Annotated in this window: 42 protein-coding genes; 25 read left to right on the top strand and 17 right to left on the bottom strand. The window is 73.4% G+C overall.

Annotated features, from left to right (window positions below):
- Positions 1-74 precede the first annotated feature (74 nt).
- The 5 genes from ACWCOM_RS16620 to ACWCOM_RS16600 all read right to left on the bottom strand — a co-directional run bounded on the left by ACWCOM_RS16620 (position 75) and on the right by ACWCOM_RS16600 (position 5,824).
- On the bottom strand, positions 75-1,058 hold the full coding sequence (locus ACWCOM_RS16620) for a carbohydrate ABC transporter permease (RefSeq protein WP_454549851.1): 984 nt from the start codon (positions 1,056-1,058) through the stop codon (positions 75-77).
- Positions 1,059-1,211: 153 nt separating this feature from the next.
- Positions 1,212-2,408 carry a glycerate kinase gene (locus ACWCOM_RS16615; RefSeq protein ID WP_454549850.1) on the bottom strand — a complete coding sequence of 399 codons (1,197 nt, stop codon included), beginning with the start codon at positions 2,406-2,408 and terminating at the stop codon, positions 1,212-1,214.
- Between the two features lie 40 nt (positions 2,409-2,448).
- Positions 2,449-3,348, bottom strand: coding sequence for a sugar phosphate isomerase/epimerase family protein (locus tag ACWCOM_RS16610; RefSeq protein WP_454549849.1), 900 nt, complete (start codon positions 3,346-3,348; stop codon positions 2,449-2,451).
- The gene (locus ACWCOM_RS16605) at positions 3,345-4,598 is read right to left on the bottom strand and encodes a dihydrodipicolinate synthase family protein (protein ID WP_454549848.1); all 1,254 of its coding nucleotides are present in this window, start codon (positions 4,596-4,598) and stop codon (positions 3,345-3,347) included. Before ACWCOM_RS16605 ends, ACWCOM_RS16610 begins: the two co-directional genes overlap by 4 nt.
- Complete coding sequence (locus ACWCOM_RS16600; RefSeq protein WP_454549847.1) at positions 4,595-5,824, bottom strand: Gfo/Idh/MocA family protein; 1,230 nt, start codon at positions 5,822-5,824, stop codon at positions 4,595-4,597. The genes ACWCOM_RS16605 and ACWCOM_RS16600 overlap by 4 nt, the downstream gene beginning before the upstream one ends.
- Before the next feature lie 149 nt (positions 5,825-5,973).
- Here ACWCOM_RS16600 and ACWCOM_RS16595 point away from each other — a divergent pair, with 149 nt between their 5' ends.
- Positions 5,974-6,972: a LacI family DNA-binding transcriptional regulator gene (locus ACWCOM_RS16595; RefSeq protein ID WP_454549846.1), complete on the top strand. Its 999-nt coding sequence runs from the start codon at positions 5,974-5,976 to the stop codon at positions 6,970-6,972.
- Between the two features lie 100 nt (positions 6,973-7,072).
- Here the strand turns inward: ACWCOM_RS16595 and ACWCOM_RS16590 are convergent, their stop codons facing one another.
- Entirely contained in the window at positions 7,073-8,374 is a 1,302-nt protein-coding gene (locus tag ACWCOM_RS16590) for a glucarate dehydratase family protein (protein ID WP_454549845.1), read from the bottom strand.
- Between the two features lie 150 nt (positions 8,375-8,524).
- Complete coding sequence (locus tag ACWCOM_RS16585; RefSeq protein ID WP_454549844.1) at positions 8,525-9,346, bottom strand: IclR family transcriptional regulator; 822 nt, start codon at positions 9,344-9,346, stop codon at positions 8,525-8,527.
- Between the two features lie 218 nt (positions 9,347-9,564).
- On the opposite strand from ACWCOM_RS16585, the gene ACWCOM_RS16580 reads away from it, so the two are divergent.
- The 10 genes from ACWCOM_RS16580 to ACWCOM_RS16535 all read left to right on the top strand — a co-directional run bounded on the left by ACWCOM_RS16580 (position 9,565) and on the right by ACWCOM_RS16535 (position 20,443).
- Positions 9,565-10,551: a tripartite tricarboxylate transporter substrate binding protein gene (locus ACWCOM_RS16580; protein ID WP_454549843.1), complete on the top strand. Its 987-nt coding sequence runs from the start codon at positions 9,565-9,567 to the stop codon at positions 10,549-10,551.
- Positions 10,548-11,057: a tripartite tricarboxylate transporter TctB family protein gene (locus ACWCOM_RS16575; RefSeq protein ID WP_454549842.1), complete on the top strand. Its 510-nt coding sequence runs from the start codon at positions 10,548-10,550 to the stop codon at positions 11,055-11,057. Before ACWCOM_RS16580 ends, ACWCOM_RS16575 begins: the two co-directional genes overlap by 4 nt.
- A 15-nt stretch (positions 11,058-11,072) precedes the next feature.
- Entirely contained in the window at positions 11,073-12,608 is a 1,536-nt protein-coding gene (locus ACWCOM_RS16570) for a tripartite tricarboxylate transporter permease (RefSeq protein WP_454549841.1), read from the top strand.
- Between the two features lie 48 nt (positions 12,609-12,656).
- Positions 12,657-13,043, top strand: a complete 387-nt coding sequence (locus tag ACWCOM_RS16565) for a universal stress protein (protein WP_454549840.1) — start codon at positions 12,657-12,659, stop codon at positions 13,041-13,043.
- Positions 13,044-13,088: 45 nt separating this feature from the next.
- The gene (locus ACWCOM_RS16560) at positions 13,089-13,973 is read left to right on the top strand and encodes a LysR substrate-binding domain-containing protein (RefSeq protein ID WP_454549839.1); all 885 of its coding nucleotides are present in this window, start codon (positions 13,089-13,091) and stop codon (positions 13,971-13,973) included.
- 151 nt (positions 13,974-14,124) lie between these two features.
- Positions 14,125-15,072 (top strand): 5-dehydro-4-deoxyglucarate dehydratase, encoded by a 948-nt coding sequence (gene kdgD / locus ACWCOM_RS16555; RefSeq protein WP_454549838.1) that lies wholly within the window; start codon positions 14,125-14,127, stop codon positions 15,070-15,072.
- Between the two features lie 61 nt (positions 15,073-15,133).
- A complete protein-coding gene (locus ACWCOM_RS16550; RefSeq protein WP_454549837.1) occupies positions 15,134-16,759 on the top strand; it encodes an aldehyde dehydrogenase (NADP(+)) in 1,626 nt (541 codons plus the stop codon).
- On the top strand, positions 16,756-18,084 hold the full coding sequence (locus tag ACWCOM_RS16545; RefSeq protein ID WP_454549836.1) for an enolase C-terminal domain-like protein: 1,329 nt from the start codon (positions 16,756-16,758) through the stop codon (positions 18,082-18,084). The genes ACWCOM_RS16550 and ACWCOM_RS16545 overlap by 4 nt, the downstream gene beginning before the upstream one ends.
- A 19-nt stretch (positions 18,085-18,103) precedes the next feature.
- Positions 18,104-19,087, top strand: coding sequence for an AEC family transporter (locus ACWCOM_RS16540; RefSeq protein ID WP_454549835.1), 984 nt, complete (start codon positions 18,104-18,106; stop codon positions 19,085-19,087).
- Between the two features lie 123 nt (positions 19,088-19,210).
- Complete coding sequence (locus tag ACWCOM_RS16535) at positions 19,211-20,443, top strand: MFS transporter (RefSeq protein ID WP_454549834.1); 1,233 nt, start codon at positions 19,211-19,213, stop codon at positions 20,441-20,443.
- A gap of 4 nt (positions 20,444-20,447) precedes the next feature.
- Here ACWCOM_RS16535 and ACWCOM_RS16530 read toward each other — a convergent pair whose 3' ends face one another.
- Complete coding sequence (locus tag ACWCOM_RS16530) at positions 20,448-21,464, bottom strand: LacI family DNA-binding transcriptional regulator (protein WP_454549833.1); 1,017 nt, start codon at positions 21,462-21,464, stop codon at positions 20,448-20,450.
- A gap of 193 nt (positions 21,465-21,657) precedes the next feature.
- Here ACWCOM_RS16530 and ACWCOM_RS16525 point away from each other — a divergent pair, with 193 nt between their 5' ends.
- The 5 genes from ACWCOM_RS16525 to ACWCOM_RS16505 all read left to right on the top strand — a co-directional run bounded on the left by ACWCOM_RS16525 (position 21,658) and on the right by ACWCOM_RS16505 (position 28,549).
- Positions 21,658-22,992 carry an extracellular solute-binding protein gene (locus ACWCOM_RS16525; protein WP_454549832.1) on the top strand — a complete coding sequence of 445 codons (1,335 nt, stop codon included), beginning with the start codon at positions 21,658-21,660 and terminating at the stop codon, positions 22,990-22,992.
- A complete protein-coding gene (locus tag ACWCOM_RS16520) occupies positions 22,992-23,897 on the top strand; it encodes a carbohydrate ABC transporter permease (protein WP_454549852.1) in 906 nt (301 codons plus the stop codon). Before ACWCOM_RS16525 ends, ACWCOM_RS16520 begins: the two co-directional genes overlap by 1 nt.
- Before the next feature lie 4 nt (positions 23,898-23,901).
- Complete coding sequence (locus tag ACWCOM_RS16515; protein ID WP_454549831.1) at positions 23,902-24,831, top strand: carbohydrate ABC transporter permease; 930 nt, start codon at positions 23,902-23,904, stop codon at positions 24,829-24,831.
- A 26-nt stretch (positions 24,832-24,857) separates the two neighbouring features.
- Positions 24,858-27,233 carry a glycoside hydrolase family 3 N-terminal domain-containing protein gene (locus tag ACWCOM_RS16510; protein ID WP_454549830.1) on the top strand — a complete coding sequence of 792 codons (2,376 nt, stop codon included), beginning with the start codon at positions 24,858-24,860 and terminating at the stop codon, positions 27,231-27,233.
- A 146-nt stretch (positions 27,234-27,379) separates the two neighbouring features.
- A complete protein-coding gene (locus tag ACWCOM_RS16505; protein WP_454549829.1) occupies positions 27,380-28,549 on the top strand; it encodes an endo-1,4-beta-xylanase in 1,170 nt (389 codons plus the stop codon).
- A 79-nt stretch (positions 28,550-28,628) separates the two neighbouring features.
- On the opposite strand, the gene ACWCOM_RS16500 is transcribed toward ACWCOM_RS16505, so the two are convergent.
- Positions 28,629-29,795 carry an ROK family transcriptional regulator gene (locus tag ACWCOM_RS16500; RefSeq protein WP_454549828.1) on the bottom strand — a complete coding sequence of 389 codons (1,167 nt, stop codon included), beginning with the start codon at positions 29,793-29,795 and terminating at the stop codon, positions 28,629-28,631.
- Between the two features lie 149 nt (positions 29,796-29,944).
- Between ACWCOM_RS16500 and xylA the strand changes: the two genes are divergently transcribed.
- The 7 genes from xylA to ACWCOM_RS16465 all read left to right on the top strand — a co-directional run bounded on the left by xylA (position 29,945) and on the right by ACWCOM_RS16465 (position 38,530).
- A complete protein-coding gene (gene xylA, locus ACWCOM_RS16495) occupies positions 29,945-31,168 on the top strand; it encodes a xylose isomerase (protein WP_454549827.1) in 1,224 nt (407 codons plus the stop codon).
- Between the two features lie 156 nt (positions 31,169-31,324).
- On the top strand, positions 31,325-32,719 hold the full coding sequence (xylB, locus tag ACWCOM_RS16490; protein ID WP_454549826.1) for a xylulokinase: 1,395 nt from the start codon (positions 31,325-31,327) through the stop codon (positions 32,717-32,719).
- A gap of 101 nt (positions 32,720-32,820) precedes the next feature.
- Complete coding sequence (locus tag ACWCOM_RS16485) at positions 32,821-33,585, top strand: LamB/YcsF family protein (protein ID WP_454549825.1); 765 nt, start codon at positions 32,821-32,823, stop codon at positions 33,583-33,585.
- Entirely contained in the window at positions 33,582-35,195 is a 1,614-nt protein-coding gene (locus tag ACWCOM_RS16480; RefSeq protein ID WP_454549824.1) for a 5-oxoprolinase subunit B/C family protein, read from the top strand. The genes ACWCOM_RS16485 and ACWCOM_RS16480 overlap by 4 nt, the downstream gene beginning before the upstream one ends.
- Positions 35,196-35,199: 4 nt before the next feature.
- Entirely contained in the window at positions 35,200-36,927 is a 1,728-nt protein-coding gene (locus ACWCOM_RS16475) for an acetyl/propionyl/methylcrotonyl-CoA carboxylase subunit alpha (protein ID WP_454549823.1), read from the top strand.
- Positions 36,928-37,099: 172 nt separating this feature from the next.
- The gene (locus ACWCOM_RS16470) at positions 37,100-37,675 is read left to right on the top strand and encodes a hemerythrin domain-containing protein (protein WP_454549822.1); all 576 of its coding nucleotides are present in this window, start codon (positions 37,100-37,102) and stop codon (positions 37,673-37,675) included.
- A gap of 159 nt (positions 37,676-37,834) precedes the next feature.
- On the top strand, positions 37,835-38,530 hold the full coding sequence (locus tag ACWCOM_RS16465) for a GntR family transcriptional regulator (RefSeq protein ID WP_454549821.1): 696 nt from the start codon (positions 37,835-37,837) through the stop codon (positions 38,528-38,530).
- Between the two features lie 9 nt (positions 38,531-38,539).
- Here the strand turns inward: ACWCOM_RS16465 and ACWCOM_RS16460 are convergent, their stop codons facing one another.
- Together ACWCOM_RS16460 and ACWCOM_RS16455 are read right to left on the bottom strand one after the other, a co-directional pair.
- Positions 38,540-39,343 (bottom strand): putative hydro-lyase, encoded by an 804-nt coding sequence (locus ACWCOM_RS16460; protein WP_454549820.1) that lies wholly within the window; start codon positions 39,341-39,343, stop codon positions 38,540-38,542.
- Entirely contained in the window at positions 39,340-40,593 is a 1,254-nt protein-coding gene (locus ACWCOM_RS16455; RefSeq protein WP_454549819.1) for an NRAMP family divalent metal transporter, read from the bottom strand. Before ACWCOM_RS16455 ends, ACWCOM_RS16460 begins: the two co-directional genes overlap by 4 nt.
- Before the next feature lie 200 nt (positions 40,594-40,793).
- Here ACWCOM_RS16455 and ACWCOM_RS16450 point away from each other — a divergent pair, with 200 nt between their 5' ends.
- Positions 40,794-41,798: a DNA-3-methyladenine glycosylase family protein gene (locus ACWCOM_RS16450; protein WP_454549818.1), complete on the top strand. Its 1,005-nt coding sequence runs from the start codon at positions 40,794-40,796 to the stop codon at positions 41,796-41,798.
- Between the two features lie 75 nt (positions 41,799-41,873).
- Here the strand turns inward: ACWCOM_RS16450 and ACWCOM_RS16445 are convergent, their stop codons facing one another.
- From ACWCOM_RS16445 to ACWCOM_RS16420, 6 genes are all read right to left on the bottom strand, one after another.
- Positions 41,874-42,905 (bottom strand): ABC transporter ATP-binding protein, encoded by a 1,032-nt coding sequence (locus tag ACWCOM_RS16445; protein WP_454549817.1) that lies wholly within the window; start codon positions 42,903-42,905, stop codon positions 41,874-41,876.
- A complete protein-coding gene (locus tag ACWCOM_RS16440; RefSeq protein ID WP_454549816.1) occupies positions 42,898-43,956 on the bottom strand; it encodes an ABC transporter ATP-binding protein in 1,059 nt (352 codons plus the stop codon). Before ACWCOM_RS16440 ends, ACWCOM_RS16445 begins: the two co-directional genes overlap by 8 nt.
- A complete protein-coding gene (locus ACWCOM_RS16435) occupies positions 43,953-44,930 on the bottom strand; it encodes an ABC transporter permease (RefSeq protein WP_454549815.1) in 978 nt (325 codons plus the stop codon). Before ACWCOM_RS16435 ends, ACWCOM_RS16440 begins: the two co-directional genes overlap by 4 nt.
- Positions 44,923-45,846, bottom strand: a complete 924-nt coding sequence (locus tag ACWCOM_RS16430; protein ID WP_454549814.1) for an ABC transporter permease — start codon at positions 45,844-45,846, stop codon at positions 44,923-44,925. Before ACWCOM_RS16430 ends, ACWCOM_RS16435 begins: the two co-directional genes overlap by 8 nt.
- A 93-nt stretch (positions 45,847-45,939) precedes the next feature.
- Positions 45,940-47,574: a peptide ABC transporter substrate-binding protein gene (locus ACWCOM_RS16425; RefSeq protein WP_454549813.1), complete on the bottom strand. Its 1,635-nt coding sequence runs from the start codon at positions 47,572-47,574 to the stop codon at positions 45,940-45,942.
- Positions 47,575-47,867: 293 nt separating this feature from the next.
- Complete coding sequence (locus tag ACWCOM_RS16420; RefSeq protein ID WP_454549812.1) at positions 47,868-48,389, bottom strand: hypothetical protein; 522 nt, start codon at positions 48,387-48,389, stop codon at positions 47,868-47,870.
- 241 nt (positions 48,390-48,630) lie between these two features.
- Between ACWCOM_RS16420 and ACWCOM_RS16415 the strand changes: the two genes are divergently transcribed.
- Positions 48,631-49,128 carry a MarR family winged helix-turn-helix transcriptional regulator gene (locus tag ACWCOM_RS16415; protein WP_454549811.1) on the top strand — a complete coding sequence of 166 codons (498 nt, stop codon included), beginning with the start codon at positions 48,631-48,633 and terminating at the stop codon, positions 49,126-49,128.
- The last annotated feature ends 245 nt before the right edge of the window (positions 49,129-49,373 follow it).

Raw genomic sequence — 49,373 nt, 5'->3', positions numbered from 1 at the left:
AAAGACCTGCGGGCACTGCTGGGAGCAATCGATCATCAGATCACCGGCGCCAACCAGGTGCAGTAGGTCGGCATCTACAAGCAATCCAACTTGCAAATCCGGTCTACAGAGTTATGAGACCAGGTCTTAGACGCGATGAAGTTGAGCGCGGTGAACGCCCCGATGATGAGGAGCAGCAGCCAGGCCATGGCCGCGGCGTAGCCCATGTCGAACTGGCCGAAGCCGGTCTGGTAGAGGTACAGCGTGAAGAACATCGTCGAGTCGGAGGGGCCGCCCCGGCCTCCCGAGACGATGAAGGCCTGCGTGAAGGACTGGAACGCCTGGATGATCTGGAGCACCAGGTTGAAGAAGATGATGGGGCTCAGCAGGGGCAGCGTGATCCGGAAGAACTGCGTGACCTTGCCGGCGCCGTCGATGGAGGCCGCCTCGTAGTACATGGCGGGGATCTGCCGCAGGCCCGCCAGGAAGATGATCATCGGGGCCCCGAAGGTCCACACGTGCAGCAGGATGATGCTGCCGAGCGCCGTCCGGGGGTCCGAGATCCACCCGATGCCCTCGATGCCGACGAGGGCCAGCAGCTGGTTGACCAGCCCGCTGGTTCCGAACAGCTGCTTCCACAGGATCGCGATGGCCACCGAGGCGCCGAGCAGGGACGGCAGGTAGAAGACCGAGCGGTAGAACGCGAGGCCGCGCAGCCCCCGGTCCAGGACCATGGCGATCGCCAGGGCGAGCGCGAGCTGCAGCGGGACCCCCACGAACACGTAGGTGAACGTCACCTTGAGGGAGTTGTGCAGCCGCGCGTCCTCGAGCATCCGGGAGAAGTTCTCCAGGCCGATCCAGTCCGGGGAGCGCATCAGGTTGTAGTCGGTGAAGGAGAGGTAGAGCGACATCAGCATGGGGCCGAGGGTGATGACCACGAGCCCCACGATCCAGGGCGCCAGGAACACCGCCGCGGCCCGGTTGTCCCGCCGGCCGGCGCGGGACCCCTTCCGGCCCGCCGCGCGGCGCGCGCGGCCTCCGGGGAGACCCTTCCGGGTGAGCTCCTCGACGGCGCTCATCCCGGGACCACCCCTCGGCGCAGCCGCGGCCGGGAGCCCCGGAGCGGTTCGGTGTCGATCTGCCTCGTTGTCATCGGTCTCTCCTCCGAACGGGTGGGAAAGCGTTTTCCACATCTGCATTGCCCTCCAGGCTAGGGGTCACGGGATGTGACGTCAACCACAATGGGGGACGGATCCGGATGTGTCGTGGTGCGTCCGCCCCGGCGCGTCGCGCCCCGGTGCGGACGGCCCGCGGTCGAGCCGCTGGAGGGCCTCGGCCACGGCCAGCGGCGCGTAGTGGCCCGCCCGGGTCCGGGCCTCGGCCTCGGAGGGGGCGACGTCCACGAGGGCCGCGGCGGCCCCCACGCCGGCCGAGCGCAGCTGCCGGGCGGACAGGGACAGCCGCCCCGCGACCGCCGCCACGGGGATGCCCCGGGCCGCGGCCAGCGCCGCGGCGGCCAGCGGCGCCTTGCCCTGCAGCGACTGCTCGTCCAGCGAGCCCTCCCCGACCAGCAGCAGGTCGGCCCCCCGCAGGTGCTCCTCGAGGCCCACGAGGGCGGCCACGAGCTCGAAGCCGCGCTCCAGCACGGCGGGGGTCAGGGCCAGGAAGCCGGACGGGAAGCCGCCGGCGGCTCCCGCGCCCGGGAGCCGGAAGGGGCGGGACCCGGGCGTGCCGGCGAGCAGGTCCGCCCAGCGCCGCAGCGCGGCGTCGAGCTCGGCGCGGGCCGCGGCGTCGGCGCCCTTCTGCCCCGCGAAGACGTGGGCGGCGCCGGCGGGTCCGTACAGGGGGTTCCGGACGTCCACCGCCAGCCGCAGCCGCACCGACCGCAGCCGGGGGTCCAGCGCGGAGGCGTCCAGCCGGGCGGCCCGCAGCAGGCCGGCGCCGCCGAGCGGCACGGGGGCGCCGCCGTCGTCGAGCACCTCCAGCCCGAGCGCCCGCAGGGCGCCGGAGCCCCCGTCGGTCATGGCCGAGCCGCCCAGGCCGACCACGACGTCCGCCGCCCCGGCGTCCAGCGCCGCCCGGATCAGCTGGCCGCAGCCGTAGCTGTGCGCCGTCCGGGCCGTGGCCGGGCTCGGCCGGACCTGGTCGAGCCCGGCGGCCTCGGCGGACCCGACCACCGCGGTGGTGCTGCCGTCCTCGGCCGTCAGCAGCGCCCAGCGGGCCCGCACGCGGGCCCCGAGCGCGCCGCGGACGGGTGTCCGGCGCAGCTGCGCCCCGGCCGCCACGGCGGCGTCCACCGTGCCCTCGCCGCCGTCCGCGAGCGGGACCGAGCTGACCCGGGCCCCGGGCCAGTGCCGCCGGACCCCGTCGGCGAGCGCGTCGGCCGCCTCGGCCGCGGTGAGCGTGCCCTTGAACTTGTCCGGCGCCACGACCACCCGGGGGCGGCCGTCCGCTGCGGGGCTCCCGCCCTCAGGCGGGGGCACGAGCGGGCTCGCCCGTCAGGGACGGCAGCACGAGGGACGCCCAGCGCTGCTGCATCACGGCGAGCGTGACGTCGGCGTCCTGGTCGAAGATCTCCTGGTTGAAGATCTCCACCTCCACCGGGCCCGTGTAGCCGGCGGCGGCCACCCAGCGCCCGATCGTGGCGAAGTCGACCACCCCGTCCCCCATCATCCCGCGGGAGAGCAGGGCGTCGGCGGCGATCGGCAGGTTGAAGTCGCACACCTGGTAGGACGCCAGCCTCCCCTCGGCCCCGGCGCGGGCGATCTGGGCCTCCAGCTCCGGGTCCCACCACACGTGGAAGGTGTCCACCACCACGCCCACGGTCTCCGGGGGGTGGGGCGCGGCGTAGTCCAGCGCCTGCCGCAGGGTGGAGAGCACGGCCCGGTCCGCGGCGTACATGGGGTGCAGCGCCTCGAGCACCAGACGCACCCCGTGCTCCCGGGCGAAGGGCACGAGCTCGGCCAGCCGGTCGGCCACGCGGGCGCGGGCGGCCACCACGTCCTTGTCGCCGCGGTCGCCGGTGCCGCCGAGGACGTGGGCGGCGGCGGGCAGGCCGCCCACGACCATGATCAGCTCACCGGTGCCCAGGGCCGCGGCCTCGCGGATCGCCGCCCGGTTGTCCTCGAGGGCGGCCCGCTGCCCCGCTTCGTCGGCCGCCGTGAGGAAGCCGCCCCGGCAGAGGCTGGACACCTGCAGACCGGCGCGGGAGATCATCCGGGCCGCCTCCTCCAGGCCTGCCTCGGCCACGCGGTCGCGCCACACGCCGATGTGCCCGAGCCCGGCCCGGGCCGTGGCGTCGACGGCCTCCTGCAGGCTCAGCCGGCGGGTGGTGCCCGTGTTCAGCGACAGCTGGAAGTCCGCGCTCACGCCGCACCTCCCCTGCTGCCGGCCGGGACCAGGGCCGGTGACCCGGCCCCGGCGACGTCCAGGAAGGCGCCCATCCGCCGGGCCGCCAGCTCGGGCTCGAGCAGCAGCCCCGCGCGGTCGGCCAGCACGAAGACCTGCACGAGGTGGGCCACCGAGCGCCCGGAGTGCAGGCCTCCGACCATCTGGTAGCCGGGCTGGTGCCCGTTGAGCCAGGCGAGGAAGGCGATGCCGGACTTGTAGTAGAAGGTCGGCGCCCCGAAGACGTGGCGCCCGAGGGCCTCGGTGGAGTCGAGGATCGCCCGCGCCCGGTCCGGCCGTCCGGCGTCGTAGGCCTGCAGCGCGGTGGAGGCGGCCGGGTAGATGCCGGCGAAGATGCCCAGCAGGGCGTCGGAGTGCCGGGTGCCGTCGCCGTGGACGAGCTCGGGGTAGTTGAAGTCGTCCCCGGTGTAGAGGCGGACCCCGTCCGGCAGCGACGCCCGCAGCCGGGTCTCGTGCCCGGCGTCCAGCAGCGAGACCTTGACGCCGTCGACCTTGTCCGGGCGGGACCGGATCAGCTGCAGGAACGTCTCCGTGGCGGCCTCGACCTCCTCGCTGCCCCAGTACCCGGTGAGGGCCGGGTCGAACATGGTGCCGAGCCAGTGCAGGACCACCGGGTGCCGGACCTCGTCCAGCAGGCCGGTGTAGACCCGCAGGTAGTCCTCGGCGCCGCGTGCGGCGCGCACCAGCGCCCGGGAGGCCATGAGCACGACCTTGGCCCCGGCGCCCTCCACGACCGCCAGCTGCTCCCGGTAGGCGGCCTCGACGGCCCGCAGCCCGGTCTCGCCCGGGACGATCCCCGCCGGGTCCAGCTGGTCCGTGCCGGCCCCGCACGCGATGAGATCACGCACCGTGCGGCCCCGCAGGCCCGGGTGCCCGGCGGTCAGCGCGGCGGACGCCTCGGCGGTGGAGCGGCGGATCAGCTCCTGGGTGGCGGGCCAGTCCAGGCCCATGCCCCGCTGGGCGGTGTCCATGGCGTCGGCCACGCCCAGCCCGTAGGACCACACGTCGTGGCGGAAGCCCAGGGTCGCGTCCCAGTCCAGCTGCGCCGGTGCCCCGGGGGTGTTGCCCCCGAGGACGTGCGGGACGACGTGGGCCGCGGCGTAGGCCCTCCGCGAACCGATCGGGGCCGCCGGCCGGGTCCAGGTCCCCGGATCGCCGAGCACGTGCTCGGCGAGGGAGCCGGTGCCGTCCGGCAGGTGCACGGCGGTCACCGGAGCGCTCCGGCGACCTCGGGGTCCGCCGCCCGGCCCGCACCCGCGGCGGGCTCCGGGGCGAGGTCCAGCTCCGGGATGTCGATCGTGCGGCGCTCGGCCGAGGACCGCAGGCCCAGCTCGGCGAGCTGGACGCCGCGGGCGGCCGAGAGGAGGCCGAAGCGGTGCTCGCGCCCGGCGACGACGTCGGCGAGGAACTCCTCCCACTGCGCCTTGAAGCCGTTGTCCAGCTCGGTGTTGGCGGGCACCTCCAGCCACTGGTCGCGGAAGGACTCGGTGACGGGCAGGTCCGGGTTCCACACCGGCTTGGGGGTGTGGGCGCGCTGCTGGGCGACGCACTTGGTCAGCCCGGCGACGGCTGAGCCGTGGGTACCGTCCACCTGGAACTCCACGAGCTCGTCGCGGTACACGCGCACGGCCCAGGAGGAGTTGATCTGCGCGATCACGGGGTGCCCGGCGGGGGTCTCGCACTCGAAGACGCCGTAGGCGGCGTCGTCGGCGGTGGCCGGGTACTCGTGGCCCTGCTCGTCCCAGCGGGCGGGGATGTGCGTCACCGCCGTGGAGGTGACCGAGCGCACCGGGCCCACGATCCCCTCCAGGACGTAGTTCCAGTGGCAGTACATGTCCGTGGTCATGGACCCGCCGTCCTCGCGCCGGTAGTTCCACGAGGGGCGCTGGGCCTCCTGGTGCTCGCCCTCGAAGACCCAGTAGCCGAACTCCCCGCGCACGGAGAGGATCCGGCCGAAGAAGCCCTCGTCCACCAGCCGGCGCAGCTTCACCAGCCCGGGCAGGTAGAGCTTGTCGTGGACCACCCCGGCGGTCACCCCGCTCTCCCGGCCGACCCGGGCCAGCTCCACGGCCTCCCGCAGCGTCTCGGCGGTCGGCTTCTCCGTGAACACGTGCTTGCCGGCGGTCATGGCCTTCCGGAGGGTGCTCGCCCGGAGGCTGGTCATGGAGGCGTCGAAGACGACGTCCACCGTGGGGTCGGCGATGAGGGCGTCCAGATCGGTGCTCCAGTGCTCGACCCCGTGCCGGCGAGCCAGCTCCTCGAGCTTCGCGGCGCTGCGGCCCACGAGGATCGGCTCGACGGTGACGCGGCTGCCGTCGGGCAGCGTGATCCCGCCCTGGTCCCGGATGGGCAGGACCGAGCGCAGCAGGTGCTGGCGGTAGCCCATGCGGCCGGTGACGCCGTTCATGGCGATGCGGAGAACTCGGGGTTGGGACATCGTCCACTCCAAACGGTAGGAGAATTTGCAGGAAAGCGCTTTCCACTCTAAGGTTGCTCCAGTGTGACTGTCAACACATTCCCGGCGCGGACTCCCCGGCCGGCAGCACCGGAGGCCCGACGGCAGCGGGGAGGAAGCAGGACCGCACGATGAGCGCAGTGACCCTGTCCCAGGTGGCGCGGCAGGCCGGGGTGTCCCTGGCCACCGCCTCCCGGGTGCTCAACGGCTCGGACCGGCGGCCGGCGGAGGAGATCGCGGAGCGCGTGCGCCTGGCCGCGGAGACCCTCGGCTACGTGGCCAACGCGCAGGCCCAGGCGCTGGCCCGTTCCACCACCGGTCTCGTCGGCCTCGTGGTGCACGACATTGCCGACCCCTATTTCTCGTCGATCGCCAAGGGGGTGCAGCGCCGGGCCCGGACCCACCGGCGCCAGCTGCTGCTGGCCGCGACCGACGGCACCGACCAGCTCGACGCGGTGTCCGCCTTCGCCGCCCACCGCACCGACGCCGTGATCATGGCGGGCTCACGCCGGGAGAGCATCGACCCGCGGCTGCTCGCGGAGCTCGAGCGCTACCGGAAGAACGGCGGCCGCGTGGTGACCATCGGCCAGGACTGGCTGGAGGGCGCCGGAGCGGTCACGATCGACAACCGCAGCGCGGGGGCGGACCTGACCGGCATGCTGGTCGAGGCCGGGCGGACCCGGTTCGCCTTCCTCGGCGGGCCGGAGGACCTCACCACGGCGGCCGAGCGGCGCGCGGGCTTCCGGGCGGCCCTGACCCGGGCGGGGCTGACGGCCGAGGTGGAGACCGCGCACGGCTTCGACAGCGAGGGCGGCTACGAGTCGGTCCGGGAGCTCGTGGCGCGACTCGGGGCCGAGGGCCTGCGCGGGCTCACGCTCGTCGCCGCCAACGACGTCATGGCGCTCGGCGCGATCGCGGCCCTGCGGCACACGGGCCTGCACGTGCCGGAGGACCTCTGGGTGGCCGGGTTCGACGACATCCCGAACCTGCGGGACTTCGCCCCGGGGCTGACCACGGTCCGCTTCCCGCTGGAGGAGATCGGGGAGACGGCCGCCGACATCGCGCTCAGCGGCGACGCCCCCCGGGTGGAGCACGTCGTGGGCGAGCTCGTGCGGCGCGAGAGCGCCTGACCCGGTCGACCGGGATCCGACCGGCCCGGATCGGACCCCGGCTCCGGCCCGCCCGCGTCCCCCTCGCCCGCTCGGAGGTGTGCGAAGAACTCGGCGCGGCTCACCAGCGAGGGCTGGCCAGGGCGTAGCCCGGCTCGATCCGCTGCATGTAGCCGGTGTCGTTGCGGCTGCGGATCCCGCACTCGAGGTACTGACGGTGCAGCTTCTCCAAGCCGTCACGGTCGAGCTCCACGCCGAGGCCCGGGGCAGTGGGCACGGGCACCGAGCCGTCGACGAAGCGCAGTGCGCCCGGGAGGACGACGTCCTCCTCCTCGTCCTTCCAGGGCCAGTGCGTGTCGCAGGCGTAGTCGAGGTTCGGAGTGGCCGCGGCGAGGTGGACCATGGCCGCCAGGCTGATGCCCAGGTGGGAGTTGGAGTGCATGGACAACCCCATGCCGAACGTCTCCGCGATGCTCGCGAGGCCCTGGGAGCGGCGCAGCCCGCCCCAGAAGTGGTGGTCGGAGAGGACGACGTCGACGGCCCCGGCGGCCACGGCGGGGGCCACGTCGGCGAAGCTCACCACGCACATGTTGGTGGCCAGCGGCATCGAGACGTTGCGGCGCACCTCGGCCATGCCCGCGATCCCGGGCGTGGGGTCCTCGAGGTACTCGAGGACCCCGTCGAGCTCCCGACCCACCCGGACGGAGGTCTCCACCGACCAGGCCGCGTTGGGATCGATGCGCAGCGGCAGGTCCGGGAAGCGGTCCCGCAGAGCCTTGATCGCCGCGATCTCCTCGTCCGGCTCGAACACCCCCGCCTTGAGCTTGAGGGCCGTGAACCCGTACTCCTCGACCATGCGCGCAGCCTGGCGGATGACGCCCTCCGGGTCCAGCGCGGCACCCCACGAGTCCTCCTGCCCCTCGGGGTGGCCGGCCCACTTGTAGAAGAGGTAGCCGCTGAAAGGAACGGCATCGCGTACGGCGCCGCCCAGGAGGTCGCTGACCGGCCGGCCGAGCAGCCTGCCCTGGACGTCGAGCGCCGCGACGTCGAAGGGGGAGAGCACGCGGTCGGCCGTGCTGGAGCCGGTCACCATCCCGCTCATGCCGTGACCGCCTTCGACGGTGTCCCGGGCCAGGGCGGCGGCGACTCGCTGCCGCAGGACGTTGATCTTGAAGACGTCGACCCCGACGACGGCCTCCGCCGCCAGCTGGAGGCGCTGCAGGTGGCCGGCGTCGCCGTAGGTCTCCCCCAGACCCGTGACACCGGCGTCGGTGTGCAGCTCGACGACGGCTCGCAGCGCGAACGGCTCGTGCACGCCCACCGCGTTGAGCAGAGGAGGATCCTTGAAGGCGACCGGCGTGATGGTGACGCCGGTGACCGCGGCCTGGCCGAGGAGTTCTTCCGGAACGATGCGCTGGCTCAAGGGGACACACTTTCTCGAGAGGGGAGGCACGCCGGCCGTGTGAGCGGCGCCGGACCTGTGGCGAGCGTAGACATCCGGCGTCATACAAGTCCAAGACAAAGAAAACACTGTGCGATACCGCAAAGGTATCGCCGGGTTCCGGCGAGGACGTCAGCCCAGCAGGCCGCCCAGGCCCCTGACGATCTGGTGCGTGATGTCGGCCGTCGAGTGCAGGGCCTCCACGATCTCCCGCTCGTGCGCGGCGGTCAGCCGCTCGAGCGGCACGGAGCAGCTGAGCGCGTCCGCCACGCCGGAGCGCACGGGCATCGCCACACCGAAGCAGCGCAGGCCGAGCGTGTTCTCCTCGTCGTCGACCGCGTACCCCCGTCCCCGCACCGTGGCGAGATCCTCCCGGAGGGCCTCACGCGACGTGATGGTCCGGGGCGTCAGCGCCTCCAGCTCCGGAGGGAGGTGCGCCTCCAGCTCGTCGTCCCGGAGCTGCGCCAGCACGGCCTTCCCCAGGGAGGTGGAGTAGGCCGGCAGCCGCCGGCCGACGCGGTTCCTGGCGCGCTCGGAGGAGGATGCGTGGCGGGTGGCGAGGTAGACGATGTCGGTGCGGTCGAGGCGGCCGTAGTGCACCGTCTCGCCCAGGCGTCGACCGACCTCGTCCACATGGGGCTGCACCACCTGCAGCAGCGGATCGGTGTCCAGGTACGTGGTGCCGGCCAGCAGGGCGCGGATGCCGATGCTGTAGAGCGACCGGGTGGAGTCGCTACGCACCCAGCCGAGCTCGGTGAGCGTGCGCAGGAGCGCGTACACGCTGCTGCGCGGGGCGTCCATCGCGTCGCACAGCTCCCGCACCGTCACGGGTTCGTTGCCCCGAGCGGCGAGCACCTCGAGGACCTCCACCGTGCGGGCGGCGGACTTGACCCCTCGCACCCCGTTGGCACCCGTGGCCGACGTGGCCGACGTGGCCTGCTCCTGCTGGCCCATGAGAGCTCCCTCCGATCCGGCCGTGCGGCCCTTGACAGTGATCCACCTCATACAGAACTATGAGTCGCGTCACGGACTCTTGTCTACATACGTAGACGATATTCACCCTCTGGGTCACACTGAGCCCCGAGCACGACACCAGAGACCCGAAGGTGGACCACCGGGGGCCTTTCGCCTCCCGCCCCGTCCAGCCACTTCCGAGCAGAGGAACCACCACGATGAACTCCAAGAAGTCTGCCGCAACCGCCGTCACCGGTCTCGGCCTGCTGTCCCTCGTCCTCACCGGCTGCGGCGGCGTCGAGACCGCATCCGGCGGGGAGGACTTCCCCACCAAGTCGGTCAACCTGGTCGCCCCGTCCAGCCCCGGCGGAAGCACCGACCTGATCTCCCGCGCCCTCGCCTCCTCCATGGAGGAGCCCCTGGGACAGAGCGTCGTGGTCGAGAACAAGTCCGGCGCCAACACGGCGGTGGGCACCAAGGAGGTGCTGAACGCCACGGGTGACGGCTACAGCACGGTTCTGGCCGCCGAGTCCCTGTTCGCCATCACGCCGCTGTTCGTCGAGGACGCGGATGCGAAGACCATGGAGGACATGACCGTCGTGGCGCCCGTCTCCGAGGAGGAGTACATCCTGGTCGTCAACAAGGACTCCGGGATCACCTCCCTGGACCAGCTCCTGGAGAAGGACAGCATCAAGTACGCGACCTCGGGTGCCGGCACCGGCGGACAGTTCGGCCAGGCAGCGCTGTTCTCCCTGGCCGGCAAGGAGGCGACCGATGTGCCGTTCGACGGCGGCTCCGCCGCCGTGACCGCGGTGCTGGGCAACCACGCCGATGCCACGGCCACCCAGCTCGCCGAGGTGAAGGCGCAGATCGACGCCGAGGAGCTCGTCCCCCTGGCCGTCTTCTCCGACGAGCGCAGCCAGTACTTCCCCGATGTGCCGACCGTCGAGGAGTCCGGCTTCGACGTCGACGTCCAGCAGCGCCGCTGGATGGCCGTTCCCGCCGACACCCCCGAGGACGTCGTCTCCACGCTGCGGGAGTCGGTGGAGACCGCCAAGGACGCCCCCGAGTTCCAGGAGTTCCTCGAGACCAACCTCATCGGCGAGTGGGACGGGGAGCCGGCCGACGTCGTCAGCACCGTGGAGGAGGACACCCAGACCTTCGCCGACCTGGCGGAGGAGTACGGCATCGGGGGCACCGAGTGAGTTCGGCCGCCGTCACTCACGACGACCCCGGCCAGGAGCACGAGCTCGAGTTCGAGGAGGAGGCGCCGCGCGCCGGTGTCCTCACCGCCCGTCTCGGCGCTCTCGTCCCACTGGCGCTCGGCGTGTTCGGTGCCGTCGTGTCCTTCGGGCTCGGCATCGGCTCCCTCAGTGACCCGGGGGCGGGCCTGTGGCCCTTCGCCATCTCCGTGGCCATGGTTGTGGCCTCGGTGATCGCACTCCTGCGGGCGAAGCAGGACGACGACGTCGAGGCGTTCGACCGGGGCATCCTGCCCGTGGTCCTCAGCGTGGCCAGTCTCATCGTCTACGCGGCACTGCTGCCGATGATCGGCTTCGAGATCCCCACCGTCCTGCTCCTGGTCTTCTGGATCAAGGTCCTGGGCAAGGAGGGCTGGCGTCCCGCCGTCACGGTGGCGGTCGTCGCCACCGTCGCGGTGTACGCGCTCTTCGTGCTCCTGTTCGCCGTGCCCATCCCGCACCTCTTCTAGGAAGCGACTTCCGGAATGGATATTCTCAACGACGCCCTCGGCGGCTTCGACGTGGTGCTGCAGCCGGCGAACCTGCTGTTCTGCCTGCTCGGCGTCACCCTGGGCATGCTCATCGGCGTCCTGCCGGGCCTCGGCCCGGCGGCGACGATCGCCATCCTGCTGCCCATCACCTACACGATGGAACCCGCCAGCGCCATCATCCTGCTCGCCGGGATCTTCTACGGCGCCCAGTACGGCGGCACCATCACCTCGGTGCTGCTCCGGCTCCCGGGCGAGGCCTCGAGCGTGGTCACCGCCCTGGACGGCTACCAGATGGCGCGACAGGGCCGCGCCGGCGCCGCCCTCGGCATCGCGGCGGTGGGCTCCTTCATCGGCGGCACGATCGCCATCGTCGGCCTGACCTTCCTGGCGCCGCTGGTGGCCTCCTTCGCCCTGGACTTCGGCCCCGCGGAGTACACGCTGCTGGCTCTGCTCGGCATCCTGCTGGTCTCCTCGCTCGGCAACGGCTCGGCCCGCAAGGCGGCCATCGCGGCCACCGTGGGACTGCTGCTGGCCACGGTCGGCCGGGACCCGGTCACCGGTGTCAGCCGATTCACCTTCGGCTCGGACAACCTGGCCGACGGCATCGACTTCGTCATCATCGCCATGGGCCTGTTCGGGGTCGGGGAGATCCTCTACAACATCGCCACCCCGACCTCGGCGACCTCCGGCACCCCGCAGTTCGAGCGGGCCCTGCCCACCGGCAAGGACCTGAAGGACTCCTCCGGTGCCATCGCGCGCGGCTCCGTCTCCGGATTCGCCCTGGGTGTCCTGCCCGGCGGCGGCGCCACGATCGCGTCCCTGGTGGCCTACGCGACCGAGAAGAAGTTCGCCAAGAAGCCCGAGCGCTTCGGCCGCGGCGCCATCGAGGGCGTCGCCGGCCCGGAGACGGCCAACAACGCCGCCGCCACCAGCTCCTTCATCCCGCTGCTGACCCTCGGCATCCCGGCCAACGGGACGATGGCCATCATGTTCGGCGCGCTGCTGCTGCAGGGCATCACACCGGGCCCGGGTCTGATCAACGACCACCCGGACGTCTTCTGGGGCGTGATCGACTCGATGTACATCGGCAACCTCTTCCTGCTGCTGCTCTCGATCCCCCTGATCGGCATCTTCGTGCGGCTGCTCTCGGTCAAGGCCACGATCCTCAACCCGCTGACCGTGCTGATCACCATGATCGGGGTGTACACGGTGCGCAACAGCGTCTTCGACATGTTCCTGGTCATCGGCTTCGGCGTGGTCGGCTACCTCATGAAGAAGTTCGGGTATCCCCCGGGACCGCTCGTGCTCGCCTTCGTGCTCGGCGGACTGCTCGAGACCTCGTTCCGCCAGTCCGTCCGGCTCTCCGAGGGAGGCATGGCGATCTTCGTCGGCAGCCCCATCTCGATCACCCTGCTGGTGACGATCGTCCTCGCGATCGCCGCGGCCCCGGTCATGGCCTGGGTGCTCCGGCGCCAGCAGTCGAGGGCCGACGAGACCCTGCACACCCACGCCCAGGCCTACCAGGACTGACCGTCGGCGGCCCCGACACCCACCCCACTCCGAACGGAAACGAACGACATGAGCATCATTCTCGGGTACGTGCCCAACGAGCGCGGCGAAGCCGCCTACGCCAAGGCCCTGGCCCTGGCCGCCCAACTGGAGCAGGAGCTGGTCATCATGAACAGCAGCGGCCGGCACTCCCACACCGACCCCCGGCTGGCGGCCGACTCGGACCTGGACACCCTGGTGGCCCGAGCCCGCGATGCCGGCGTCGAGGCCCGCGTGGAGCGCCACAGCGGGGAGGACGGTGCCGACGCACTGATCGAGGCCTCCCGCGCGCAAGAGGCCGAGATGATCGTGATCGGCATCCGCAAACGCTCCCAGGTGGGCAAACTGCTGCTGGGCAGCGACGCCCAGCGCATCCTCCTCGACGCCGTCTGCCCCGTCCTCGCCGTCAAGGCATAGGCTCCGGGCCCCGGGCGCGCAGCCCCACCAACCTCTGGAGGACGGATGTTCACACTCGACCAGGCGCGGGCTTTCATCGCGGTGGCGGAGGAGCTGCACTTCGGCCGGGCCGCGGAGCGGCTCAACATGACCCAGCCGCCGCTCAGCCGTCAGATCCAGAAGCTGGAGAAGACTCTCGCGGTGGAGCTGCTGGAGCGGGACAACCGTCGAGTCGCCCTGACTGCCGCAGGAGAGGCGTTCCTCGCCGAGGCGCGACGGCTGGTGGTGGCAGCCGACCGTGCCCCCGTGACCGCCCGGCGGATCGCCGCCGGGCGGGCCGGGGTCGTGCGGATCGGCTTCACGGCGGCCTCCGGATTCAGCGTCCTCAGCCCGCTGCTCACCGAAATCGCCCAAGCGCTGCCGGACGTGGACGTGCAGCTGCAGGAGATGGTGACCGGCGAGCAAGTCCAGGCGCTGGAGGACGGCGAGCTCGACCTCGGGCTCGCACGCCCGCCGGTCGACGGCAAGGTCTTCGAGTCGCGCCTGCTGCTGGCAGAGTCGCTCTGCCTGGCAGTCCCGGACTCCCATGAGCTCATCGCCCTGGAACGCCCCGTGACCCCGGGCGATCTGCGGGGCGTCCCACTGGTCATGCACTCCCCCACCACCGCGCGCTACTTCTACGACCTCGCGGTGCGCACCGTACCCGTGGACCACCGCGAGGTGGTCCACACGGTCGGGCAGATCGTCACCATGGTGGCTCTCGTGGCGGCCGGCAGGGGGGTCGCACTGGTGCCTGAGTCCACGAAGGTGCTGGGCCTGGAGGGAGTCTCCTACCTGCCGCTCGACGCCCCCGGCTCCGACACGGTGCAGCTGCACGCCATCTGGCGTCGCGGGTCGCAGAACCCCGCGCTGCGGCGCCTGCTCACCGATGTCTCCCTGTTCACGGCCTGAGGGACAGAACCCTCACCGCCTCCACCAACAATACCGAAAATGCATCAGAGCATACATAAAAGGGCTTAGACAGGCATGAATTGGCTTCCTAAGCTCGAACCAGATCCACCTTTCCCCGCTGTTCCACAGCCTTGATCGAAGGACTCCTCCCATGGCTCGACACACTCCTCAGGAACTCGCCGCTCGGCTCAAGGACGGCCTGCTGTCCTTCCCCGTGACCGCGTTCGACGCCGACCTGCTCTTCGACGAGCACACCTACCGCCAGCACCTGGCCTGGCAGGCCTCCCACCCCGTGGCCGGGCTCTTCGCCGCCGGCGGCACCGGGGAGGGCTTCTCCCTCACCCCCGAGGAGACCGCCACCGTCGTGGCCGTGGCCGTGGCAGAGGTCGGGGACACCGTCCCGGTGCTCGCCCCCGCCGCCGGCAACACCGCCCAGGCCATCCGCAACGCCACCGACGCCGCCGCCGCCGGGGCCGAAGGCCTGCTGGTGCTGCCCCCCTACCTCACCGAGGCCGACCAGCGCGGCCTGGAAGCCCACGTGGACGCGATCTGCTCCGCCACCGACCTGGGCGTGATCATCTACAACCGCGCCAACGCCGTCTACTCCGCCGACACCGTCGCCCGCCTGGCGGAGCGGCACGAGAACTTCATCGGCTTCAAGGACGGCATCGGCGACATCGAGCACCTCACCAAGGTCTACGCCGCCAACGGGGACCGGCTGTTCTACCTCGGCGGGCTGCCCACCGCCGAGACCTTCGCCCTGCCCCTGCTGCAGCTGGGCATGTCCACCTACTCCTCGGCGATGTTCAACTTCGTCCCCGACTTCGCCCTGGCCTTCTACGCCGACGTCCGCGCCCAGGACCGGGTAGCGGTCACCGACAAGCTCAACCGCTTCGTGCTGCCCTACCTGGAGATCCGCGACCGCGCCAAGGGCTACGGGGTCTCGATCATCAAGGCCGGCCTCCAGGCCATCGGCCGCCCCGCCGGCGGAGTCCGCCCCCCACTGCAGGACCTCACCCCCACCGACCTCGCCGACCTCACCACCCTCATCGAGACGCTCCCCGCCGGCACCCCGGCGGACGCCCTGCAGCGCGCCTGACCCGCCGCCGACCGGCAGGAACCGCACCCCAGACCGCATCCACAGACAGCGAAGGAAACCCATGTCCGTGAGCACCCAGGCCACCGCCCTCTCCGGCCACTCCATCATCGCCGGCCGCCAGGTCGTCGGCACCAACGGCACCACCCGCGGCATCGACCCCGCGACCAACGCCGAGCTCGAGCCCGAGTACTCGCTGGTCGGCGCGGACCAGCTCGCCGAGGCGACCGCGGCCGCCGAGGAGGCCGCCGCGTCCTTCGGCGCCCTCGACCCCGAGACCCACGCCACCTTCCTGGAGACGATCGCCGCCAACATCGAGGCCGTCGGCGACGAGCTCGCCGAGCGGGCCTCGACCGAGACCGGGCTGCCGGTGCCGCGCCTGCAGGGCGAGCTGGCCCGCACCACCGGGCAGCTGCGGCTGTTCGCCCGGGTCGTACGCCAGGGCGACCACCGGGGCGTGCGCATCGAGCCGGCCCTGCCGGAGCGGACCCCGCTGCCGCGCCCGGACCTGCGCCAGCGCAAGGTGCCCCTCGGCCCGGTGGCCGTCTTCGGCGCCAGCAACTTTCCCTTCGCCTTCTCCACCGCCGGCGGGGACACCGCCTCGGCGCTGGCCGCCGGCTGCCCGGTGGTCTTCAAGGCGCACAACGCCCACCCCGGCACCGGGGAGATCGTCGGCCGCGCGCTCACCGACGCCGTGGCCGAGTGCGGGCTGCACCCCGGGGTGTTCTCCCTGGTCTACGGCCCCGGCGCGAGCATCGGCCAGGCCCTGGCCAAGGACCCCGCCATCAAGGCCGTCGGCTTCACCGGGTCCCGGACCGCCGGCACGTCCCTGATGGCCACGGCCGCCGCCCGCCCCGAGCCAATCCCGGTGTACGCCGAGATGAGCTCCATCAACCCGGTCTTCCTCTTCGCCGGCGCCCTGACCGGTGACGCCGACGAGTTCGCCCGCGCCTACGTCACCTCCCTCACGGGGTCCTCCGGGCAGCTGTGCACCAACCCCGGCCTGCTGTTCGTCCCCGGCGGCGCGGCCGGGGACGCCTTCCTCGCCGCCGTGGACCGGGCGCTGTCCGGCGCCGAGGGCGCGACCATGCTCACCCCCGGCATCGCCCGCTCCTGCCGGGAGGGCATCGACGCCCTGGGCGCCCAGGAGGGCGTCGAGGTCGTGGCCCGGGGCCGGGAGGGCGCCACCGAGAACGCCCCCGCCCCCGTGGTCTTCGGCACGCAGGTCCCCACCTTCCTGGCCAACCCGGTGCTGCAGGAGGAGATCTTCGGCGCGTCCTCCCTGGCGGTGCGCTACGGCTCGGCCGAGGAGCTGGTGGAGGCGGCGGCCCGGATGGAGGGCCAGCTCACCGCGAGCCTGTTCCTGTCCGAGGAGGACGTCGCCACCGCCGCCCCGCTGCTGCCGGTGCTCGAGCGCAAGGTCGGGCGGATCCTCGCCAACGGCTGGCCGACCGGTGTGGACGTCGGGGAAGCCATGGTCCACGGCGGGCCGTTCCCGGCGACCTCCGACTCGCGGACCACCTCCGTGGGCACGCTGGCGATCGAGCGGTTCCTGCGCCCGGTGGCCTACCAGAACATCCCCGACGCCCTGCTGCCGGCCCCGGTGCAGGAGGCCAACCCCTGGCAGCTCAACCGCCGCGTCGACGGCCGGATCCAGCTGGCGAAGAACTCCTCGGGGGAGCGCGCATGAGCACCCAGCCGACCATCGCCCGGGTGGAGGTCGTGCCGGTCGCCGGGCACGACTCCATGCTGCTGAACCTCTCCGGGGCCCACGGCCCCTTCTTCACCCGCAACGTCGTGATCGTGACGGACTCGGACGGGCGGACCGGCCTGGGCGAGGTGCCCGGCGGGGAGAAGATCCGTGCCACGATCGAGGAGGCCGGGAGCCTGATCACCGGGCAGCCGGTGGCCCTGTTCCGCACCCTGCTGCGCCGGATCGCCGCTGCCTTCGCCGACCGCGACGCCGGGGGGCGCGGCCTGCAGACCTTCGACCTGCGCACCACCGTGCACGCCGTGACCGGCCTCGAGTCGGCCCTGCTGGACCTGCACGGGCAGTTCCTGGGCGTGCCCGTGGCGGAGCTGCTCGGGGACGGCCAGCAGCGCACGGCCGTGCCCATGCTGGGCTACCTGTTCTTCGTGGGCGACCCGGACAGCACCGACCTGCCCTACCTGCGCGAGCCGCACGGTGCGGACGCCTGGGAGCGGGTGCGCCGGGAGGAGGCGATGACGCCGGAGGCCGTGGTGCGCCTGGCCGAGGCCTCCCGGGCGCGGTACGGGTTCAAGGACTTCAAGCTCAAGGGCGGGGTGCAGGCCGGCGACGTCGAGGTCGACGCCGTCACCGCGCTCAAGGAGCGCTTCCCGGAGGCGCGGGTCACCCTCGACCCCAACGGCGGATGGCTGCTGGAGGAGGCGATCCGGCTGGGCCGGCGGATGCAGGGCGTCGTCGCCTACGCGGAGGACCCGTGCGGGGCCGAGGGCCGGTTCTCCGGCCGTGAGGTGATGGCCGAGTTCCGGCGGGCCACCGGCCTGCGGACGGCGACCAACATGATCGCCACCGACTGGCGGGAGATGTCCCACGCGGTGCGCGCCGGCGCCGTGGACATCCCGCTGGCCGATCCCCACTTCTGGACCATGGCGGGGTCGGTGCGCGTGGCCCAGCTGTGCCACGAGTTCGGGCTCACCTGGGGCTCCCACTCGAACAACCACTTCGACATCTCCCTGGCCATGTTCACCCACGTGGGCGCGGCGGCCCCCGGGGAGATCACCGCGCTGGACACCCACTGGATCTGGCAGGACGGCCAGGGCCTCACCCGGGACCCCCTGGTCATCCGCGACGGCGAGATCCGAGTGCCCACTGCCCCGGGGCTGGGCGTCGAGCTGGACCGCGAGCGCCTGGCGGCCGCCCACGAGCTCTACCTCGAGCACGGGCTGGGCGCCCGCGACGACGCCACGGCCATGCAGTACCTGATCGAGGGCTGGAGCTTCGACCCCAAGCGTCCCTGCATGGTCCGCTGAGGGGACGGGAGAAGATCGGATGACGGGGGTGCTGCTGGGCTTCGGCGTGGTGGCCGTGATCGCGGCCACCGGTTTCGCCACCGCCGCGCTGCTGCCCGGTGAGGCCCGCACCATGCGCGCGGGCCTCACCCCCGTCATCTACTACCTCACCAACCCGGCTCTGATGCTGGTGCTCGTCGCGGGCACCGATCTCGGGGCCGTGCTCGGGGTCTACACCCCGATCGCCCTCGCCACCGCCGCGGTGGCGGGGGCGCTCTTCGCCCTGTTCAGCGGCCTGCTCCTGCGCCGGGGGACCGCGCGCACGGCCGTGGGGGCCATGGCCTCCTCCTACGTCAACGCCGGCAACATCGGGCTGCCCATCGCCCTCTACGCGGTGGGCAGCGCCGCGCCCGTGGTCTCGGTGCTGCTGGCCCAGCTGCTGGTGATCGCCCCGCTGTACCTGGTGGTGTTCTCCCTGGCCACCCGTCCCTCCCGCCGGGCCGGGCCGGGGGCGGCGACGGCGACCGGGACGGCGGCCCCGCCGCGGGAGGGCCCGTCGGCCCTGCGCACGGTCGCCAGGTCGGTGGCCAACCCGGTGACGATCGGCACCGCCGCCGGGGTGGTGCTCTCGGCCACCGGCGCGCAGGTGCCGGAGGTGCTCTGGGTCCCCCTGGAGATGCTCGGTGAGTCCTCGGTGCCGATGCTGCTGCTGCTGTTCGGCATGAGTCTGCACGGGCAGCGCCCCTTCGAGCAGCGCGCGCTGGTCCCGGACGTCCTCGGCGGGACCCTGATCAAGCTCACGGTGATGCCGGCCGCGGCCTGGGCCGTCGGGCGGTTCGGCTTCGGGCTGGCCGGCACGGATCTGCTGGGCGTCGTCGTCATGGCCGCCCTGCCCACGGCCCAGAACGTGTTCCTGTTCTCGTCCCAGTTCCGCATGCCGGCCAACGCCGCCCGCGACATCATCTTCCTCAGCTCGATCCTGTCCTTCCCCGCCATCCTCCTCATCAGCCTGCTCCTGCACTGATCCGGCCCCGTCCGCGGCGGGTCCGGACCGGGCCGGGGGGCCGGGCGGCTTTCGTCGTACCCTGGGACCCGGCCCGGGCCTCGTGGCGCCGGGACAGCCCCCGACGCCCGAGGAGACCGCCCCGTGCCCACCCCGCCCGCCGTGCAGCAGGCCCCCGCCCCGACGTCGCGCCGGGCCCTGGTCTACCTGGGGGTCTGCGTGGTGCTGGTCGGGCTGAACCTGCGCACCGTCTTCTCCAGCTTCTCCGCGATCCTGCCGGAAATCACCGCCGCGGCCGGCCTGCCCTCCTGGGCGGTGACCGTGCTGACCACGGCCCCGGTGACGCTGCTGGGGGTGTTCGCCCCGCTCGCCCCGCGGCTGGCCCGCCGGCACGGGGCGGAGACCGTGCTGCTGGGGGCCATGGTCCTGCTCGCCGCCGGGCTGGCCGCCCGCGGGCTGCCCCTGTCCGCGGGCGCCACCGTGCCGCTGCTGCTGGCCGGGACCCTGGCGTGCGGAGCGGCGATCGCGGTGGGCAACGTGCTGCTGCCCTCGATCGTGAAGCGCGACTTCACCCACCGCCTCGGGCTGATGAGCGGGCTCTACACCACCGCCATCGCCGCCTCCGCCGCGCTCGGGGCGGGGCTGACCTATCCGCTGTTCCAGGCCACGGGATCCTGGCGGACGGGCCTGGCGGGCTGGGCGGCCCCGGCGGCGCTGGTGGTCCTGCTCCTGATCCCGGTGGTGGCCCGCCGCCGCCCCGCGTCCCCGGCCCCGGCCCGGGCCGGGGACGCGGCCGGGGACAGCCCGTGGCGGTCGCCGGTGGCCTGGCAGATCACCGGGTTCATGGTCTTCCAGGCGATGATGTCCTTCAGCGTCTTCGCCTGGCTGGCCCCCATCCTGCGCGACCGGGGGGTCGACGGGGCCACCGCGGGGGTGGTCGTGGCGGTGTCCATCCTGCTGCAGATGACCGGCTCCCTGTTCGCCCCGGCCCTGGCGGTGCGGCTGGCCGACCAGCGGGTCCTCAACGCCGTGGTGGCGCTGATGGCCGGCGGCGGGTTCGTGCTCTCCATCTTCGGCCCCCTCCAGCTGATCTGGGTCTGGACCGGGTTGCTGGGTCTGGGCCAGGGCGCCCTGACCGCCGTGGCCCTGACCATGATCGCCCTGCGCACCCGCAGCGCCGCCATGGCCGTGCGGCTGTCCGGGATGATGCAGGGCGTCGGCTACGGCCTGGGCTCCTCGGGGACCTTCCTGGTCGGGCAGCTGCTGCACGCGACCGGCGGCTTCGCCGCCGCCGGCGTCATGTTCGCCGTGGTCGGCGTCCTCGCCGCGGTCTTCGGCTGGCAGGCCGGGCGGGACCGCTCCGTGCAGGAGCGGTGAGCGATCAGGCCGGACGCGGCGGCGCGGTCGAGGAGCGCTCGACCAGCGAGGTCTGCAGCTGGAGCGGGTGGGTGCGGCGGGACCCGCCGGCCAGCAGGGCCAGCGCCTGCTCCACCGCCATCTCCCCCATGGCGTGCAGCGGCTGGCGCACCGTGGTCAGCTTCGGCGAGGCCCAGCGGGCGATCAGCGTGTCGTCGAAGCCCACCACGCTCAGGTCCTCGGGCACCCGCAGGGACGCCTGCCGGGCGGCCTCGAACGCGCCCAGCGCGGCCTCGTCGGAGGCCGCGAACAGCGCGGTCGGCGGGTCGTCGAGCGCCAGCAGCTGCCGGGCGGCGGCGAAGCCGGCCTCGTAGCTGAAGCCGTCCCCCGCCACGAGCCGGGGCTCGCGCGGGAGCTCGGCGCTCTCCAGGGCGCTGCGGTACCCGGCCAGGCGCTCGCGCGCCGGGACCGATCCGCCCGCCCCGGCGAGGTGGCCGATCCGGCGGTGCCCGATCTCGGCCAGGCGGGTGGTCGCCGCGTAGCCGCCGGCCCAGTTCGTGGAGCCGATGCTCGGCACCGTGGAGGGCAGGCTGTTGACGGGGTCGATGGCCACCAGCGGGACCTGGGCGTGGGCCGCCGCCGCCACCTGCTGCGCGGTCAGGGGCGTGGTCACGGCCACGACCGCCGTCTCCCCCTTCCGGCCGCAGAGCGCGAACCAGTCGTCGGAGAAGGGCGGGAGGTCGCCCTGCGCCAGGGCGGGCAGGGTGTTCAGCAGCAGGTCGGCGTCGGCGCGGCCGCAGGCGTCCACCGCACCGGCCATCACCTGCAGCGAGTAGTTGCTCTCCAGGGTGTCGAACACCAGCACGATCGCCGGGCGGGGGCGCCGCACGGCGGCGCCCGTGTAGCCCAGCTCCGCGGCCGCGGCCCGGACCTTCTCCCGGGTGACCTCCCCGACGTCGGGGCGCCCGTTGAGCACCTTCGAGACGGTGCCCTTGGACACGCCGGCCCGCGCCGCCACCTCGCTCAGCGTCGTTCTTCTCATGTCGGGCCGGCCTCCTCGGACGTCGGGCATCGTGCCGGTGCGCGGCGAAACGTTTCGTTACGCCACATGTAGTGGTCCCGGTCACAGCCAGGGCTTGACGGGTGTGAAATCCGCCACTTACCCTTCTCGCAACGAAACGCTATACGAAAAGTTTCGTAAGCGCAAGGCATCACTCGACGCTGAGGAGCACGCCATGACGACCGACCGCACCCGCCACCCCGCCCCCGCCCCGTGGACCCCCTTCTCCCGGCGGTCGCTGTCCCGCGTCGCGCTCGTGGGCGCCGCGGCCCTGGCCTTGACCGGGTGCGGCGGCGGCGCGCAGCCGGGCCAGGCCGAGGGCGCCACCGCCTGGACCCTCACCGGCGGCGCCGAGGAGACCTTCCGCGCCTCCTTCCAGGAGTGGAACGACGCCCACGCCGAGGAGCCCATCACCGCCGAGTACTTCGCCAACGACGCGTTCAAGGAGAAGATCCGCACCAGCGTGGGCTCGGGCAACGCCCCGACGCTGATCTACAACTGGGGCGGGGACACCCTCGAGAGCTACGTGGAGAACGGCAGCGTGGTGGAGCTGACCGGCAAGATCCCGGGCATGGAGGAGCGCGCGCTCGACTCCGTCCTGGAGACCGGCACGGTGGACGGGAAGCTCTACGCGGTCCCGAACAACAACACCCAGCCCGTGGTCCTGTACTACAACACCAAGCTCTTCGAGCAGGCCGGCGTGAAGGTGCCCACCACGTGGGAGGAGATGCTGGACGCCGTGGAGGCCTTCAAGGCCGAGGGCGTCACGCCGATCTCCGTGGCCGGCTCCAGCCAGTGGCCGTACCTGATGTGGATCCAGTACCTCACCGACCGGATCGGCGGCCCGGAGGTCTTCCAGGCGATCGTGGACGGCGAGGAGAACGCCTGGTCCGACCCCGCGATCACGGAGGCGCTCGAGAAGATCCAGGAGCTGGTGGAGGCCGGCGGCTTCGGCGACGCCTACGGCTCGGTGGTGGCCGACGCGGGCGCCGACGTCGCGCTGGTGCACACCGACCAGGCGGCCATGATGCTGCACGGCAGCTGGGTGTACTCCACCTTCCTCACCGACGCCCCGGAGTGGACCGCGGAGGGGAACCTCGGCTACACCGCCTTCCCCGAGATCGAGGGCGGACAGGGCGACCCGCAGAACATCGTGGGCAACCCCGCGAACTTCTGGGCCGTGTCCGCGGACGCCAGCGAGGAGGAGCAGCAGACGGCCTTCGAGTACCTGGACCAGATGAACCTCGACGACACCGCCGTCGACACGCTCTTCGACGCCGGCCTGATCCCGGCGGTGGACGGCGTGGAGGACAAGATCGGGGAGACCGAGTACCCGGAGTACCTCGACTTCGCCTACTCGATGGTCCAGGACGCGCCGCACTTCCAGCTCTCCTGGGACCAGGCGCTGCCGGCCGACCAGGGCCAGGCCCTGCTGACCAACCTCAGCCAGGTCTTCGCCGGTGAGATGACCCCCGAGCAGTTCCAGACCGCGATGAACGGGACGCTGTGATGCTCCTGCGCGCGCCCGCCCGGCGCAGGGCCCGGGCGGGCGCGGGACCCAGCAACTGGCTGCTGGCCCCCGCCCTGGTCTTCTTCGGCGTCTTCTCGATCGGCCCGCTGCTGGGCGTGCTGGTGCTGTCCTTCATGCAGTGGGACGGGCTCGGCACGCCGCAGTGGGCGGGGGGCGGGAACTGGGTGTCGGTGCTCGAGAACCCGGTCTCGCGCCAGGCGATGTGGCTGACCGTGAAGCTGACCCTGCTCAGCTACGCCGTCCAGTTCCCGCTGAGCCTGCTGCTCGGGGTGTTCATGGCCGGCCGGCAGCGCTACCGCGAGTTCCTCTCGGTGCTGTACTTCCTGCCGATGCTCTTCTCGGCCGCCGCGATCGGCATCGCCTTCAAGGCCCTGCTGGACCCGAACTTCGGGCTGTCCCAGGCCTTCGACGCGGCCGTGCTCCGGCAGGACTGGCTCGGCCGGCCGGACCTGGCGTTCACCGTGGTCGTGGTCGTCATCTCCTGGTCGTTCATCCCGTTCCACTCCCTGCTCTACCAGGCGGGCGTGCGGCAGATCCCGCAGAGCATGTACGAGGCCGCCACGCTCGACGGCGCCGGGACCGTGCGGAGGTTCTTCTCGATCACGCTCCCGCAGCTGAAGTACACGATCGTCACGTCCTCGACGCTGATGCTGGTCGGCTCGCTGACCTACTTCGACCTCGTCTTCAGCCTCACCGGCGGCGGGCCGGGCACCGCGACCCGGATCCTGCCCCTGGACATGTACCTGACCGGTTTCCGCAGCAACCAGATGGGCGAGGCCAGTGTCCTGGCGGTCATCCTCGTCGCCGTGGGGCTCACGCTCGCCCTCGGCCTGCAACGGCTCACCGGGGCCGACACCATGGAGAGCCAGGCGGAAGGTGCATAGCCCCATGAGCACACGTCCTGCGGACACCCGTCCCGACCGCACCGGCCGCCCGGCCACCCGGCCCGCGGCCGCCCGTCCCGCGGGTCCCCGCCCCGCGGGCGCGGCGCCGGCCCGCCGGCGCCGGGGCGCCCCCAACATCCCGGCGGCCGTCGGCGGATGGCTGTGGCTGGCCGTGATCATCGTCCCGATCTACTACATCGCGATCACCAGCACGAAGCCCCGGGAGGACTATTACTCCACCAACCCCCTGGTGCCCTCGGCGCCCACGTTCGCGCCGTACCTGACGGTGCTGCAGAACCAGTTCGTCCAGTACTTCCTGAACAGCGTGGTGGTGGTCGTCGGCACCGTGGCGGGGATCGTGTTCCTGTCCCTGCTGGCGTCCTACGTGATCGTGCGCAGCCGCACCGGGCTGGCCGTGTTCTCGAACCGGCTGTTCCTGCTGGGCATCGCCATCCCGATCCAGGCCACGATCATCCCGATCTACCTGATCATCGTGCAGCTGGGCCTCTACGACACCCTGGCGGCGCTGATCCTGCCCGGCATCGCCTCCGGGATCCCGATCACGGTCCTGATCCTGACCAACTTCATGCGCGACATCCCCAACGAGCTCTACGAGTCCATGACCCTCGACGGGGCCGGGGACTGGAAGGTGTTCCGCACGCTCGTCCTGCCGCTGAGCATGCCCGCCGTCACCACCGTGGGCGTCTACAACGCGCTGAACAGCTGGAACAACTTCCTCTTCCCGCTGATCCTCACCCAGAGCTCCGAGAAGCGCACCCTGCCGCTGTCCCTGTGGACCTACCAGGGGGAGTTCCAGGCGGACATCCCCGCCGTCCTGGCCGCCGTCGTCCTCTCGGCGCTGCCGATCCTCGTCCTCTACGTCTTCGGGCGCCGCCAGCTCGTCGCCGGGCTCACCGCCGGCTTCGGCAAGTGACGCGCCTACCCATCCGAAGGAGCCCCATGACCCCGCCCAGCACCCCCTCCGGCACCCCGGTGTGGAACGACCCGTCCCGTCCCGTCGGCGAGCGCGTCGACGCCCTCCTGCAGGAGCTCACCCTCGAGGAGAAGGCCGGCCAGCTCGGCAGCTACTGGCTGCGCCCGGACCCGGAAGAGGCCACCGGCGGGGCCGCCCCCATGGAGGCCGCCTTCGCCAACGACCGCTCCACCTTCGAGGCCGCGATCGCCCACGGCCTGGGCCACATCACCCGCGCCTTCGGCAGCGCCCCGATCTCCGCGGCGGACGGGGTGGAGCACCTGCGCACCCTGCAGCGCCAGGTCGTGGGCACCTCCCGGCTGGGCATCCCCGCGATCGCCCACGAGGAGTGCCTCACCGGCTTCACCACCCTGGGGGCCACCTGCTACCCGGCCGCGATCGCCTGGGGCGCCGCGTTCGACCCCGAGCTGGTCCGCACCATGGCGCGGCGGATCGGCGACGACATGAAGGGCGTGGGCGTCCACCTGGGCCTGTCCCCGGTGCTCGACGTGGTGCGCGACTACCGCTGGGGCCGGGTCGAGGAGACCGTCGGCGAGGACCCCTACCTCGTGGGCTGCCTGACCACCGAGTACGTGCGGGGGCTCCAGGAGGCCGGCGTGATCGCCACCCTCAAGCACTTCGCCGGCTACTCCGCCTCCCGGGCCGGGCGCAACCACGCCCCCGTCTCGATCGGCCCGCGCGAGCTGCGCGACGTCGTGCTCGTGCCCTTCGAGATGGCCGTGCGGCTCGGGCGGGTCGGCGCCGTGATGAACTCCTACGCGGACGTCGACGGCGTCCCGCCGGCCGCCGACCCCGAGCTGCTCACCACGCTCCTGCGGGACGAGTGGGGCTTCGAGGGCACCGTCGTCTCCGACTACTGGGCCGTCAGCTTCCTCGAGTCCATGCACCACGTCGCGACCGACCCCCGGGACGCCGGCGTGCAGTCGCTCGCGGCCGGGATGGACGTGGAGCTGCCCGAGACCGGCTGCTTCGCCGACCTCGCCGGGGCCGTGCGGGAGGGCGCCCTCGAGGAGTCCCTGCTCGACCGGGCGGTGCGCCGGGTGCTGACCCAGAAGGTCGAGCTCGGCCTGCTCGACGAGGGCTTCGACCCCGGCGCCGCCGGCGGGCCCGTGGACCTCGACTCCGAGGGCAACCGCCGGCTGGCCCGGCGCATGGCCGAGGAGTCCATCGTCCTGCTGAAGAACGACGGCGTGCTGCCGCTCGCCGGCGACGCCGCCCGGACGGTCGCCGTCATCGGCCCCAGCGCCGCCCAGCCCCGCTCCTTCCTGGGCTGCTACAGCTTCACCAACCACGTCCTCTCCCGCTTCGGCGAGTCCGGCACGGGCATCGAGATCACCTCGATCGTGGACGCCCTCACCGAGGAGTTCGCGGGCGGGGGCACCACGTTCCGCCACGCCCGCGGCGTGGACTTCACGGACCCGGACACCAGCGGCATCGCCGCGGCGGTGGCCGCCGCCGAGGAGGCCGACCTCGCGGTCGTGACCGTGGGCGACCTCGCGGGACTGTTCGGCACGGGCACCTCCGGGGAGGGCTGCGACGTGGTGGACCTGTCCCTGCCCGGCCGGCAGGCCGAGCTCGTCGAGGCGGTGCTGGCCACGGGCACCCCGGTGGTCCTCGTGCTCGTCACCGGCCGCCCCTACAGCCTCGGGGCGTTCGACGACCGCTGCGCCGCCGTGGTGCAGGCCTTCATGCCGGGCGAGGAGGGCGGCCACGCCGTCGCCGGGGTGCTCTCCGGCCGGGTGAACCCCTCCGGGCGGCTGCCCGTGGGCATCCCCCGGCACGTGGGCGGGCAGCCGGGCACCTACCTGACGCCCACCCTGGGCGGGTACGCGGAGGGGATCTCCAACCTGGATCCCCGGCCGCTGTACCCGTTCGGCCACGGCATCGGCTACTCCACGTTCTCCTACGACGCCCTGGAACTCTCCGCCGCGCGGATCGGCGCCGACGGCACCGTGGACGCCGCCGTCACCGTGACCAACACGTCCGGGCGGGCCGGGCAGGAGGTCGTCCAGCTCTACCTGAGCGACCCGGTGGCCCAGGTGGTCCGGCCGGTGACGATGCTGGTCGGCTTCGCCAAGGTCGCCCTGGAGCCCGGGCAGAGCGCCCAGGTCGTCTTCCACCTGCACGCCGACCGCACCGCGTTCACCGGGCGCGCCATGCGCCGGATCGTCGAGCCGGGCGAGTTCGTCCTGCGCGCCGGGCGCTCCAGCGAGGACCTCCCCCTGGAGGACCGGTTCGTGGTCACCGGCCCGGTGCGCGACGTGGAGGACGTCGAACGCGTCCTCACCACCCCCGTCGACGTCGAGGTCGCCGACCGCGCGCTCGCCGCCGACGCCTCCTGAGCCCGGGGGGCGGGCCGCCGCGCGGCCCGCGCCCCGTCCACCCCTCCGGGGTCCCCACCCGCCGGAGGAGTCGCGGGACGCCCCCTCGGCCTCCCCCCGCCCCCTGCAGTCCCCCGTGCACGAACCCCTCGAAAGGAACCCCCGAGATGAGCCGACGACTCCCCGTCCTGCGGATCGGCGCCGCGAGCGCCGTCGCCGCCCTGTGCCTCACCGCGGTCCCCCAGGCCGCGGGCGCCGCGCCCCCCGCCACCCCGCCGGGCCTGGCCCAGCAGGACACCCTGCGCTGGAACACCCCGAAGGACTTCCGCATCGGCAGCGCGGTGGCCGGCGGCGGGCACCACACCTCCGCGGACTACCCCGAGCCCTTCCCCTCCGACCCCGGGTACCGCTCGGTGCTGGCCCGGGAGTTCAGCTCCCTGACCCCGGAGAACCAGATGAAGTGGGAGTTCATCCACCCCGAGGAGGGCGTGTACGACTTCGGCCCCGCCGACGACATCGTCGACTTCGCCGAGGCCAACGGGCAGGTCGTGCGCGGCCACACCCTGTTCTGGCACAGCCAGAACCCCGACTGGCTCGAGAACGGGGACCACACCCCGGAGGAGCTGCGCGCCGTCCTCAAGGAGCACATCTACACGGTGGTCGGCCGCTACGAGGGCCGGATCCAGCAGTGGGAGGTCGCCAACGAGATCTTCGACGACAGCGGGAGGCTGCGCACGGAGGACAACATCTGGCTGCGCGAGCTGGGCCCGGGGATCATCGCCGACATCTTCCGCTGGACCCACGACGCGGACCCGAACGCCCGGCTGTTCTTCAACGACTACAACGTGGAGGGCCCCAACGCGAAGTCCGACGCCTACTACGCCCTGATCCAGGACCTGCTCGCCCAGGGCGTGCCCGTCCACGGCTTCGGGATGCAGACCCACCTCGGCCTCCAGTACGGCTTCGACGGGCGGATGCAGCAGAACCTCCAGCGCTTCGACGACCTGGGCCTGGAGACGGCCGTCACCGAGATCGACGTGCGCGGGCCCGTCGGCGCGGACGGGCAGATGAGCCCGGAGCTGCGGCAGCAGCAGGCCGACTGGTACCGCATGGCCCTCGAGGCCTGCCTGGCCGTGGAGGACTGCAACTCCTTCACGGTGTGGGGCGTGCTCGACGAGCACTCCTGGGTGCCGAACACCTTCCCCGGCTACGGGGACGCCCTGACCATGGAGGGCGACTACGAGCGCAAGCCCGCCTACGACGCCCTGCAGGAGACCCTGGTCCGGTCCCGGCCGGGCAGCGACGCGCGGTGGGAGCACCACCCCGCGTTCCGCTGACCGGGCCGCCCCGACCGGGGGCGCGCACGACGGGCCCGCTCCTCCCGGGGAGCGGGTCCGTCGTGCGCGGGCGGGGGCCTCAGCGCCGGTCGAGCCACCGGGCCGGTGCGGTCAGGATCGGCTCGAGGGCCGTGGCGGCCGCGCCGCTGAGCGCCGGGTGGGCGTCCGCCGCCGAGCGCTGGATCTCGACCGGGCCGACCTCGGCGGTGAGCGCGTGGGCCTCGACGGCCTCCCGCAGCACGGGCTCCAGCTCCGCGGCGATCGGGGCGAAGTACCCGGAGAGCACCACGGTCGAGAGGTCCAGGACGTTCATCGAGTTCGCGAGCACCACCCCGAGGGGCCGCCCGATCATCTCCATCACCGCCTCCCGGCTGCGCAGCCGCTCGGCCGTGGCCGCCACGAGGTCCTCGATCCGGACGTCCTCCGGCAACCCGGTCCGCCCGCGCAGGGCGTGGTAGCTGGCGTAGGCCTCGAGGCAGCCCCGCCGCCCGCACCGGCACAGCTCCCCGCCGGGGCTGACCGTGACGTGGCCCAGCTCCCCGGCCCAGCCGTGCTCGCCGCCGTGGATCCGGCCCTCCAGGACCACGGCGCCGCCGATCCCGGTCTCCCCGTGCAGGAACAGGAAGGACTCGCCGGGCCGGCGCAGGACCTCGGTGCGCGCCGCGAGCCTGCTGTCGTTGCCGGCCGTCAGCGCTTTCCCCCGGAAGGACGGCAGCCGCCCGAGCCGCTCGACCAGCGGGACGTCCCGCCAGGCCAGGTTCGGGGCGGAGAGCACCGTGGCCCGGTCCGGGCCCAGCCGGCCGGGGACCGAGACGCAGATGCCGGCCACGGGCACGTCCGGGCGGGGGGACAGGGCGTCGTCGAGCAGCTCGGACAGCGCGGCGGCCACGTCATCCACGGACGCCCCCGCGTACGCCCCGAACCGGGTGTCCTCGTGGAGCACCCGGCCCCCGAGGTCGGTGACGAGGCACGCCAGGTGGTCCGCGGCGATCTCCAGTCCCACGCCCAGCACGCTGCCCCGGGCGATGCCCAGCGGGATCATCGGCCGGCCCGAGGCGCGCACGGCCGGCTGCTGCCCCTCCACCAGCAGGCCGGCGTCCAGCAGCTCCTGCACCAGCTTCGAGACGGTGGGCTTGGTGAGCCCCGTGCGCTTGGCCAGCGCGGCGCGCGAGACCGGCTCCCCCGCCCCGGCGACCGCGCGCAGGACGGTGGAGAGGTTGTGCTCCCGCAGGTGGCTCGACTGCACGGACGGCTCTCCTTCGCTGCTGGCGGGACCGGCCGGGGCAGGCGCGGTCGTGCGGCGGAGAGGAAAAAAGCGGCCGCCGGTCTGGTCCCACGGTACTGCACGATCTATAGTAAGTAACGGTAACTAACCAATTCGGGAAAGGACCTGCCATGTCCGTCACCTCACCGGCGACCTCGCTCGCCGCCTCCGTCGCCCCCTCGCCGGAGGACCGGTTCTCGTTCGGCCTGTGGACCGTCGGCTGGGCGGCCCGCGACCAGTTCGGCTCGGCCTCCCGGCCGGACCTGGACCCCCTGGAGTCCGTGCGCAGGCTCGCGGAGCTCGGGGCGTGGGGCTTCACCTTCCACGACAACGACCTCATCCCCTTCGACGCCTCCGAGGCCGAGCGCGAGCGGCTGGTCGGTCGGCTGAAGCAGACGATCGACGAGACCGGGATGGTCTGCGAGATGGTCACCACCGACACCTTCGCCGAGCCGATCTTCAAGGACGGCGCCTTCACCTCCAACGACCGGCGGGTCCGCCGCTACGGCCTGCGCAAGGTGCTGCGCAACGTCGACCTCGCCGCCGAGCTCGGCGCCACCACCTTCGTGATGTGGGGCGGGCGCGAGGGCACCGAGTACGACTCCTCCAAGGACCTGTACGCCGCCCTGGACCGCTACGCGGAGGGCATCGACACCGTGGCCGGCTACATCAAGTCCCAGGGCTACGACATGCGCATCGGCCTCGAACCCAAGCCCAACGAGCCCCGCGGCAACATCTTCCTGCCGACCATCGGGCACGCACTGGCGTTCATCGACCGCCTGGACAACGGCGACGTGGTGGGCGTGAACCCGGAGACCGGCCACGAGCAGATGGCCACCCTGAACTACACCCACGGGCTCGCCGAGGCCCTGTGGTGCGACAAGCTGTTCCACATCGACCTCAACGGGCAGAACGGGCCCATGTACGACCAGGACCTGGTCTTCGGCCACGGCAACCTGATCAGCGCCTTCTTCACGGTCGACCTGCTGGAGAACGGCTTCCCGTCGAAGCCGGGCGCCTACCAGGGGGCCCGCCACTTCGACTACAAGCCCTCGCGCACCGAGCACCTCGACGGCGTGTGGGACTCGGCGGCCGCCAACATGCAGATGTACCTGCTGCTGAAGCAGCGCGCCGTCGCGTTCCGCCAGGACCCCGAGGTGCAGGAGGCCATGGCGCAGTCCGGCATCCTGGAGCTCGCGGAGCCGACGCTGGCGGAGGGCGAGGACCTGAGCGCCTTCCTGGCCGACCGCAGCGCCTACGAGGACCTCGACCTCACCGGACCCTCGGAGCGCAACTACGGCTTCGTGCGCCTGCACCAGCTCGCCGTCGAGCACCTCATGGGCGCCCGCGGCTGACCCGCCCGGGTGCGGCCCCTCCCCCCCGTCCGGGCGCCGCACCCCTTCCCGGCCCGGCCCGGCGCACGTCCCCCCTGCGCCGGGCCGGGCCCCTCCGGCGGCGCCGCCGCCGCGTCCCGCCCCGCCCCTGTCCCGCCCCCGTCCCGAAGGTTCCTCATGGCACGCACCACCGTCCTGGGCATCGACTCCTCGACCCAGTCCACCAAGGCGCTCCTGGTCGACGCCGACACCGGGGAGGTCCTCGGGCAGCGCCGGGCGCCCCACCCCGCCGGCACCGAGGTCGACCCGCGGGCGTGGCTCGCCGCCCTCGACGACGCCGCCGGGCCGTTCCTCGACGAGGCCGCCGCCGTGGCCGTCGGCGGCCAGCAGCACGGGATGGTGGCCCTCGACGCGCACGACGCCGTGGTGCGCGACGCCCTGCTGTGGAACGACACCCGCTCGGCGCCCCAGGCCCGCGAGCTCGTCGAGGAGATGGGCGGCCCCGCCGCGTGCGCCGAGGAGCTCGGCAGCGTGCTCGTGGCCTCCATGACCTCCACCAAGCTGCGCTGGATGGCCGAGCACGAGCCGGAGCACGCCGCCCGCACCCACCGGGTGCTGCTCCCCCACGACTACCTCTCCTGGCACCTCAACGCCGAGAAGTCCTCCTTCTTCACCGACCGCGGCGACGCCTCGGGCACCGGCTACTACTCCACCCGCACGGAGGGGTGGAGCCACGACCTCGCGCACCGGGCCCTCGGCCACGACGTGGCGCTGCCCGACCTCGCCCCGCACCCCCGGGCCGTGCTGGGCCGCACGCCCGGCGGGGCGCAGCTCGCCGCCGGCACCGGCGACAACATGGCCGCCGCCCTCGGCGTCACGCTCGGGCCCGGCGACGTCTCCCTCTCGGTCGGCACCTCCGGGGTCGCGGCCATGGTCTCCGAGACCCGCACCGCCGACCCGACCGGGCTGGTCACCGGCTTCGCCGACGCCACCGGCCGGTACCTGCCGATGGCCACCACGCTCAACGCCGCGCGGATCCTGGAGTTCGGGGCCCGGGTGCTCGGGGTCGACCACGCCGGGCTCTCCGCCCTGGCCCTGGCCGCCCGCCCCGGGGCCGGCGGCACCACCCTGCTGCCCTACCTCGACGGCGAGCGCACCCCCAACCGCCCCGAGGCCCGGGCCACCCTGCACGGGATGTCCTCGGCCACCTCGCGCGAGGACGTCGCCCGGGCCTGCGTGGAGGGCCTGCTCTGCTCCCTGGCCGACGGGGTGGACGCCCTCGAGCGCGCCACCGGGGTCCCCGCCCGGCGGATCGTGCTGATCGGCGGCGGCGCGCAGTCCGAGGCCGTGCGCCGGCTCGCCCCCGCCGTGCTCGGCCGGCCCGTGCTCGTGCCCGCCCCGGGCGAGTACGTGGCCCTCGGCGCGGCGCGGCAGGCCGCCTGGGCGCTCTCCGGCGCCGAGGAGCCCCCGGCCTGGGCGCTGCCCGGGATGCAGGAGCTCACCGCCGACCCCACGCCCCAGGTGCTGGAGGCGTACCGGACGCTGCGCGACCGGACCGGCACCTGGTCCTAGGGGCCCGCGCCGGGCGGCCCGGGGAATTCCCGCCCCGAAATTGTTGAACAATTTCCCGGGAGGGCGCATGCTGGGAGGACCGACGTGACAAGGAGCACACCATGTCCCCCTCCGACATCGACCTCAACGCGGACTGCGGCGAATCCCTCCACGCCTGGGCCATGGCCGGCGACGAGGCCGTCCTGGGCGTGGTCAGCAGCGCCAACGTGGCCTGCGGCTTCCACGCGGGGGACCCGACCGTCGCCCGCCGCACCTGCACCGTGGCCGTCGAGCACGGGGTCACCGTGGGCGCCCAGGTCTCCTACGACGACCTCAAGGGCTTCGGCCGCCGCTTCATCGCCGTGCCCCGCGCGGAGTTGACCGACCAGCTGGTGTACCAGATCGGCGCCCTGCAGGCCCTCGCCCGCGCCTCCGGCACCGGGGTGCGCTACGTCAAGCCGCACGGGGCCCTCTACAACGCAATCGTCCACCACGAGGAGCACGCGGGCGCCGTGGTGGACGCGGTGCGCGACGTCGACGAGGCCCTGCCCCTGCTGGTGCTGCCGGGCTCCGAGATCGAGCGCCAGGCGCGCGCGGCCGGACTGCGCACCGTCCGCGAGGCCTTCGCCGACCGCGGCTACACCCCGCAGGCCACCCTGGTCCCGCGCACCGAGCCCGGCGCCGTGCTGCACGACCCCGAGCGGATCGCCGCACGCGTGGTCCGGATGGCCACCGAGCACGTGGTCGAGGCCGTCGACGGCTCGGTCGTCGCGGTGGACCCGGAGAGCATCTGCGTGCACGGGGACACCCCGGGCGCCCTGGCCATCGCCGAGCGCGTGCGCCACGCCCTCGAGGAGGCCGGCCTGCGCGTCGGCAGCTTCCTGTGAGCACGCCCGCCGCGGAGCGCTCCGTCCGCCCGCTGGGACCGCTGGCCGCCGTCGTGGAGTGCACGGACCTGCACGACGCCGTGGCCCTGCACGCCCGGCTCGCCGCCACCGGCCTCCCCGGCCTGGTGGACTGCGTCGCCGGGGCGCGGACCGTGGCGGTGCGCGCGAGCACCCCCGCCGCCCTGCGGGAGACGGTCCGCACCGCCCTGGCGGCACCGCGCGGCGTCGCGGGGACGGGCGACGCGCGGACCGTGACCATCGAGGTCGTCTACGACGGCGAGGACCTGGACGCGGTCGGCGAGCTCACGGGCCTGGGCGCGGCCGGGGTCGTGCGCGCCCACACCGCGCAGGAGTGGACCGCCGCCTTCGCGGGCTTCGCCCCCGGCTTCTTCTACTGCGCGGCCGAGGACGTCCCGGACGTCCCGCGCCGGGACACCCCGCGCACCGCCGTCCCGGCGGGAGCCGTGGCCCTGGCCGGCAGGTTCTCCGCGGTCTACCCCCGGCGCTCCCCCGGCGGGTGGCAGCTGATCGGGCGCACCGCCGCCCGGATGTTCGACCTGGACCGGGAGGAGCCCGCCCTGCTGCGCCCCGGGGACCGCGTGCGGTACCGGCCCGTGCGGGAGCTCGTCGAGCTCGCCCCCCGCACGGCCGACCCGGCGCCGGTGCGCGGCGCCCACCTGGTCGTGGACCGGCCCGGCCTGCAGACCCTCGTCCAGGACGCCGGCCGCGCCGGCTCGGCGGCGCTGGGGGTCTCCCCCTCCGGCGCCCTCGACGCCGCAGCGGCGGCCACCGCCAACCGGCTCGTCGGCAACCCCGCGGGGGCGGCCGTGCTGGAGAACCTGCTCGGCCGCCTGGAGCTCACCGCCCACGGGGACCACGTCCTGGCGGTCACCGGCGCCCCGGCGCCCCTGGCCGTCGCGGGCCCGGCCCCCTGGCGCCCCGCGAACGGCGCCCCGTTCGCCCTGCGGGACGGCGAGCGCCTGACCGTGGGGGCCACCGTCTCGGGCGCCCGCGCCTACGTGGCGGTGCGCGGCGGCGTGGCGGTCCCGCCCGTGCTGGGCAGCCGCTCCACCGACACGCTCGCCGGACTGGGCCCGGACCCGCTCGGCCCCGGGGACGCCGTGCCCGTCGGCCCGGCCCCGGGCACGGCCGTCCGGCCGCCCGAGACGCTGCCCGAGCCGGCCGGGGTGCCGCAGGTGCGGGTGGTGCCCGGCCCCCGCGACGACTGGTTCACCGTCTCCGCGGTGGAGTCGTTCTTCGCCCAGGAGTGGGCGCTCGCCACCTCGTCCGACCGGGTGGGCGCCCGGCTCGAGGGGCAGCCGCTCGACCGCACCCGCACCGACGAGCTGCCCAGCGAGGGCACCGTGCCGGGCTGCGTCCAGGTCCCGCCCTCGGGCCTGCCCGTCGTCCTGCTGCAGGACGCCCCCACCACCGGCGGGTACCCCGTGATCGGGGTGGTGCACCCGCAGGACCTGGGTCTGCTGGCCCAGCTGCCCCCGGGCGCCCGGCTGCGCTTCCGGCGGGTCCCGGCGCCGGAGCTCCTCCCGCCCGGGGGCGCCGCCGGGCGCCCCGAGACCGACCGTCCCGCCACCGAGAACCCCCTGGAGTAGCACCGTGCACAAGATCCTGATCGCCAACCGCGGGGAGATCGCCGTCCGCGTCGTCCACGCCTGCGCGGAGGCGGGCCTGCGCTCGGTCGCCGTCTACGCGGACCCCGACGCCGACGCCCCGCACGTCCTGCTGGCCGACGAGGCCTACGCCCTCGAGGGGGTCTCGGCCGCCGAGACCTACCTGGACGCGCAGGCCCTGCTGGCCGTGGCCGATCGGTGCGGGGCCGACGCGGTGCACCCCGGCTACGGGTTCCTCTCCGAGAACGCCGACTTCGCCCGGGCGGTGATCGACGCCGGCCTCACCTGGATCGGCCCCTCGCCCGAGACGATCGCGCTGCTGGGGGACAAGGTCGCCGCCCGGGGAATCGCCCGGCGGGCCGGCGCCCCGCTCGTGCCCGGCAGCGACGGGCCGGTCGGCTCGCCCGCGGACGCCCGGGCCTTCGCCGAGGAGCACGGGCTGCCCGTGATCGTGAAGGCCGCCCACGGCGGCGGGGGCCGCGGCATGCGGGTGGTCCGGGAGCTGGCGCAGGTGGAGGACGCCTTCGTCTCGGCCGCCCGCGAGGCGCAGAGCGCGTTCGGGCGGGGTGAGTGCTTCGTGGAGCGGTTCCTGGACCGCCCGCGCCACGTCGAGGCGCAGGTCATGGCCGACGCTCACGGCAACGTCGTCGTGCTGGGGACCCGGGACTGCTCCCTGCAGCGCCGCCACCAGAAGCTCGTCGAGGAGGCCCCCGCGCCGTTCCTCACGGACGGGCAGCGTGAGCGCATCGCCGCCGCCGCCGAGGGCATCTTCCGGGAGGCCGGCTACGTGGGGGTGGGCACCGCCGAGTTCCTCGTGGCCCAGGACGGGCTGATCTCGTTCCTGGAGGTCAACACGCGCCTGCAGGTGGAGCACCCGATCACCGAGGAGGTCTACGGCGTGGACCTCGTGCGCGCCCAGCTGGCCGTCGCCGCCGGGGACCCCCTGCCGGTGCTCGAGACCCCACCGGCCCGCGGACACGCCCTGGAGTTCCGGATCAACGCCGAGGACCCGGGCCGCGGCTTCCTGCCCTCCGGCGGGACGGTCGAGGCCGTGGACACCCCCACGGGCCCGGGGGTGCGCGTGGACTCGGGGGTGCACCGCGGCACCCGGGTGGCCACCTCCTTCGACTCGCTGCTGCTCAAGCTCGTGGTCAGCGCCCCCACCCGGGAGCAGGCGCTCGTGCGGGCCCGCACCGCGCTGCGGGAGCTGCGGGTGCACGGGGTGGCCACCACCATCCCCTTCCACCGCGCGGTGCTGGACGCCCCCGCCTTCTCCGGCGGCGACGGTCTCGGGGTGTGGACCACGTGGATCGAGGAGGAGTTCGCCGACCGGCTCACCCCGGACTCCGGCTACGCCCGCGCGGGCGAGCAGGGACGCACCCGCCTCACCGTGGACGTGGACGGGCGGCGGATGCGCATCGGGATCCCCGACGCCCTCGCCGCCGCCCTGAGCGCCGCACCCACGGGGGACGGCGCCCCCGGTCCCGTCCCGGCGGCCGACGACGGCGCCGTCACCGCGCCGTTCGCGGGGACGCTCGTCTCGTGGCTGGTCGCCGAGGGGGACGCCGTGGAAGCCGGCCAGGATCTCGCCGTGCTCGAGGCCATGAAGACGGAGTCCCGGCTGACCGCCCCCCGCGCCGGGACCGTCCGGGAGCTCTCGGCCGCCCCCGGGGACGCCGTGGCCGCCGACCAGGTGCTCGCCCGCCTCGACTGAGCGCCGTCATCCGCGGGCGGACCTGGTCGGCCGGCGCCCGGGTGGCCTATCGTCGACAGCACCCGGCGCGCCGCCCCACGGGCGCGGCGCGGGGACGGCACAGGGATCCGCTCCCGGTGCCGTCCCCGCGGCCGGGCGACCGACCGCCCACGACTCGAAGGAGAGACGTCCCATGACCGAGACCCCCGCCGCAGGACGGAGCACGGATGTCGTCGACATCCTCACCGCCGACCACCGGGACATGCTCGAGCTGATCGGGCAGATCAAGGACGCGCCGGAGCCCGCCCGGCGCCGGGAGCTGGCCGACACCGTGATCGCCGAGGTGATGCGCCACGCCGTCGCCGAGGAGATGCACGTCTACCCCGCCGTGGAGGAGCACGTGCCCGACGGCGCGAAGGAGGTCGAGCACGACAAGCGCGAGCACGACGAGATCGTGCAGGTGATGAAGAAGCTGGAGGACACCGACGCCTCCGGACCGGCGTTCCTGGACCTGGTCGGGGAGCTGGAGGCGCAGCTGCGCCACCACATCGACGACGAGGAGTCCGACCAGTTCCCCAAGCTGCGGGCGGGCATCCCCGCCGCCACGCTCGTGGAGCTGGGCGAGAAGGTGCAGACCGCCAAGAAGCTCGCACCGACCCGGCCGCACCCGCACGCCCCGCACTCGGAGCTGTTCCACAAGACGATCGGACCGGGCGTCGGGATGGTGGACCGGCTCCGCGACAAGCTCACGGGGCGGCAGACGGGCTGAGCCGTGCGGGCGGGCACCGCACCGGCGCCCGCCCTCCCCACCTCTCCGCCGCGCCGCCCACGGCGTGGCGCGGCGGCGCACGCCCGCCGGCGGGGACACGGCACGGCCCCGCACCGGCAGGGCCGCGGCCGCCGCCCGGGATGCCAGGATGGTGTCCTGATGAACACCGTGGAGAACGAGTTCCTGCTGACCGCCGTCGGCCTGGCCGGGCCGGCCCCGCAGGGCGAGGCCACCTCCTGGGCCGCCGGCGTCCTGCGCCGGGGCATCACGGCCGGCCGGCTCCCGCCGGGCACCCGGCTCTCCGAGACCCGGGTCAGCGAGGTGCTCGGGATCTCCCGCAACACCCTGCGCGAGGTCTTCACGGTCCTGGGCAACGAGAACCTGCTGCAGCGGATCCCCAACCGCGGTGTCTCGGTGGCCCGGCCGGGCGCGGACGACGTGCGGGAGATCTACCGGGTGCGGCTCGCGCTGGAGACCTCGGCGCTGCGCTGGACGGACCCCGGCCCGCAGCCGGGCCTGCACGCCGCCGTGGCGGCGGGCCGCGCCGCGCACCGGCAGGGGGACGTGGGCGGCATGGCCGACGCGAACCAGCGCTTCCACCGCACCGTGGTGGAGCTGGCCGGCTCGGTGCGGCAGGACGAGCTGATGTCCCGGATCCTGGCGGAGATGCGGCTCGTGTTCTTCTCCATGCGGCAGGACCCGTCCTTCCACGCCCCCTACATCGAGCGCAACGCCCGGATCCTGGAGCTCTTCGAGCGGGGCCGCCGGGAGGAGGCCTCCGTGCAGATGCACCGGTACCTGGAGGACGCCCGGCAGCAGCTGCTCACCGTCCTGGAGGGTCCCGGGGCGCGCTGACCGGTCGTCTCAGGGCACCTGGTAGCGCCAGTCGGGCAGGTCGGTGACCAGCATGTGCCCGGGGGCGTGCCCGATCGCGATCGGCACCCCGGATTCGAGCACCGCCGCCTGCGGCGTCACCCCGCAGGCCCAGAAGACCGGCAGGTGCCCCCGCGGGATCTGCACGGCGTCCCCGTAGTCGGGGGCGGAGAGGTCGCGGATCCCCAGCTCCTCCGGCGCGCCCACGTGCACGGGCGCCCCGTGCACGGCGGGGTAGCGGGAGGTGATGCGCACGGCGTCGGCCACCCGGTCCGCCGGGATCGGCCGCATGGAGACCACCAGCGGGCCGGAGAGCCGGCCGGCGGGCTCGCAGGGACGGTTCGTGCGGTACATCGGGACGTTGACGCCCTGGTCGATGTGCGCCACGGGGATCCCCGCTTCCTGCAGGGCGGCCTCGAAGGTGAAGCTGCAGCCCAGGGCGAAGGTCACGAAGTCGTCCTGCCACACGTCCAGGACGTCCTGGCGCGTGCCCGCCGCCTCGCCCTCCCGGTAGAGGCTGTAGAGCGGGAGGTCGGTGCGGACGTCCCCGTCCCCGAGCAGGGGGCCGCCGACCTCACCGGCGTCGAGCACCGCGAGCACGGGGCAGGCCTTGGGGTTGCGCTGGGCGAAGAGCAGGAGCTCGAAGGCCCAGTCGCGGGGCACGACCACGAGGTTCGTCTGCGCGAAGCCGTCGCACCACCCGGCCGTCGGGGTGACCAGTCCGCCGCGGAACAGCTCGCGGGCGCGCGCGGGGAGCAGGGCGGAGCGCTCCACGGGCCCGGCCGCGGCGCTCATGACCACAGCGCGGCGATGCCGCTGAGGGACTGGTATCCCAGGTAGATGGTGAGCAGCCAGATCACGGTGCCGAGGATCGCGAGCCACGTCGGGTACCGGTACCCGCCCAGCAGGTCCCGGCGCCGCCAGGCCACCCACAGCAGCACGGCGAAGCCCAGCGGCAGGATCAGCCCGTTGACCGCCCCGGCCACGATGAGCAGGGTGGAGGGCGCCTGGCCGAGGAGCACGAAGACCGCGGCGGAGACGAGGATGAACACCACGGTCAGCAGGTTCCGGGTCCGGGCCCGCGTCCGGGACGTGGTGACGAAGGAGACGGAGGTGTACGCCGCGCCGATGACCGAGGAGATGGACGCGGCCCACAGGATGAGGCCGAACAGGCGCAGCCCGACCTCGCCGGCCGCCGACCGGAAGGCCTGGGCGGCCAGGTTCTCCCCCGTGAGCTGGGCGCCGCCGGCGACCACGCCCAGGATCGCGAGGAACAGCAGGAAGCGCATCACGCCGGTCACCACGATGCCGACCACGGAGCTGCGGGAGATCTGCTTGACGCTGTCCACACCGGTGATGCCCGCGTCCACGATCCGGTGGGCGCCGGCGTAGGTGATGTAGCCGCCCACCGTGCCGCCGATGAGGGTGGTGATGACCAGGAAGCTCACGTCCTCGGGCAGCACCACGTTGCGCAGCGCCTCGCCCACCGGGGGCCGGGACACGGCGGCGACGTAGCCGGTCACGAGGATCATCACCACGCCGAGCACCACCACGATGCGGTCCAGGGCCACGCCGGCGCGCTTGCTGACGAACACGGCGACGGCGAGGAGCGCGGTGAGGATGCCGCCCCACGTGGCGTCCAGCCCGAGCATCGCGTCGAGGCCGAGACCGCCCCCGGCCGTGTTGCCGATGTTGAAGACCAGCCCGCCCACCGCCACCAGGCCGGCGATGAACCAGCCCAGTCCGGGGAGGACCCGGTTGCCCAGTTCGTGGGCCTTGAGCCCGGAGACGCCGATGATCCGCCACACGTTCAGCTGCACGGCGATGTCGACGACGATGGAGATGACGATGGCGAACGCGAAGGCGGCGCCGAGCTGGACGGTGAAGTTCGCGGTCTGCGTGATGAACCCGGGGCCGATGGCGCTCGTGGCCATCAGGAACAGGGCGCCCAGCAGCGCGGAGCGGTTCACGGCCCGCATCGCCGCGGAGCCGGTGACGGGTCCGTGGCCCTCGGGCGCGGACGGGGTGGGGGCGGAGCTGGACATGCGTCCTCCTCGGGACGGGGCGGCCTGCGCCGGGCACGGCGCCGACCACCCGGGACGTGGCCGCGGTCACTTTTCCGCCAGTGTAATGATTGTTCAACAATCTGACCAGGGGTGGCCGCGGCCCGGCGCCTGGACAGCCCGGACCCGGCGGGACAGGCTGGTTCTCCGGGGCGCCCGCCCCGGAGAACGGGGAGGAGCGCATGGACCGCACCGGGAGGAGCCTCGGGCCCCGCGACCGGCACGGGCGCGGTGGCGCGCGGGTGCCGCCGGTGACCGGCCCGGACGGCGGGACCGTGGAGGTCCTGCTCCCTGCACCCGCGTCCGCGCGGTTCCTCCGCGACTTCCTGGCCTCCCAGGCCGTGCCGGGCTGCGACGACCTCGCCGGCGGCGCCCACCGGCGGCCCGTCGTCGTGGGCAGGGTGGCGCGCACCGTGACCGTGGGCTGGGACCGGCTCACGCCCGCCGGCCTCCCGGTGCGCGTGGGACCCGGGCCGGCGGACGCCCTGGAGCCGGTGCTGCGCCGGGTGCGCCACTGGCTGGGCGAGGGCACGGAGTCCCCCGCGGCGGAGCGCGCCCTGGCCGCCGACGCCGCACTGGCTCCCGGTGTGCGCGCCTGGCCGCTGATCCGGCTGCCCGGTTCGCCGGACGGTTTCGAGACCGCGGTGCTGACCGTGCTCGGGCAGCAGGTCTCCCTCGCCGCGGCACGCACCTTCGCCGGACGCCTGCTCCGCCACTACGGCTCCCCCGCGGCGGACGGCCTCACCGCCTTCCCGTCGGCCGAGCGGATCGCCGCCGCCGACCCGTCCCGGCTGCGGCAGGACGTGGGGGTCACGACCCGCCGGGCCGCGACGGTCCACGCGCTGGCCGCCGCGGTCGTCGACGGCCTCGACCTGGAGCCCCCGGCCGGGCCCGGGGGGCCGGGCACCGCGCAGGACGCCGCCGGTCTGCGCCGGCGGCTGCTCGCCCTGCCCGGCGTCGGCCCGTGGACGGCGGACTCGATCGCCCTGCGGGTGCTGGGCGAGCCGGACGTCTTCCTGCCGCAGGACCTCGTCCTGCGCCGCGCCCTCGGGGTGACCGGGACCGCGGCGGCGGCGGCGAGGTCCGCCGGCTGGAGCCCCTGGCGCAGCTACGCCGTGATGCTGCTCTGGGCCCGCGCGGCGTTCCCGGACTCGGCCGGTCCCTACTCCGCCGCCGGACCCGGGTGACGGCCCCGGCGCGGCGGCGGTGCCACCCGGGAGCGGCGGCGCGGAGGAATCCGGGCGGCCGGGACCCGCGGCAGGCTACGCCGTGCCCATCACCAGCCCGCGGGTCTCCGCGAAGTGGCAGGCCGAGGGGTGCCCCTGCCCCCGGTCGACGAGCGGCGGCGCCTGCTCGGCACAGACGTCCTGGGCCTTCCAGCAGCGCGTGCGGAACCGGCAGCCGGACGGCGGGTTCGCCGGACTGGGCAGGTCGCCGCTGAGCATGATCCGCTCCCGGGACCCGCGCAGGGCCGGCTCGTGGACGGGCACGGCCGAGAGCAGCGCCTGCGTGTACGGGTGCGCGGCCTGCTCGTAGATCGCGTCCCGGTCCCCGGTCTCCACCACGCTGCCGAGGTACATCACCGCCACCCGGCTGCTGAGGTGGCGCACCACGGAGAGGTCGTGGGCGATGAACAAGAAGGAGAGCCCGAACTCGTCCTGCAGGTCCTGCAGCAGATTGATCACCTGGGCCTGCACGGACACGTCGAGGGCGGAGACGGGCTCGTCGCAGACGATGACCTCCGGGCGCAGCGCCAGCGCCCGGGCGATCCCGATGCGCTGGCGCTGCCCGCCGGAGAACTGGTGGGGATACCGGTTGGCGTAGTCGGCCCGCAGGCCCACCCGCTCCAGCAGCTCCCGGACCTGGGCCCCGCGGTCCTTCCGGGCCACGGCGCCGGGGTGCACGTCCCAGGCCTCGGCCACGATGTCGCCCACCGTCATGCGCGGGTTCAGCGAGGAGTACGGGTCCTGGAAGATGATCTGCACGTTGCGGCGGTAGTCCCGCAGCTCCCGGGCGGACATCGCGGTGATGTCCCGGCCCTTGTACAGGATCTGCCCGGCCGTCGGCCGCTCCAGGCCCATGACCAGCTTGGCCACCGTCGACTTCCCGGAGCCGGACTCGCCGACCAGCCCCAGGGTCTCCCCCGGGTGCAGGGTCATGCTCACGCCGTCGACGGCGCGCACCTGCCCCACGGTCTTGCGGCGCACGATCCCCCGGGTGAGCGGGAAGTGCTTGGTGAGCCCGCGTAGCTCCAGCAGCGGGGCGTCCGTCGTCGTGGTCCGTGGTTCACGCATGCTCGAGCTCCTCGCTGTAGTGGCACGCCGCCGTGCGGCCGGGGACGACCTCGCGCAGGACCGGGACGTCCGCCGCGCAGTCCTTGCCGGGCGCCGCCGCCCGCCCGAACCGGGCCAGGGGGCAGCGCGGGTGGAAGGCGCAGCCGCTGGGCACGGCGGAGAGGTCGGGCGGGGTCCCGGTCACCGGGTGCAGCCGGTCGCCGTGGGACTCGAGGCTGGGCATCGACGCCATCAGCCCCTGGGTGTACGGGTGCAGCGGCTCGGCCAGGACCTCGTCCACCGTGCCGTTCTCCACGATGCTGCCGGCGTACATCACGGCCACCCGGTCGGCGACCTCGTTGACCACGCCGAGGTCGTGGGTGATGAGGATCATCCCCATCCCGGTCTCGCGCTGCAGCTCGCCGAGCAGGTCCATGATCTGGGCCTGCACGGTCACGTCGAGCGCCGTGGTCGGCTCGTCCGCGATCAGGATCTCCGGGTCCAGCGCGATCGCCATGGCGATCATGACCCGCTGGCGCATGCCCCCGGAGAACTGGTGCGGATAGGCGTCCACGCGCTCGCGGGCCGCGGGGATGCCCACGCGCTCCATGAGCTCGATGGCCTTCTCGCGGGCCTCGCCGCGGGAGGCCCTGCGGTGGGCGCGGAACAGCTCGCCGATCTGGTGCCCCACCGTGAAGACGGGGTTGAGGGCGGACAGCGCGTCCTGGAAGACCATGGCGATCCCCGGGCCGCGGACCGCGCGCTGCTCCCTGCGGCCCATCGCCAGGAGGTCGTCGCCGCGGAAGCGGATCTCCCCGCTGGTGATGCGGGCGGGCGGGACGTCGAGGATGCCCATCACGGCCTGGGCGCTGACGCTCTTGCCCGAGCCGGACTCGCCCACGACGGCGAGGGTCTCCCCGGCGCGCACGGAGTAGCTGATGCCGTTGACGGCGTGGACGGTGCGGCGGCGGGAGCGGAACTCCACCGCGAGGTCGTCGACCTCGAGGACGGGCGGCTCCGCGGGTGCGGAGGCCGCCGGGGTCGGGGCGGATGCGGGGTGGGAGGGTGTCATCGGCGCAGTTTCGGGTCGAGGGCGTCGCGCAGCGCATCCCCCATGAGGATGAACGCGAGCACGGTCAGGGACAGGAAGAGCGACGGGAACAGGATCAGGTGCGGGGCGTCCCGGAGCCTGTTCTGCGCCGCGTTGATCTGCAGGCCCCAGGAGATCTCGGGCAGCTGCAGGCCGACGCCCAGGAAGGTCAGCGTCGCCTCGGAGGCGATGATCGTTCCCACGGCGATCGTGGAGTACACGAGCACGGGCGCCATCGCGTTGGGCAGGATGTGCTTGGTGATGATCCGGCCGGTGCCCGCGCCCAGCGCCCGCGCCGCCTGGACGTAGTCGGCCTCCTTGACGCCGATCACATTGGAGCGGACGAGGCGCATCGCCGTCATCCAGCCGAACGCGATGAGGGCGAGGGAGACCTCCAGGACTCCGCGCTCGGGCAGCACGGACAGCAGGATGATGGCGCCCAGGATGAGCGGCAGCCCGTAGAAGATGTCCGTGACCCGGGCCAGCACCGAGTCGATCCAGCCGCCGTAGTAGCCGGCCAGCGCCCCGACCACCACACCGATCACCAGGGTGCCGAGCACGGCCAGGAAGCCGATGGACAGCGAGACCCGGGCGCCGTGGACTACGTTGGCGTAGTAGTCGCAGCCCTGCACGTCGTAGCCGAAGGGCGCGCCGGCCTGCGGCGCGGCCCCGGAGCGGGTGAGGCTGCACGCCCGCGGGTCCACGGAGGTGAAGAGCTGCGGGGCGAGCGCCATCAGCGCGAAGACGAGGAACAGCAGCGCCCCCACGATGAAGAACGGGTTGCGGCGCAGCTGCCGCCAGGCGTCGCGCCACAGGCCGGCCTGCTCGATGTCGCCGCCGGCGGCCGCGGAGGCGATCTCCTCGGCGCGGTCGTCGACGCGGTCCGAGAAGGACTCGCGGTGCAGGCCCTCCTCGTGCGCGGGCTCCTCGAGAATTTCCGTGCGGGGCTCATTCATAGCGGATCCTCGGGTCGAGGGCGGCGTAGAGGACGTCGACGACCAGGTTGAAGAAGATGTAGAAGAACACGAACAGGGTTACGATCCCGACGACGACGGCGCCCTCCTGCCGCAGCACCGCGTCGTAGACCGCCCGGCCGAGACCGGGGATGTTGAACACCGACTCGGTGACGATGGCCCCGCCCAGCAGCGCGCCGAGGTCGGCGCCGATGAAGGTGACCACCGGGATGAGGCTGTTGCGCAGGGCGTGCTTGCCGACCACGGTGGTCTCGCTCAGACCCTTGGCCCGGGCGGTGCGCACGTAGTCGCTCTGCAGGTTCTCCGCGAGACTCGTGCGGGTCAGCCGCGCCACGTAGGCCAGGGACAGGGACGCCAGCACCAGCCCGGGCAGGATGTAGCTGTACCAGCCGTCCGCGAGGCCGGCGATCGGGAACCAGCCGAGCCGCACGCCGAAGACGTACTGGGCCAGGAAGCCGAGCACGAACACCGGGATGGACACGACGACCGTGGTCGAGACGAGCACCAGGTTGTCGAAGAACGAGCCGCGGCGCAGGCCCGCCAGGACGCCGGCGAGGATGCCGATGAGGATCTCGAAGCCGACGGCCACGAGGGCCAGCCGGATCGTCACGGGCAGCCGGTCGAGGATGGTGGTCAGGACGGGCCGGCCCGAGAAGTCGGTGCCGAAGTCCCCCTGCACCAGGCCGGCCAGGTATTTCGCGTACTGGATCAGCAGCGGGTCGTCGAGGTTGTACTCGGCGCGCAGCTGCGCCTGCACCGCTGCCGAGAGCGGGCGGTCCCCGCCCAGCGCTCGGATGGGATCTCCCGGCAGCGCGTAGACCATGGCGAAGATGAGCAGGGATGCGCCCAGCAGCACCGGGATGGTCAGCAGCAGACGACGGAGGACGTACCGCCCCATGGGTCTCCTTGGTTGTGTGCGGAGGGGTGCGCGGAGGGTGCCGCGCGGATGGTGCGCGAGGGTGTCGCGCGAACGGAACGGGCCCGGGACGGGTCACTCGGAGCCGACGACGACGTCCTCGACCTCGACGCGCTGGAACGAGTTCACGAAGACGTCGCTGACGTTCTCCGAGTGCGCGTACTGGGTGACACGGTGGAACAGCGGCGTGGCGGGCATGTCCTGCACCAGCAGGTCCTCCGCCTCCTGGTAGGCCTTGATCGCGGCCTCGGGGGAGTCGGCCGAGTTGCCCTCGCGCAGCTTGGCGTCGAACTCCTCGTTGTTGTAGAACGTGACGTTCGAGCCGGCCGGAGGACGGGCCGCGGACGCGTAGGTCGGTCCGAAGAAGTTCTCCATGACCGGGTAGTCCATGATCCAGCCGGAGCGGAACGGCCCCGTCATGCCCTGCTCGTCCTGCAGCGGCAGGTACTCGGCGAACTGCAGGTCGCCGCGCAGCCGGTACTCGACGCCCAGGTTCTCGCGCAGCTGGTTGCCGATCGCCTGCATCCACTCCTCGTGGCCGGCGCCGGCGTTGAACCACAGGTCCACGGGCCGGGAGGTGTCGAAGTTCGCCTCGTCGAGGATCCGCTTGGCCTCCTCGACGTCGAGCTCGCACGCGTCGCAGGCGTCGTCGCGGTGGCCGTCCACCACGGGGGAGACGAACGACGTCGCCGGGATGCGGGTCCCCTGGAAGATCGCGTCGGTGATCGACTGCCGGTCGATGGCCATCGAGAAGGCGCGGCGGACCTCCGGGTCGGCGAAGCGCTCGTCGTAGGTCGGGAAGCCCAGCGAGGTGATGTCGCCGGCGGGCTGGGTCTTGTAGCGGTCGCCGAACTGGCCCTCGGCGGAGGCGATGGCGTCCGGCGGGAGCTCGTCGACCACGTCGAGCGAGCCGGCCTGCAGGTCGTTGTAGGCGGTGTTGATCTCGGTGTAGACCCGGAACTCCACGCCCGCGGCCTTCGCCGGCTCGTCGCCGCCGAACTCGTCGTAGCGGGTCAGGGTGATGCCCTGGCCCTCCTGGAACGCCTCGTCCGCCTTGAAGGGGCCGTTGCCGATCGGCTGCTCGCCGAAGCCCTCGGGGTCCTCGAAGAACGCCTCCGGCATCGGGAAGAACGCGGTGTAGCCGACCGTGGTGGGCCACTGCGCGTAGGGCTCGCTCAGGGTGACCTCGAAGGTGCGGTCGTCGATCACGCGCAGGCCGGACATCTCGGTGGCGGCGGGCTTCTCGCCCTCCTCCGCCTGCAGGTCCTCGTACCCCTCGACGGTCGAGAAGAAGTAGGAGTTGCCCTGGGCGTTCTCGCTGTTGGCCACGTAGTTCCAGGCGTCCACGTAGCTCTGCGCGGTGACCGGGGACCCGTCGTGGAAGGTCCAGCCGTCCTTGAGGTTGACCGTCCAGGTCGTCTGGTCCTCGGACTCGATGGACTCGGCGACCCCGGTGTAGACGGGCTCGTTGGTCTCCCGGTCGTACTCGACCAGTCCCGTCCACAGCGCGTCGACGACCTGGCCGCCCTCGGTCTCCCCGGTGTTGCCGGGGAGCAGCGGGTTCTCGGGTTCGCCGATGTACACGCTGAAGGTGCCGCCGCCCTGTTCGGCGGCGGCGTCGCCGGACCCGCCGTCTCCCCCACCGCACGCAGTGAGCAGCAACGATCCGGTCAGCGCCACTGATGCGCCCGCGATCCGCTTGGTTCTCATCGTTTCCTCCATGGGTCGATACGGGCCCGCCGGGAGTGCTGGGTTCGCACTCCGGGGAGACGGGGCCGTGCCAGGGCGAGCACGGAGCTCGCTCGTCGGGGAGCACAGGCTCCCGGGTGCGACGTGACGGAGGTCACCGTCCGTCGTGCCCATGAAGAAATGTAGGACGTCCGGCGGGCCGATCAGTGCGGACACGCCCGGTGAAACAGGAACCGGCGGTATCGGTTACTCACCTGTAACGAAAGAGCGACCACCCGGCCGGCGGCGCCGGCCGGGTGGTCGCTCCCGCGGCGTCAGCCGGCGGCCGGCAGGGCGACCGGCGGCGTGGCGGTCGCCGTCGTGGCCGGCGGCATCGTGGTCGGCGGTGCCGCGGCGGGCGACGTGGCGGCCGGCGAGGGCGCCGCGTCCGCGGCGGCCAGCACGGCGGCCAGCTCGTGGGCCTCCAGCGCCGACGCCTCGGCCAGGACCGCAACCGGGACGCCGGCCCGGGAGGCCGCGCGGATCTGGGCGTGCAGCGCGCTCGTCGCCTGGTCCAGGGCCCATCGCGCCGTCTCCAGGGTGCCGTCGACGGGGGCGACGTCGAACCCGACACCGATCTCGTCGTCGGAGCCCGCCGCCTCGTCCAGCGCCCGGTCCATCGCCCACTCGGCGACCTCCACCTCTCCGGCGGCCGTGAAGACGCGCTGGACGACCTCCTCGGGGCAGCGGGGAGGCTCCCCGGCGGCGGCGGCCTCCGGGGAGAGCGGGAGGAGGGGGGCGGGGTCGAGCTCCGTCGACCGGGCCGCCGACTGCGGGGAGACTGTCCTGCTCATCATCGAACCTTCCTCGAGTCCTGCTGCTGCCACCCCGGCCGGGGAACGGGCGGCCCCGCCGCACGTTCCATGCGATTTGGATGAACCTAGAGGGTCTAGCTATCAGCACGGTGGTTGTTACGATCGGAGGGCGGACGGGGCGATCAGCACCCCGGGCTCCGGGACCCACCGGCCGTGCGGCCGGGAGGCTGGGTCCATTCCACCATCCGTGCGCCCCGTTCTTCCAGGAGGTGCGGTGAACAATATGCCAACACCCACCACGCCGTCGGGCTACTGGTACGACGACGAGGGCGCCTCCCGCGCGGCCGTGGAGGTGCTGGAGGCCCTGCGCGCGTACCGCGCCGCCGAGACCGCGATGCGCCGGCGGACCCGCGACGAGATGGGCATGGGCGAGACCGACCTGCTCGCCCTCCGCCACCTCCTGGAGGCCGCCCGCGCCGGCCGGACCGTGAGCCCCCGGGACCTGTCCGCCCGGCTGGGCATCTCCTCGGCCTCGACCACCACGCTGCTGGACCGGCTGACGAGGAGCGGGCACGTCCGCCGGGAACCGCACCCCACCGACCGGCGGGCCCTGGTCGTCACGGCCACCGAGAGCGCCGACCGCGAGGTGCGCGCCACCCTCGCCGCCGTGCACGAGCGCATGCTGTCCGCCGCCCGGAGCCTCACCCCCGAGCAGGCCGCGGTCGTCGTGGGCTTCCTGCACCGCATGCGGGACGCCGTGGGCGGCGGCGGGCCGGAATGACCGCCCCGGCCCCGGAAAGTCCCCTGTGACCTGGGACAGGACTGTCCCCACTCAGGTGGACAGGGCGGTCCGCGGCTCCTAGGGTACGAAGGGGCCCGAGGGGGATTCGGGACCACCCGCGGACCGGGCCTCCCATCCCGGTCCGCCGTCCGCCGGACCCGTCCCGCACCCCGAGGACGGCCGGAGGACCGCGCACGACCCACCGGATCCCCGCGAGCACGCCCTCCCCCGCGCCGTCGCCCCCC

The organism is Kocuria sp. KH4, assembly GCF_053711175.1.
Note: the sequence above shows the minus strand (reverse complement) of the source record. Positions and strands in the feature narration are given on the sequence as shown.

Excerpts from the sequence above, each read along its gene's own strand:
- ACWCOM_RS16620 (WP_454549851.1), bottom strand. The coding sequence starts at position 1,058 with ATGAGCGCCGTCGAGGAGCTCACCCGGAAGGGTCTCCCCGGAGGCCGC.
- ACWCOM_RS16600 (WP_454549847.1), bottom strand. The coding sequence starts at position 5,824 with ATGTCCCAACCCCGAGTTCTCCGCATCGCCATGAACGGCGTCACCGGC.
- ACWCOM_RS16595 (WP_454549846.1), top strand. The coding sequence starts at position 5,974 with ATGAGCGCAGTGACCCTGTCCCAGGTGGCGCGGCAGGCCGGGGTGTCC.
- ACWCOM_RS16585 (WP_454549844.1), bottom strand. The coding sequence starts at position 9,346 with ATGGGCCAGCAGGAGCAGGCCACGTCGGCCACGTCGGCCACGGGTGCC.
- ACWCOM_RS16580 (WP_454549843.1), top strand. The coding sequence starts at position 9,565 with ATGAACTCCAAGAAGTCTGCCGCAACCGCCGTCACCGGTCTCGGCCTG.
- ACWCOM_RS16570 (WP_454549841.1), top strand. The coding sequence starts at position 11,073 with ATGGATATTCTCAACGACGCCCTCGGCGGCTTCGACGTGGTGCTGCAG.
- ACWCOM_RS16565 (WP_454549840.1), top strand. The coding sequence starts at position 12,657 with ATGAGCATCATTCTCGGGTACGTGCCCAACGAGCGCGGCGAAGCCGCC.
- ACWCOM_RS16560 (WP_454549839.1), top strand. The coding sequence starts at position 13,089 with ATGTTCACACTCGACCAGGCGCGGGCTTTCATCGCGGTGGCGGAGGAG.
- kdgD (WP_454549838.1), top strand. The coding sequence starts at position 14,125 with ATGGCTCGACACACTCCTCAGGAACTCGCCGCTCGGCTCAAGGACGGC.
- ACWCOM_RS16550 (WP_454549837.1), top strand. The coding sequence starts at position 15,134 with ATGTCCGTGAGCACCCAGGCCACCGCCCTCTCCGGCCACTCCATCATC.
- ACWCOM_RS16545 (WP_454549836.1), top strand. The coding sequence starts at position 16,756 with ATGAGCACCCAGCCGACCATCGCCCGGGTGGAGGTCGTGCCGGTCGCC.
- ACWCOM_RS16540 (WP_454549835.1), top strand. The coding sequence starts at position 18,104 with ATGACGGGGGTGCTGCTGGGCTTCGGCGTGGTGGCCGTGATCGCGGCC.
- ACWCOM_RS16530 (WP_454549833.1), bottom strand. The coding sequence starts at position 21,464 with ATGAGAAGAACGACGCTGAGCGAGGTGGCGGCGCGGGCCGGCGTGTCC.
- ACWCOM_RS16525 (WP_454549832.1), top strand. The coding sequence starts at position 21,658 with ATGACGACCGACCGCACCCGCCACCCCGCCCCCGCCCCGTGGACCCCC.
- ACWCOM_RS16520 (WP_454549852.1), top strand. The coding sequence starts at position 22,992 with ATGCTCCTGCGCGCGCCCGCCCGGCGCAGGGCCCGGGCGGGCGCGGGA.
- ACWCOM_RS16515 (WP_454549831.1), top strand. The coding sequence starts at position 23,902 with ATGAGCACACGTCCTGCGGACACCCGTCCCGACCGCACCGGCCGCCCG.
- ACWCOM_RS16510 (WP_454549830.1), top strand. The coding sequence starts at position 24,858 with ATGACCCCGCCCAGCACCCCCTCCGGCACCCCGGTGTGGAACGACCCG.
- ACWCOM_RS16505 (WP_454549829.1), top strand. The coding sequence starts at position 27,380 with ATGAGCCGACGACTCCCCGTCCTGCGGATCGGCGCCGCGAGCGCCGTC.
- xylA (WP_454549827.1), top strand. The coding sequence starts at position 29,945 with ATGTCCGTCACCTCACCGGCGACCTCGCTCGCCGCCTCCGTCGCCCCC.
- xylB (WP_454549826.1), top strand. The coding sequence starts at position 31,325 with ATGGCACGCACCACCGTCCTGGGCATCGACTCCTCGACCCAGTCCACC.
- ACWCOM_RS16485 (WP_454549825.1), top strand. The coding sequence starts at position 32,821 with ATGTCCCCCTCCGACATCGACCTCAACGCGGACTGCGGCGAATCCCTC.
- ACWCOM_RS16470 (WP_454549822.1), top strand. The coding sequence starts at position 37,100 with ATGACCGAGACCCCCGCCGCAGGACGGAGCACGGATGTCGTCGACATC.
- ACWCOM_RS16465 (WP_454549821.1), top strand. The coding sequence starts at position 37,835 with ATGAACACCGTGGAGAACGAGTTCCTGCTGACCGCCGTCGGCCTGGCC.
- ACWCOM_RS16460 (WP_454549820.1), bottom strand. The coding sequence starts at position 39,343 with ATGAGCGCCGCGGCCGGGCCCGTGGAGCGCTCCGCCCTGCTCCCCGCG.
- ACWCOM_RS16455 (WP_454549819.1), bottom strand. The coding sequence starts at position 40,593 with ATGTCCAGCTCCGCCCCCACCCCGTCCGCGCCCGAGGGCCACGGACCC.
- ACWCOM_RS16450 (WP_454549818.1), top strand. The coding sequence starts at position 40,794 with ATGGACCGCACCGGGAGGAGCCTCGGGCCCCGCGACCGGCACGGGCGC.
- ACWCOM_RS16445 (WP_454549817.1), bottom strand. The coding sequence starts at position 42,905 with ATGCGTGAACCACGGACCACGACGACGGACGCCCCGCTGCTGGAGCTA.
- ACWCOM_RS16440 (WP_454549816.1), bottom strand. The coding sequence starts at position 43,956 with ATGACACCCTCCCACCCCGCATCCGCCCCGACCCCGGCGGCCTCCGCA.
- ACWCOM_RS16435 (WP_454549815.1), bottom strand. The coding sequence starts at position 44,930 with ATGAATGAGCCCCGCACGGAAATTCTCGAGGAGCCCGCGCACGAGGAG.
- ACWCOM_RS16430 (WP_454549814.1), bottom strand. The coding sequence starts at position 45,846 with ATGGGGCGGTACGTCCTCCGTCGTCTGCTGCTGACCATCCCGGTGCTG.
- ACWCOM_RS16425 (WP_454549813.1), bottom strand. The coding sequence starts at position 47,574 with ATGAGAACCAAGCGGATCGCGGGCGCATCAGTGGCGCTGACCGGATCG.
- ACWCOM_RS16420 (WP_454549812.1), bottom strand. The coding sequence starts at position 48,389 with ATGATGAGCAGGACAGTCTCCCCGCAGTCGGCGGCCCGGTCGACGGAG.
- ACWCOM_RS16415 (WP_454549811.1), top strand. The coding sequence starts at position 48,631 with ATGCCAACACCCACCACGCCGTCGGGCTACTGGTACGACGACGAGGGC.